The following is a 55,716-nucleotide window of genomic DNA, read 5'->3' as shown; positions in this document are numbered from 1 at the left end:
GGCGACCACGTGGTCGAAGCCGAGTGCGACGAACGCCATGATGGGGAAGAAGATCGCCAAAATCTTTCCGGCGATGTCCTCGGCGGCGTAAGCCATCCAGACGGCGAGACAGACCAGCCAGTTGCAGGCGACCGCGCGCAGGAAGATCTCCAGGCTGGTCTCGGTCACCGCCTTGCCCTTCGCGACGGCGGCGAGCTTGGCGAAGGTGAGCGCGCCAGCGGAGCCGGCGGCGGAATGCGCGGATCCGATGACGCCGGTCTGCACCGCGAGCAGGTAGGCAACCAGCAGTGAGCCGACAAGGTTGCCGATGGTCACGACCACCAGGCTCATCGCCACTCGCCCGGCCGTCGCTCGGCGCGTGGTCAGCGCCAGCGGTAGCAGCGCCATGTTGCCCGTGACCAGCTCAGAGCCGGCGACAATAACGATGATCAGGCCGGTCGCGAAGACCGCGCCAAAGAACAGGGTGGTCAGATTCCCCCAGATCGCCACCGGCATACCGGCAGTGACAACGACGGCAAGCAGCCCGGCGAAGGCGATGTAGGCACCGGCCAGGATCCCACCGGCGAACATGCGGTCGGCGGTCAGGTTCGCCTTGACGACGCCGGCGTTGACCGCCGCGGTGGCGATCTGGTCGGGTGTTTTGAAGGCCATGGTTCCCCCCATGCCTGATGGGACTATCACAGCGCCCGTCCCGGATCGCCGCCATCAAACGGCGGATGTGATGGCGCGCGCCGCCGTGGTCACACTCCCTCGGGCGGTGCCTGATTGCCTGCTGCCAAGGGTAATTCACCAGCTAGGGCCGATGTGGTTGAACGAGCAGGAACCGATCCGCCCCCGAGCCGGGCCACGGCCCCTTGCCGGGTGTGGATTCGCCAGCGTGGCGCTGCACCGATATGACAGGGTTTATCCGTGACGGAGCCGCCGCTCAGGCAGCGGCGACCGGTGGGTCGAGTCGGGGGGCGTACATGAGAGCGTTGGTCAAGGCGGCCGTCATCACGGTCGGGGGGGTCGTCCTCCGCAGGTTCCTGGTTTCCTCGGGTGGTCATCGGCCCTGGCGGCAGGCCCCGTTGATGCGGCGCGAGCCGCGGTGGCACGTGGTGACCGTGAACCCGGCCCGCGAAGAGCTGACCCCGGACTCGCCACTTCCGGAGCCCCTGGCCGGACTCGGCGACGCCGTGGAAGTACAGATCCGCCGCGCCCCGGGTGACCGCGGCATCGAGCTGGCGGTACGGATGCGCGACAGCGGCCAGTCCCCGGTGACCGAAGGGGCCAGACGACTCGCGGGTCGCGATCCCAACCAGGCGATCCGCGCCGCCCTGCGGGAGGCGAAGCAGTTGCTGGAGACCGGCGAGGTGCTGCACCCCGACTTTCCACCCACCACCCACCCGACGGTGGTCAACAAACCGCTGCAGATGGCGACGCGGCAGGGGCGCCGGGAGGGGCGATTGTGAAGGCGCTGATGTGGCAAGGCGTCAACGAACTGTCGGTGGGCGAGGTTCCGGACCCGACGATGCGCAACGAGCAGGACGCCATCATCCGGGTCCGCAAGACGGTGACGTGCGGCTCCGACCTGCACCTGCTGGGTGGGTACATCCCGTTCATGGAACGGGGTGACGTCCTCGGGCACGAGTTCCTGGGCGAGGTGGTCGAGGTCGGCCCGCAGGTGCGTAAGCACAAGGTGGGCGACCGGGTGGTGGTCTGCTCGTTCGTTTCCTGTGGCCGCTGCTGGTACTGCCAGCGGCAGCAGTACTCCCTGTGCGACAACGGCAACACCAACCCGGCGATCACCGAGAACGTCTGGGGCTTCGCACCCGGCGGCTGCTACGGCTACTCCCACGCGCTTGGCGGCTTCGCGGGCAGCCACGCCGAGTACATCCGCGTTCCGTACGCCGACCAAGGGGCTTTCACGGTCCCGGACGGGGTGAGCGACGAGCGTGCGCTCTTCGCCTCCGATGCCGCCCCAACCGGCTGGATGGGCGCGGACCTTGGTGGGGTCAAGGCCGGCGACGTGGTGGCGGTGTGGGGCGCGGGCGGGGTGGGCCAGATGGCGGCACGCGCGGCGGTCCTGCTCGGCGCGGAGCGAGTGATCATCATCGACCGTTTCGCCAACCGGCTGCAGATGGCGGAGAAGTACCTGGGCGTGGAAACACTGAACTACCAGACCCAGGACGTCGGTGGTGAGCTGCTGGAACGCAGCGGCGGGCGCGGGCCTGACGTGTGCATCGAGGCGGTGGGGATGGAGTCGCACAGCACGGGCCCGCAATACCTGTACGACCAGGTCAAGCAGCAGCTGCGCCTGGAATCGGACCGGCCGATCGCCGCCCGCCAGGCCATCTATCACTGCCGCAAGGGCGGAAGCGTGTTCCTGCTCGGCGTTTATGCCAACCTTGTCGACAAGTTCCCGCTCGGGGCGGTGATGAACAAGGGCCTCACCCTGCGCGGCGCCCAACAGCACGGACACCGCTACATTCCCATGCTGCTCGAACGGATGGCACGCGGCGAGCTGGTCACCGAACACCTCGCGACACACACCATGCCACTCGACGAGGCGCCACAGGGATACAACATGTTCAAGAACAAGCTCGACGGCTGCGTACGCGCCGTCTTCGAACCCGCCCGATGATGATCGGTGCGGGTCCTGTCACCGCGAGCCCGATCGACCACCATCTGACTGGCGAGGATCTCGCCTCTCTGTCACCGACCTAGGTGATATCGCCGCGGCGCTGCAGGGGCCGACCTGAACGCAGGTCCACCTCAAGCGAAGCCTCCGGCTGAGGCTGACCTACTCCGCAGAACGGGAGGCGCAGCCGATGGGACGGATGCGGGGGGGTCCACGAGCGACCCGCCGGTCTGACCTACCAGCCGGACGTGGTGAGCAGCGACGAGGAACGGTCGTTGCTGGCCATCGTGGCGGCGCTCGACTTCCGCGAGATCCGGATGCATGGCCGGACCGCCCGCCGCACGGTGCGGTCCTTCGGCGTCGACTATGACTTTGAATCCTTCCAGCTCACCGAGGCCGAACCGATGCCACCCGCACTGCAGCAGGCGCGGCGGCGGTGCGCCGACCTTGCCGGAGTGGCGGAGACGAGCCTGGCCGAGGCTCTGGTCACCCGGTATCCACCCGGCTCGGTCATGGGTTGGCACCGGGACGCGCCGGTTTTCGGGCCGACCGTGGTCGGGCTGTCGCTGGGCTCCGCATGCCTGATGCGCTTTCGACGTGGCACGGCCGAGAAACGCCGGGTGTACGAGGTGGAGCTGGTGCCACGGTCGGCGTATGTGCTGTCCGGGGCTGCCCGGTCCAGCTGGCAGCACAGTATCCCGCCGGTGCCGCAGCTGCGGTACTCGGTCACCTTCCGACAACTTCGCCGGGCGGCAGGGTGGCAGTGGATCACCTGGGCCAGGACTCCATACCCTGGCCGCCCCGCCGCCTGCCGGCTTACCGTGGCGGCGTCCAGCCCGAGCCGCCATCCGGGACCGGCGGTACGCCTGACGTCGGGTGTTCGCTCGACCTGTCGACGGGTATTGCCAGCTCATGGCGCGGTACACGAAGCCGGACCTACGTGAGCAGGTCAAGAAGGAAATTCAGGCCTCCGACAAAGGGGGCAGGCCGGGGCAGTGGTCGGCGCGCAAGTCGCAGCTGCTCACCAAGGAGTACCAGCGCCGCGGCGGCGGCTACGAGGGGCCCAAGGACGAGCGGCAGCAATCCCTGCAACGGTGGGGGGCCGAAAAGTGGCAGACCAGGGAGGGCTCGACCCGGGCGCGTCGGAACGGCGAGACGGGCCGATACCTGCCCAAGCAGGCCTGGGCAGAGCTTTCCGAGGAGGAAAGGCGCGCCACCGACCGCAAGAAGCGCAAGGCGTCCCGTACCGGCCGGCAGTTCGTGGCGAACACCGGGCCCGCCAAGCGGGCCCGGCGCGACGTGACGGCGGCGGAGCAAATGTCGGAGATGCCGGTCGCCCAAGCGGTTAAGCTCGCCCGCGACCTTGACACCGATCAGCTCAAGGCGGCGCTGCGCCACGAGCGCGGCGGCAAGGCCCGCAAGACGCTCGTCGGCCGGTTGGAATCGGAGCTGCGCCGGCGCTGAGCGCGAAAGCCGAGCCGCCCGTCCGCGGTCACCGCGTTGACCGAGTAGATGTCGTACGACGCGCAGCCGTGCGCGCGGGCCAGCGCCGAGCGGGTGCCGACGGCCGACACGGATGCGATCGGCCCGAGATACCAGCGCAGCAGGTCCGGTGGGTGACTCAGACCCAGGTAAACGGCGGGCTCAACGCGTACTGGGAGATGCCCTACCGCAGCGGCGCGCGGCTGACGGTGGCCAACCTCGGACCCGAGCCGGCCCTGCTGTTCTACCAGATCGACTACGAGCTGACCGACGTCCCGACCATCTGCGGCACCGGCACCGAGGACTATTTTGGCGGCGCCTGGAACTTCGACGTCCCGGGGCAGGGCTACACCGCCTACACGACGCCATATCTGGGGCTGCCGCAGATCATCCGCCCGAAACCGGCACACGGGCCGGCGCCGGATTTCGATCCGGACCGGCTGGAGGTTGTCTGACCTCGAACGCTCGACCCGGAGCCGGGGCGTCGCGTGGGTCCCGCCCACGCTCTCAGCCCAGGAGCCGCCCCGTCGGCAGGGGCAGCTTCGGCAGTTGGGTGGGCAACAGGGACGGAACCGGCCCCGGGGAGGCGGGCAGGGAGGGCAGTGGAAGAAGCGGACCGGGGCTCGGCGTACGGCCGCGACCGGACGGGGGCGCGTGCGGTGCGGCCGACGGCGGGTTCGTCGCCCGTGGTGTGCCGCCGGAGGCCGATCGGGCGGCGCTGGGCCGGGGGGCGGCGGAGGGGCCGGCCGGGGACCCCGGAACCGGCGGCTCCGCCGGCAGGCGCCGACGCAGCGCGGCCAGTCGCTCGGCCAACCGGGCGGCGGCGGCCCGGTCGCTGAGTCCCGGAAGCTGTGCGGCGGCCTTGTCGAGCAGCCCACGGGCCTCGCCGTACCGTCCGGCCGCGAGGGCCGCCTCCGCGCGGTCGAGCGTGTACTCGACGTCCCGGACCTGGGCCTCCTGCGGGTACAGCAGCCGGGTCAGCGTCCAGAGCGGGCTCGTCGGCCCGGCGCGGTGGCTGCCCACCGCCAGGCCGAGACCGGACACCGCGACGACCGCGGCGGCGACCGCCACCGCCGATCGGCGCCGCCACCGGGCGGGTCCGGCGCGGCCGGGGCCGGTACGGCGCCGTGGCGAGGGCACGGCGGCCCCGCCCCGGGTCGGCCCGGTCGAGCCGGTAGGCCCCTCCCCCGCCCGGCCCCCGGCCCCCGGTTCCGTGGCGGCGGGGGCCGACGGCGGCATGCCGTCGGTGTCGAGCGTGCCGTCGGCGTCGAGCGTGCCGTCCGTGTCGAGCGTGCCGTCGGCGTCGAGTTCCGCCCGCCACGCCGACAGCAGGGCGGCGACCGGGTCGTCGGCCGGGGGTTCGCCGCCGCTGCCCAGGGCGTCCAGCAGCAGGTCGTCCTCGGTGAGGGTCATCGGCTCCACCGGCTGCCCGTCCCCGGTCGGGATGTGCTCGTTCACGCCGCCACCTCGCCGAACGCGTCGCCGGCCAGGGTACGGAGCCGGGCCAGGGCACGCGACTGGGCCACCCGGACGGCCGCTGCCGACATGCCCACGATGGTCGCCACCTCGTCCGCGCTGAGGCCGACCGCCACCCGCAGGATGATGATCTCCCGTTGCGCGTCGGTGAGCCGGTCGAGCAAGCCGGAGAGCCGCCGGGCGAGGTCTGCGGAGAGCGCCCGCTGTTCCGGACCGGGGGTGGCGTCGGGCCGGTCGAGCGGGGCGTCCGTGGGGGTGACCGTGGCGGCCCGGACCGCGGCCCGGTGCGCGTCGGCCACCTTGTGCGCGGCGATGCGGTAGACGAAGGCCATGAAGGGCACCCCCTGCTCCCGGTAGGTGGGCAGGGCGCGCAGCACGGCCAGGCAGACCTCCTGGGCCACGTCGTCGGCCGTGGTGTACGCGCCGCCGACCCTGCCCAGCCGGCCCCGACAGTACCGGACCAGCCCGGGGCGGACGTCGGCGAGCAGGCTCGCCGTCGCCGTCGGGTCGCCCTGGACGGCCCGGTGCACGAGCGCTCGATCAATGGTGACGGTCATGACCTCGCTGGGGACCTTAGGCCGGTCAGGCAATCGCGGTCGGGGTGTGCGGGACCTTACCCGAGCACGGACGGTGAGGCCACGCGTACCGAAAGAAAGCTGTTGCGTCGGAGCCGCCCGGCCCGATGTCACAGCCGGGAGACACAAACGGGCCGGGAATCGACGGGCCGGGGCGGACGAGGAGGAGCGGGTGGGCGTCGAGGTGACCGTGCGGGGACTGACCAAGTCCTTCGGGGGTCAGCCCGTCTGGTCGGATCTCGACCTGACGCTGCCCGCCGGGGAGATCTCGGTCCTGCTTGGACCGTCCGGTACGGGCAAGTCAGTGTTCCTCAAGACGCTGGTCGGGCTGCTGCGACCCGACCGTGGCGACATCTGGATCGAGGGACAGAACCTGCCCCGGCTCTCCGAGCGCGCCCTCTACGAGGTACGCAAGCTGTTCGGCGTGCTGTTCCAGGACGGTGCGCTGTTCGGCTCGATGAACATCTACGACAACGTGGCGTTCCCGCTGCGCGAGCACACCCGCAGGACCGAGTCGCAGATCCGGGCCGTGGTCACCGAGAAGCTCGACATGGTCGGGCTGCTGGGGGCGGAGAAGAAGCTGCCCGGGGAGATCTCCGGCGGGATGCGCAAACGGGCCGGCCTGGCCCGGGCGCTGGTGCTGGAGCCGTCGATCGTGCTGTTCGACGAGCCCGACTCGGGGCTGGACCCGGTCCGCACCGCCTACCTCAACCAGCTCATCATCGACCTCAACCAGCAGACCGACGCGACGTTCCTCATCGTCACGCACGACATCAACACCGCCCGCACCGTGCCGGACAACATCGGCCTGATCTACCACGGACACCTGGCCATGTTCGGTCCTCGGGAGATGCTGCTGTCCAGCACGGAGGCCGTGGTGCGGCAGTTCCTCAACGCCCAGCGGGTCGGCCCGATCGGGATGGCCGAGGAGAAGGACGCCGAGGAGCTCCAGGCCGAGGCGGCGGCCGGGATCGAACTGCCGCCCCTGCCGCCCATCCCGCCGCAGCTCGCGCCGTCCAACGGCCAGCCCCGGCGGGCCGAGCGGCCACCCGGGCAGTGGTGCGCGCAGCACGGCGTCACCCCGCCGGCCGGCTCGTTCGATGCCGCGCCGTTCGGCCCGACCGCCGGACCGACGCCCGGGCCGGTGTCCCGGCCGTCGACCGTCGAGCCGGACCTGGAGCTGAAGCGGGCGGCCCACCACCGCCAGGGGGTGGTCGAATGACGGCGCCGGTGACCGCCGCCCTGCGCCAGTCGGGCCAGTTCTTCGGGTTCTGTCTGAGTGCCCTGCGCGCCATCGGCCGCCGGCCGTTCCAGGCCGCCGAGTTCGTGCGGCAGGCGTGGTTCATCAGCTCGGTGTCGATCCTGCCGGCCGCGCTCGTCTCGATCCCGTTCGGCGCGGTCATCTCGCTGCAACTGGGCTCCCTGGTCAGCCAGCTCGGCGCGCAGTCGTTCACCGGCGCGGCGTCGGTGCTGGCCGTGGTCCGCGAGGCCGGCCCGATCGTCACCGCGCTGATCGTCGCCGGCGCGGGCGGGTCGGCGATCTGCGCCGACCTGGGTTCCCGGAAGATCCGCGAGGAACTCGACGCCATGCAGGTGCTCGGGATCGACCCCGTCCAGCGGCTCGTCGCGCCCCGGGTGCTGGCCTCGATGCTGGTGGCCGTCCTGCTCAACGGTCTGGTCAGCGTGGTCGGCGTGACCGGCGGCTACCTGTTCACCGTGATCCTGCAGGGCGGCACACCCGGGGCGTACCTGGCCAGCTTCCAGGCCCTGGGGCAACTGCCGGACCTGGCGGTCGGGGAGATCAAGGCGCTGCTGTTCGGCGCGACCGCCGCGCTGGTGGCCGCGTACCAGGGGATGACCGCGCGGGGCGGACCCAAGGGGGTCGGCGACGCGGTCAACCGCAGCGTCGTGCTCACGTTCATGCTGCTGTTCGCCCTGAACTTCGTGGTCACCGCCGTGTACTTCCAGCTCGTACCGCAGAAGGGAACCTGACGTGCCGGTGCTGCGGATTCTCGACGACCTGGGCGGGCAGCTCGCCTTCTACCTGCGGGCGTTCGCCTGGACCCCGCGCACCCTGCGCCGCTACCGGCGCGAGGTGCTCCGGCTGCTGGCCGAGGTGAGCTTCGGCTCGGGCGCGCTCGCCGTGGCCGGCGGCACGGTCGGGGTGATCTGCTTCCTGACCTTCTTCACCGGTACGGAGGTGGGGCTGCAGGGCTACCAGGCGCTAAACCAGATCGGCAGCAGCGCGTTCACCGGCTTCATCTCGGCGTACTTCAACACCCGGGAGATCTCCCCGCTGGTGGCGGCGATCGCGCTGTCGGCCACGGTCGGCTGCGGGTTCACCGCCCAGCTCGGCGCCATGCGGATCGCCGAGGAGGTCGACGCCCTCGAGGTGATGGGTGTGCCGTCGCTGCCGTTCCTGGTCACCACGCGCATGATCGCCGGCCTCGTCGCGGTCGTCCCGCTGTACGTGGTCGGCCTGCTCGCCAGCTACCTCGCGACCCGGACCATGGCGGTCTTCTACTTCGGCCAGTCCGCCGGCACCTACGACTACTACTTCCACCTGTTCCTGCCGCCCGGCGACGTGCTGTGGTCCTTCGGCAAGGTGCTGGTCTTCAGCGTGATCGTCGTGCTGGTGCACTGCCACTACGGCTACGCCGCCAGTGGTGGACCGGCCGGCGTCGGCGTCGCGGTCGGCCGGGCCGTCCGGCTGGCCATTGTCGCGGTCAACATCGTCGACTTCTTCCTGTCCCTGGCCATCTGGGGCGCCACCACCACCGTCCGGATCGCGGGGTGACCATGCGGAACCGTCTGCTCGGCATCGCCTTCATCGTCCTGCTCACCGCCGGCCTGACCGGCTCGGTGCTGCAGTACCGCAAGGCGTTCACCCCGGTCGCGCGGGTCACCCTGCACGCCGACCGCGCCGGCCTGCAACTGCGGGCGGGCGCCGCGGTGAAGCTGGCCGGGGTGGTCGTCGGGGAGGTGCGCGCGGTCCGCACCGACGGCTCTCGCGCCACCCTGCGGCTGGCGCTCGACCCCGCGCTGACCGACCGGATCCCGGCCGACGTCAGCGCCCGGCTGCTGCCCACCACGCTGTTCGGGGAGCGGTACGTCGAACTCGTCCCGCCGGCGACCAGCGCCGCCGGGCCGATCCACGACGGCGCGGTGATCGACCAGGACCACAGCCGTACGGCGATCGAGTTGGAACGCGTGCTCGACGACGCCCTGCCGGTGCTGCGGTCTATCCAGCCGGACAAGCTCGCCGCGACGCTCGGCGCCGTCGCGACGGCGCTGGACGGGCGCGGCGACCAGCTCGGCGGGAACGTCGTGCGGCTCGACGACTACCTGCGGCAGCTCAACCGGGTGCTGCCGACGATCACCGAGGACGTGCGCCGGCTGGCCACCGTGCTGGACGGCTACCATGCCGCCCTGCCGGACCTGCTGTCGCTGCTGCGGGATGTCACCGTGACCGCCCGGACCGTCACCGACCAGCGAACCGAGCTGGCCGCGTTCCTCGCCGACGCCACCGACACCGCGGACGTGACCCGCGGCTTCCTCGACCGGCACGGCGACCAGCTGATCCGGCTCGGTTCGGTGAGCCGGCCCGTGCTGGAACTGCTGGCCGCGTACGCCCCGGAGTACCCGTGCCTGACGGCCGGTCTGGTGGCCCTGCAACCCCGGGTGGAGCAGGTCTTCGCGAACGGACGCATGCACGTCACCCTGGAGGTCACCCGGGACGGCGGCCCCTACCAACGGGGCCGCGACGAGCCGGCGTACCGGGCGCACAACGGCCCCGGGTGTCACGGGCTGCCGGCGCCCGGCCAGCCCGCGCCGGCGATCCGGACGGACAACGGGTACGACTACGGCGCCGCCCGTCCACCGGCCACGCTGCCCCTCGACCCGCCGTCGACCGACGCCGGGAGGTCGACCGGCGCCACGCCGCCGGCCGCGATGGGCCAGGCGGGAACCGCGCAGGAGAGCGACCTGGTCAAGCCCCTGGTCGGCGCCGTCACCGGCACACCGCCGGCCGAGGTGCCGGACCTCGCGGTCCTGCTCTGGGGGCCGCTGCTGCGCGGCGGGGTGGTGACCGCCCGATGACCGGCCGGACCACCACCGCCTCGCTGGTCAAACTCGCGGTCTTCGCCACGGTGACGCTGCTGCTGACCGCCATGCTCGCGCAGACCCTCGGCGCGTTCCCGGCCGGCGGCACCACGTACCGCGCCCGGTTCACCGATGTCACGGGCCTGCTGCCCGGCGACGACGTGCGGGTGGCCGGCGTCCGGGTCGGTCGGGTCAAGCGGATCCGCGTGGTCGACGACACCACCGCCGAGGTGGCCTTCACGGTGACCGCGGACGTGCCGCTGGCCACCAGCGTGCGGGCCGCGATCCGCTACCGGAACCTGGTCGGTCAGCGGTACGTGGCGCTGGCCGAGGGACCCGGTGACGGGCGACCGCTGCCGGCCGGTGGGCTCATCCCGCTCCCCCAGACCAGCCCGGCGCTGGATCTCACCGTGCTGTTCAACGGGTTCCGCCCGCTGTTCACGGCGCTCAGCCCGCAGGACGTCAACAAGCTCGCGTACGAGATCATCCAGGTGTTGCAGGGCGAGGGCGGTACGGTGGCCAGCCTGCTGTCGCGGACCGCGTCGCTGACCACCACCCTGGCCGACCGGGACGCCGTGATCGGCCGGGTCATCACCAACCTGAACGCCGTGCTGGGCACCCTCGCGGCCCGGGACCAGAACCTCGACCAGACGATCGGCGAGCTGCAACAGTTCGTTTCCGGGCTGGCCGCCGACCGGACCGCGATCGGCACCGCCGTGACCAACCTGGGCGACCTCACCGACGCCACCGCCGGGTTGCTGAGGGACGCCCGGCCGCCGCTCGCGACCGACGTACAAAATCTGGGTCAGCTCGCCGGCACCCTCGACCGCAACGCCGCGGTCCTTTCCGGCACGCTCGGCCGGCTGCCCGACCGGTACCCGGAGCTGACCCGGGTCGCCTCGTACGGTTCGTGGTTCAACTTCTACCTCTGCGACTTCGACGGGCACGTGGCGGTCGACGGCCACGCGCCGCTCGACGCCGCCACGTTCAATGCCCCCGCCGCCCGCTGCGCCGGAGGTGCGCAGTGACGCCCCGCACCGGAGGTGCGCAGTGACGCCCGCTGGGAACTCTCCACGCCTACCGCTGCGGGAGCGGCGCCCGGCGCTGGTCGGCGCGGTCGGCCTGGCCGTCGTCGCCGCCCTGCTGCTGGCCGCCTTCCAGCTCGACTGGCTCGCCGGGTTGACCGGCCGCGCCTACCAGGCCGCCTTCCGGGACGCCAGCGGCCTGGCCGCCGGCAACGAGGTCCGGGTGGCCGGGGTACGCGTCGGCACGGTGACCGCCGTGGAACTGGCCCACGCCGACCGGTCGTACGTGCGGGTCCGGTTCCGGTTGGACGACGACGGCGTACGGCTGGGCACCGAGACCGGCGCGACGATCCGGATCAAGACGGTGCTGGGGCAGAAGTACCTGGCGCTGGCCCCGGCCGGGCCGGGACGGCTGGCCGAGGGCGCGCAGATCCCGCTGGAGCGCACGGCCGCGCCGTTCGACGTGGTGCAGGCGGTCAGCGGCCTCGCCGACACCCTCGACCAGGTGGACACCCGGCAGCTCGCCGCCGCCTTCGACACCCTCAGCCAGACCTTCGCCGACACCCCGACCAGCGTGCACGCCTCGCTGACCGGGCTGTCCCGGCTGTCGCAGACCATCGCCGGCCGCGACGCCGAACTGCGGCAGCTGCTGACCCGGGCGCGCAGCGTCACCGCCGTGCTGGCCGACCGGGACGAGGAGTTCCGCAAGCTGGTCGCCGACGGCAACGCGTTGCTGGCCGAGGTGACCCGGCGGCGCGACGCGATCCACGCGCTGCTGGTCGGCACCAACGACCTGGCCACCCAGCTCTCCGGGCTGGTCGCCGACAACCGGGCCCAGCTCGACCCGGCGCTGCGCCGGCTGCGCGAGGTGGCCGCGATCCTGCAACGCAACCGGGACAACCTGGAAAAGACCATCGCGCGGATGGCCCCGTTCGTCACCGCGTTCGCCAACGTGGTCGGCAACGGCCGCTGGTTCGACTCGTACGTGGACGGGCTGGTTCAGCCGTTCCTGCCCGCGACGGGAGGTCGCTGATGGACAGCCGTCGCTGGCGGCGGATGATCGCCGCGGGCACCGTCCTGGTGCTCGCCGCGGTGGCCGGTCTGCTCGTTCTGCGGCACGGCGGACCGCAGCGGCGGCTCGTCGCCGACTTCAGCCGCGCCGTGGGCATCTTCCCCGGCTCCCAGGTGCGGGTGCTCGGCGTACCGGTCGGCACGGTCACCGCCGTCACCCCGCAGGGCCGTACCGTCCGAGTCGCCATGCGCTACGACGCCGGGGTTCGGGTACCGGCCGACGCGCAGGCGGTGATCGTCCCGCCCAGCGTCGTCAGCGACCGGTACGTCCAGCTCACGCCCGCCTGGTCCGGCGGCGAGACCCTGCCGGACCGGGCCGAGCTGCCGGTCGGCCGCACGGTCGCGCCACTGGAGATCGACGACGTCTACCGCTCGCTCGACGAGTTCAACCGGATGCTGGGGCCGCGCGGGGCCAACGCCGACGGCGCGCTGTCCCGGCTGCTCGGCACCGGCCGCGCCAATCTGGAGGGTAACGGCCAGAGCCTGCACGACACCCTCGACGGCCTGTCCACGGCCCTGACCACCCTGTCCGACGGCCGGCAGGACCTGTTCGGCACGGTGGACAACCTGCAACGGTTCACCACCGCGCTGGCCCGCAGCGACGAGCAGGTGCGCGAATTCAACCAGCGGCTCGCGGACGTGGCCGACCAACTCGCCGGCGAACGGGACGAGCTGGCCGCCGCGCTGCGCAGTCTGGCCACCGCGCTCGCCGACGTCACGACCTTCGTGCGGCAGAACCGCGACCAGCTCTCCGCCAACGTGACGGCCCTGGCCGACATCACCGGAGTCCTCGTCCGACAGCAGAAGGCGGTGATCGACATCCTGGACGTCGCCCCGCTCGCCCTGTCCAACCTCAACCTCGGATACAACCCCCGGTCGGGCACGCTGGACACCCGGGACAACGCGATGGGCCCGTACGACCCGGCCAGCTTCGTCTGTTCGCTGCTGGTCGACCAGCTTCCCAAGCGGGTGCCGGACACGTGCGTGCAGCTCGCCCGTACCCTCCAGGCGCGCAAGCTCCCACTGACCGACCAGCTGCGCACGCTGCTCAAGCTGCCGCCCAACCCCGCACCGGCGGGCCCGGCGGGGCCGGGCCCGGTGACCCCCGCACCGGCGGGCACGGGCGGACCGTCGGCCCCGGTGGACGGCGCCGGAGCACCGGCCCCACCCGGCGGATCGACCTGGGACCCCACCCTCGGCGGCATCCTGCGGGGGCGGCCATGAGGACGGGACGGATCCTGCGGGCGCTGGCCTGCGCCGTGTCGGTCGCGCTGCTGCCCGCCGGGTGCGGCCTGCCGGACCTGGCCGACCTGCCGCTGCCCGGCGGCGCGCCCGCCGGCGACGGCTACACCGTCACCGCGGAGTTCGGCGACGTGCTGGACCTGGTGCCGCACGCGGCGGTCAAGGTCGACGACGTGACGGTCGGCAGCGTCGAGAAGATCTCCCTGGCCGGGTGGACGGCCCGGGTGCGGCTGCGGGTCGACCGGACCGTGCGGCTACCCGGCAACGCCACGGCCGCGGTCCGGCAGAGCAGCCTGCTCGGAGAGAAGTTCGTGTCCCTGGCCGCGCCGGCCACCGAGAAACCCGACGGTCAGCTCGGCGACGGCGCGGTCATCCCGCTGGCCCGTACCAGCCGGGGCGCCGAGGTGGAGGAGGTGCTGGCGGCCCTGGGCCTGTTGCTCAACGGCGGCGGCCTGGCCCAGCTCAAGACGATCACGCAGGAACTCGGTACGGCCCTGGACGGGCGGGAACCGGCCGCGCGGGACGCCCTGCGGCAGCTCGACACCCTGGTCGGCGGCCTGGACCGGCAGAAGGCGGACCTGGTCCGGGCGCTGGACGCGCTGGATCGGCTGACCAGCCGGCTGGCCGCGCAGCGGCAGGTGATCGGGGACGCCACCGACGCCCTCGCCCCCGGACTGACGGTGCTGGCGCAGCAGCGCGCCCAACTCACGGCCGCGCTGACGGCGCTCGGGGAGCTGGGCCGGGTCGGCACGCGGGTGATCGATCGCAGCCGGGACGACACCCTGGCCAGCCTGCGGGCGTTGCGACCGATCCTGGACCAGTTGGTCCGGGCCGGGGACAACCTGCCCCGGTCGCTGGAGTTCATGCTGACGTACCCGTTCCCGCCGAACGTCAATGGCGCCGTCGTCGGCGACTTCGTCAACCTGTCCGCCACGGTCGACCTGGACGCCGCCTCGATCCTGGCCAACCTGGTCGCCGCCCCAGCCGCCCGGACCCCCGTGGCCGGCCGGACTCCCGCGGTCGGCCGCGGCACCGCCCCGGCCGCCCGGCCGAGCCAGGGCGGGTCCGCCGCCAGGCCCGGCGCCGGGACGCGCGGCACCCCCGGACCGGCGCTGCCCGACCTGCCCGGTCTCGCGTGCCTACCGGACCCCGCGAAAATGCCCGCCGTGTGGACCCCGCCGAAGAAGTGCGGGCTGCCCGACGGCTGCGTGCTGCTCAAACCCGGCTCCGCCGTGCCGGTCGGCGGGCTGCTGCCGCCCGGCGGGCTCGTGCCGCCCGGCACCGCCTTTCCGGCCGGTACGAAGCTGCCGCCCGGCACCATCCTGTCGCCGCAGTGCGTCCTGCCGGTGACCGGCGCCGTGACCGGTGCGGTCGGCGGGCTGCCGGACCTGCTCACCGGAGGGCAGCAACCATGATCGGACGTACGGCCCGACTCCAGCTGATCGCCTTCCTGCTGGTCAGCGCGCTCGGCATCGGCTACGTCGGGTTCCGGTACGTCGGGCTCGGCGACCGGTTCTTCGGCGACGGCTACGTCGTGCACGTCGACCTGGCCCGGGCCGGCGGGCTCTTCCCGAACGCGCCGGTGACCTACCGGGGGGTGCCGGTGGGTCGGGTCACCGGGGTCACGCTGCGCGACGGTGGGGCCCGTGCCGACCTGCGGCTGGACGGGTCGATCCGGGTGCCCGACGACCTGCGTGCCGTGGTGGCCCAACGGTCGGCCGTCGGCGAGCAGTACCTGGATCTGCGCCCCGACCGCGACGGCGGGCCGTACCTGGGCGCCGGCGCGGTGATCCCGCGCGACCGCACCGGCGTGCCACTCGCGCCGGAGGCGCTGCTGAGCAACCTCGACGCGCTGGTCCGCTCGGTGGACCCGCGGGACCTGACCGTGTTGATCGACGAACTGGGCACCGCCTTCGAGGGCAACGAGCGGGCGCTGGCCCGCATCCTCGACGCAGGCGACGCGCTGCTCACCGACGCCGACCGGAACCTGCCGCAGACCCTGGCGCTGGTAACGGACGGGCGTACCGTGCTGACCACCCAGGCCGAGTCCACCGCCGCGCTGCGCCGCTGGGCGTCCGGGCTGGCCGCGCTGGCCGCGACGCTGCGCGCGGCCGATCCCGACCTGCGCCGGCTGCTCGCCGCCGAGCCGCCGGCCGGGGCCGAACTGGTGGCCCTGCTGCGCGATCTGGAGCCGTCGATCGGCGCCCTGCTGGGCAACCTCGTCACGGTCAACGGCATCGCCGCCCGCCGCCTGCCGGGGATCGAGCAGGCCCTGGTCGAGTTCCCCATCGCGGTCGCCGGCGGGTTCACCGTCACCCCCGGCGACGGCACCGCCCACCTGGGTCTGGTGGTCAACGTCGGCAATCCGCCGAGCTGCGTGTACCACGGCGGCCGGGTCGGCTGTAGCGCCGCCGACCATGCGCGGGGTTCCGGCGTACGCGGCGCGGACAACGCGCCCCGCCGGGGCGGCGCGTCGGCCGGGGCGGCGTCGGGCCCGTCGGCCGGTGCCGGACCGGCCGACGACGGCTCGACCACGCCGACGTACGACCCGGCGACCAGCCTGGTGCTCGGCCCGGACGGGCGGCCGTTGCAGCTGGGCGGCACCGGCGGTCAGTACCGGCTGGCCGGGGACCAGTCGTGGAAACAACTGTTGCTCGCCGGGGTGACCCCGTGACGGGCGGCCCGAAGGAGGAGCGCGTGCCGGCCCCAGAGGAACACCCGTTGAAGCTGGTCAAGGGACTGACCCAGCCCGCCCGGGAGGTGCGGCTGCGCAGTCTCCCCCGGCGGCCGGCGGAGCCGGTCACCCCGCTGCGGGCCGTCCCCGTACCGGAGGACGCGACGCCGACCGACGCCGCGGTGGGGCAGGTTGCCGCGCTGCTGGCCCGGCTCGACGAGGAACCGGTGACCGACGAACCGTCGGACGGGCCCGCCGGCCCCGCTCCGGTCGCCCGCGTCCCCGCCTTGGCCCCGACCGACGACGCCACCGCGCCGACCGCCGCATCGAGGGACGACGTGGTGTCGGACGCCGCCGGGTCGGCCGGCGACACCACCGGGTCGGCAGGGGCTGCCGCCGAACCGGCCGAGCACACCGGCGCGCCCGCGGCCGACCCGACCGCGCCGGCGGCCGGCCGTGCCGTCCAGCCGCCGGCGGGACACCGCCGGGTGGTGATCGGCCTGCTCGCGCTCGTCCTCGTCGCCGTGGCCGCCGTGGCCGTCGTGCTCGGCCACCGGTGGTACGTCGCCCGCGCGGTGGACGCGGCACACCAGGCCGCGCTCGCCGCCGCGAAGCAGGAGACGGTCAACTTCGTGTCGGTCAGCGCGGCCAGTGTGGACCGGGACCTGCAACGCATCTCGGCCGGCGCGACCGGCGAGTTCAAGGACGAGTTCACCCGGGGCCAGGAGAAGGTCCGGGCGGCGGTGGTGGAGAACAAGGTCGACTCGCGCGGCACGGTGCTGCGCGCCGGCCTGGTCTCCGGGGACCGGCGGTCGGCCACCGTTCTTGTCGCTGTCGACGCGACGGTGAAGAACGCCAAGGCCCCCGACGGGCGGCTGTCGCACTACCGGATCCAGGTCGAGCTGGCCCGCGACCGTGCGTCCGGCACGTGGCTGGTGTCCCGGCTCCAGTTCGTCGGCTGACAGGGAGGAACAGATGCGCATTCTCGACAGGCTGATCCCGTGGTCGCGCCGTGCCGGCCGGCAGAGACCTGCGACGGCGCCGGCGGCTGCCCGCGCGGTCCCGCCGCTGATCGTCAGGCGGGCGGTCCCGGCGTTGATCGTCGCCGTCGTGCTGGCCGCGCTGGCCGCTGGCGTCGCCTGGTACGGCACCCACCGCGCGCAGGAACGGGACCGGGCCGTCCGCCAGTCGCTGGCCACCGCCCCGGCCGCCGCCAAGGCGATCTTCTCGTACGACTACCGCTCGTTCGACAGCAGCGTCGCCAACGGCCGGACCTTCGCCACCGGCGCCTTCGCCGACGAGTACGCCACAACCACCGCCGCACTGAAGGACACGGCCACCAAGCAGCAGGCGGTGGTGCTCGCCGAGGTCTCCTCGACCGGTGTCGTGACCGCGCGCCCGGACCGGGTGGAGCTGCTGGTGTACCTCAACCAGTATCGCCGCAACGTCAGCACGGCCGGCGAGAAGGTCGACCAGAACCGGGTGGTGCTCACCATGGTGCCCGTGAACGGCGACTGGAAGGTCGCCCAAGCCACCGCGATCTGAGCGCGGGAATTCGGTCGCGCGGTCGTGGCGGCCCAACGGTTGCGAGCCCCTGGCCACCGGCGGCCAGTTGTCGCCCGATGATCCCGGGACCTGCGTCTGGGCGGTCCGGCGGTCAGGCGCCAGCGGCGGTGACGATCGCGTCGGTGGCAAAGCCGAGCAGCAGCCCGGCGAGCAGGCCCCAGGTGAAGATGTGTTTGGGCGCCGTACGGCGGCCAACCGCGAGCAGTTCGATGACCACGTACAGGATCGACCCGGCGGCCAGCGCCAGGAAGGCGATGCTGACCAGGTCGTTGGCGAACCGCTGCCCGATCAGCGTGCCCAGGAAGGTGGGCCCTCCACCGATCAGGCCGAGCAGACCCAGGTAGCCCCAGGACGGCCGCGCGCCGGTTGCGGCCATCGGCGCCACGATGCCGAAGCCCTCGGTGGCGTTGTGCAACCCGAACCCGATGATCAGCAGGACGGCCAGGGCGATCTCGCCCTGGGCAGCCGAGCTGCCGATGGCCAGCCCTTCGGCGAAGTTGTGCAATCCGATGCCGACCGCGATCAGCATCGCGAGGTGCCCGGCCCCGCTCCGCCAGGCCGCCCGGTCAGCGTCACGGGCCGGCGTCGGCGCGCCACCGGCCGCGCTCCCGGTGGCGGGTGGGGTGGCGTCGGCCGCCCCGACGCTGACCGCCACCGGCGGGCTCAGCACCGCGGCCGTCGACTCGGCCATCCGGGTCCGGCGGGCCGCCATCCACCGGTCGAAGTACACCAGCCCGAGCAGGCCCACGGCGAGACCACCCGCCAGGACCACCCCATCGACGGCTGCGGCACCGTGGCCTCGCTTGCCGACGGCCTCGTCGAGGGGCTCCCACGCGTGGGTGAGGACGTCCCACAGCAGGAACAGCAGGATGCCGACCGCGGTGGCGTTCAGCAGCGCCCGCATCCGCGGCGCCGGGCTGGGCAGCCGCCCGATCGGGAGGCCGAGGAAGATGGTGAAGCCGGCGATGGCACCGAGCAGGGCGATCTGAGATGTGGACACGGACTCACTCCGGCGACGGGAACACAACTCGAGTTAGGTTAGCCTAACTTCTCCGGTCGAACAAATTCGCCCCCCGGGCACGTCGGCCGGCATCCGCCCTGGTCATCAGCGCGACGCGGGCCGACCGCCGGATCAAAGGCGGCCGCCCGCCGCGGTGTCGGAACCCGCTGGGCAATGATCCACGCCACGAACCGCAGATATCTGCGTCGTTCAGGACGGGTACGCATTGCCAGGGGTCGTTGCGATCAGCACATCGGCCACCGGCCGCCAGCCCAGCGTCGTGTACAGGCGTTGACCGTCCTCGCTGGCGACGAGAATGCCGTGTTCGACGCCCTCGTCGATCGCGGACCGGGTGAGTGCGCCCATGACCGCGCTGGCCAGGCCCTTGCGGCGGTGAGCCGGCACGGTTTCGATCCGGTCTGCCACCGCATCCGTCCCGGCCAGTCCCATCGTCCCGCGCGCACCGATCGCTCCGGACTCGTGCCGGACCGTGGCGGTGACCACGCTGTCGCCGCCATGCGAGTCGACCTGGGTCAGGAGCCGGTACGGCGCCACCGGCACGCTCTGCGGAAGCCCGCGAAGATCGGCCGCCATCAGCAGTTCCGAGTCCTTGAGCACGATCAGGCCGGCGGCCACCAGTGCCGAAGCGGCCCTCGCCGGGTCGGTGGTGGGCACGGTCAACCAGGTGACGGCGTCCTCGCCAGCGACCAGCTCAGCCAGCGTGGTAAGCGAGGCGAGATCCTCGTCGGCATCGAGCGCGACGTACTCGATGTCGCGGCCGGGCTGCATGCACCGGACCCGCAACGCGCCGCCCACATCCTCGGCGACGGGCAACGCGCGCGCCACGCCCCAGCCGCGCTGCCAGCGGACGATGAGATCTCGCAGGTTGCTCACCCATCGAGTAGATCACTTGTCCGTGAGCGGCCCGCCACACCCTGGCACGCGATGAGCCCGAGATCACGTCAACGGATCGGCCGGACCCCCGTTCCAGCGATCCGCGGCACTGGCCGTGCCGATACTGAGGTGTTCCTAAGGTTCGCCGACGGAAGCATGAAGGCTGCCTTGTTGAGCTTGGGATGGCGGGGACGAACCCGCCACAACCCAACACGAGGGAGTCCCATGCGTACCAGAAGGATGTTGGCGACCGCCGCGGTGGCGACCGTCGCGGTGGTCTCCGTGACCGCTGGGTCCGCGGCCTCCGCCGCCACCGGGTCCCGGCCGGCCGGGAAGGGCTCGGTGGCCGTTGCGGCGAACGCGAAGCCCGGGCCGGACAAGGGCGACCAGGAGGCGCGACTGCGCAAGATCGCGGCGAGCCTGCACGTGAGCCTGGCGAGGCTGGAGAACGCGCTGCGCGACATGAAGATGACCAGCCTTCGGCTGGGTGTCGAGCCAACCGATCCGCGGGTGGTCGCCGTGTTCGCCAAGGATCTCGGCATCAGCGACGCCAAGGCTCGGGCGGTGATCAAGGAGATCGTCGGTCAGCCCGGACCGGGCAAGTCCGGCAAGCCGGAGAAGGGCGGCGACCAGGACGCTCTCCTGCGCAAGATCGCCGCGAGCCTGCACGTGAGCCTCGCGACGCTGGACAACGCGCTGCGCGACGTGAAGATTGCCAGCGGCAGGCTCGGCGCCGACCCGACCGACCCGCGGGTGGTCGCGGTGTTCGCCAAGGACCTGCACATCGGCAACGCTCAGGCACTCAAGATCCTCACGGAGATCGTGGGTCGGCCCGGCGTGACCCCGCCTGGAAAGACCCCGCCGAGCAAGCCGTCGGCGCCCGCACCGTCGGGTAAGGCGTGACACCACAATAAGTCGTGCGCGTTCTGATAGTCGACGACGATGAAGCGGTGCGGCGCGCGCTGATGCACGCGCTGCACCGCGACGGCTACGGCGTGGCCGAGGCGGCCGACGGGGGCGCCGCGCTCGAGCATGCGGCGGGCGGGGGCATTCAAGCGATCGTGCTTGACGTCCTGATGCCCGAGCCGAACGGCTTGGAGGTCTGCCGCATCCTGCGCGAACGCGGCGACGAGACGCCGATCCTCATGCTGACGGCCCGCGACCTGGTCGCCGACCGGGTCGCCGGGCTCGACGCCGGGGCCGACGACTACCTCGTCAAGCCGTTCGCCCTGGATGAGCTGCGGGCCCGGCTGCGCGCCCTGCTCCGGCGCGGCGGTCAGGCCCGCGACACGCTCACCTTCGCCGACCTGGAACTCGACCTGGCCGCGTGCAGGGCCCGGCGCGGCGAGCGCGTGCTGTCGCTGACCCGAACCGAGTACGCGCTGCTCGAACTGTTCCTGCGCAACCCGCGCCGGGTGCTCAGCCGCAGCGCGATCTTCGAGGCGGTCTGGGGCTACGACTTCGGTCCCGGCTCCAACGCGCTGTGGGTCTACATCAGCTATCTGCGGTCCAAACTGGAGGCGGACGGCGAGGCGCGGCTCATCCAGACCGTACGCGGCCTCGGATACGTGCTGCGGGAGGAGCCGTGACCCTCCGCGCGCGGGTCTCTCTGGTCTGCGGCCTGGCCGTGTTCGTCGCTCTGTTCGCGGCGGCGCTCGTGGTCTACCTGGCCGCCGACCGTGAACTGCACAACCAACTGGACAGCTCGCTGGTGTCGGCCGCGTCCAACGCGCCGGAATTCGCCAAGAAGCTCAAGCTGCGGGCCATCGAAACGGGCATGCCCTCACCCGACGGGGTGCTGGTCGTCGGTGACACGGTGCTCCAGTTCGTCTCGTTCGACGAGGCGAAGCAGGCGGCCCCGCCGACCGGGCCCGGTCCATCGGGCGGGTTCGGCCCGCTGACGAATGACGATATGGAGCTCGCCCACGGCGGGCGGAGCCCGTACTTCTCCTCCGTGACGTACCAGGGCCGACCGTACCGGATGTACACCGCGTCCTGGCTGCAGCCCGACGGGCTGGTCCGGGTCGCCCGCCCCGAGTCGGCCGCCATCGTGCCACTCGAACGGCTGGGTCTCGTCCTGGCCGCGTTGATGCTCGGCGGCACGCTCGCCGTGGCCCTCGGCGCGCGGCTGCTGGCCGGACGGGCGCTGCGGCCGGTGCGGGCGCTGACCGAGACCGTCGAGCACGTGACCGCGACCCAGGACCTGGCGCTCGATCTGCGGGGGCGCGTGGACATGGACGGCCGGGACGAGATCGCCCGGCTAGCCCGGTCCTTCGCCGCGATGATGGCCACCCTCGACGACGCCGTGCAGACCCAACGCCGGCTGGTCGCCGACGCCTCGCACGAGCTGCGCACCCCGCTGACCAGCCTGACCACCAACCTCGAACTACTCGCCGAGGAGGGCGGCCTGGCCGACCCGCAGGCCCCGGCGCTGCTGGGCTCGGCCCGGGAGCAGAGCGGCGAACTTCGCGCCCTGATCAACGACCTGGTAGACCTGGCCCGCTACGGCCAGACCGAGACCCACCGCGAGGACGTACGCCTGGACCTGCTGGCCGACGCCGTGCTCGCTCGGGCCGCCAGGGGCGCCCCACGCGCCCGCTTCGAGACCCATCTCGACGAGTGCTTCGTACACGCCGACCCCGACGCGATCGAGCGAGCAATCGGCAACCTGGTGGACAACGCGGTGAAGTGGAGCCCACCCGACGGCGTCGTCACGGTCACCGTCACCGCCGACGACCAAGAGGCAGCAGTGAGCGTCGCCGACGAGGGCCCCGGCATTCCCCCCGACGACCTTCCACACATCTTCGACCGCTTCTATCGTTCCCCGGCCGCCCGCTCGAAACCCGGCTCCGGCCTGGGCCTGTCGATAGTGCGCCAGATAGCCGACACCCACGCCGGCCGAGTCCTGGCCTCCCCCACACCCACCGGCACCGAAATGCGCCTGGTCCTGCCATTGGGGCGGTTCGCCACCAGCGGCTCCTGACCGTGATCGGGCCGCAGCGGCTCGGAACCCGTGGTCCACACCGTCCGGCCGTCCGCCGGATTGGTGAGGGACGGGCCGATGTCCGCCATGCTGCCCTGGGTTCCTCTATGGGAAGTGACACGCGACGTCTGCGGCAGATGTGCGCATACCTGAGGCACCGCGAACCGTGGGATAGGAAGGACAGGCATGGGGACGTGCCGGGGTGAGGGGACGAGACGCCGAACGGCGGCCCGCTGAACCAGTCGGGCCGCCGTTTCGGGGAATCTGAATCAGAGCGGGCGGATGTTCTCCGCCTGCGGGCCCTTCTGGCCCTGGGTGATGTCGAACTCCACCTTCTGGTTCTCGTCGAGGCTGCGGAAGCCGCTCGTCGAGATCGCGGAGAAGTGGGCGAAGACGTCGGCGCCGCCGTCGTCCGGGGTGATGAAGCCGAAGCCCTTGTCGGCGTTGAACCACTTCACGGTGCCTGTAGTCATGTCTGCTCCTTCGCAGGCCAGTCGGAGGCCGCACTGTGCGGACCCTTACGCCGCCGCGTTGATCACCCGCGTCGAAACGACACGAAAACGAAAGGCGCCTGGATGGGTTTCAGATGCCCCATCAGGCGCCGGAAAACGTCTACGGAAATCAAAACTGCAACTCGGCCACCGTAGCACATGATCGATCCACACCGCGCCCGGCGACCCGGCGCGCCGGAAATCGTGGATGCGCTCACCCTCGGTGACGCCGCTCTCCTCGACGAGATGCGTAGCCTCTCACCATCCTCGAGGCCCTCAACACCGCAACCGGCCCCGACCGCGCCGACCTGCTCGACAGGCTTACCACGTTCCAGGACGTCCGGCCGAGGGCGGCCCGGCACCAGACACCGCCCCGCCCTCGCCCGGCGATTCAGCCGCCGGTGGCCGCGGTCCCCGACGGGGCCGGGTCCACGTCGGGTACGGCGAACCGGGGGTTGTGGCCGGCCGCGACGACCCGCATGACGAATCCGGCTGCCTCCTCTGCCTGCCCGGCGCCGGCCAGGCCGGCGATCAGCGCCGGCCGGCCGCCGAGATCCCGGATCAGCGCCGAGGCCTGCTCGACGGCGTCCGGCGCGTCGCCGCAGATCACCACCACGGGCGCCCGGTCCTGCGGCCCGGCATACGGCCACGACGTTCCCGCGAACAGGTGCAGCGCCTTGACGGCGTGGGCGCCGACCGCCGTACCGGCCACCAACTCCGCCGCCGAGGCGGACCCGGGCTTCAACTCGCCGGTCGCGTAGTCGACCGCGTTGGTGCAGTCGATGACCGTTTTTCCGGCCAGCGTCCCCTGGTCCGCGCCAACCAGGGCCAACGCCTCCCGCAGCCCGTCCCAGGCAACGGCGACCACCACCACGTCGACCTGCGATGCGAACCTCGCCGGATCGACCACGCCGGCGCCGAGACCGATCTGCTCGGCCGCCGCCGCGGCATGTTTCGGGTCACGGCCGGTTATCCGCACCGAGTGACCGGCGCCCGACCACACCCGGCCCAGACTTCGGGCCAGGGCGCCGGTGCCGAGGATTCCCACCCGCACAGCAATCTCCTTCGCGTCAAATGGGTACTGCACGCCACGCTACGAAGGACGTTCCTACCGACTGGTAGGACAACGACGGGAGTATGGATCCCATGCTCGACGGGGATTGCCAGACGTTCGTGGCCGACTGCCATGTGCGGGCGGCGGCGGAGTTGCTCAGCCACTCGTGGGATCCCGTCGTGCTGTCGGCGCTGCGCCCGGGGCCGCTGAGGCGCAAGGACCTGCTCGATCGCATCGGCGGCATCAGCGACAAGGTGCTGACCGAGTCGTTGCGGCGACTGCGGTCACGAGGACTGGTCATGAAGATCTCGGACACGGATCGGCCGCCGTGCCCGCCCCCCGGCGCCGTCTACCGGTTGTCCTCGCTGGGTGAGTCGCTGGCGACCGGTCCCCTCGCGAGCCTCGCCCAGTGGGCCGCCGCCCATCAGGCTGAACTGGCGTAGGCGATTCTGCCTCTACAGTCCCTGCCTGGAGATCGAGGCGGCCGCCCTATCGGCCGTCACCCTTCGACGGGAAGCCGGCCCCGGGCGTCGGCTCGGGTAGTGCCAGCGCGGCCGCGGCGGAGGCAGCGTTCCTGGCCAGCAGTGACCGTGCCTCGTCGGGGTTCCTTCGGGCGATCGCCATCACCTGGCGTACCCGATCCAGCCCCCGCTGGACCCACAGGCTCGGGATGGGGTGCCGCCGGTCCTCGTCGGCGGAGCGCTCCGCCTCCTGCGCCGCGTCGGCCGCCGCCGCCAGGTCGCCACGGACCAGGTGCAGGTAGGTCAGCTCCTCGGCGGTGTTCATATCCAGCCAGTCGACACCGAGCGCGGGGTCCGGCGCCGCCTGATCGCGCAGGTGGTCGAGGTAGCCGTCGAGGCTGCCGTACCGGTCGAGGAAGGGCGCGCCCTGCACCAGGATCGCCCGGGTCATCGCAGCCATCACGGGTTCGTAGTCGTCCACGGAGGCCGGCTCGTCCCACGCGCCAGTTAGCGGCACCGCGCAGGTGTAGCCGTTGACCCGCGGGGTGGCCAGGAACTGGACCACCGCGTCGAGCCGCACCGCCGGGGCGTGTCGGGACGGCCGGAGCACGATCTGCTGGACGGTCCAACCGACTTCGCCCCGGATCAACGCGCCGCCGGCGACCGCCCACTGGCCGGGCAGTGCCGGTACCAGGAACCGGCGAACAGCACCGTTCCAGCGACGGGTGTTCAGGGTCGTCCTCCTCGGTCAGCAGCGCCCGGCTAGCACGGACATTGGCTTGTAGCGCGGCGGCAACTGGGCGACGCGGGCAGCGCCTTGAGGCGGTGAACCTTCTGAAGCACGCCGGCGATGTCTTCGCGGACGGCACAGTAGGTGGCCTCCGTGACGCTCCGTGGCTGCAAGCTTCAGCAAAGCCGAGCTGTTGAGCAAACGTCCGCCCCCGTCGCTGCCTCCGGCGCACGCGAGGGTACGGCCGGCCCGGCCGATCCCGGCGAAGGGTTGCCAGCAGGCCGGGACTGAAGTTACCCCGACCGGCCGGACACCTGTACTCGTCGCGCTGCCCCGTATCGTCCAGCATGGGCACATGACCAGTCTGACCGGAGAGCAGATCGCCAGCGAGGGCCTCATCGGCTGGGCCTGCTTCTATGACAGCCTGGAGACACGGATCGCCACGCCGGACTTCGCGACCGGGCTGGCGCTCGTTGCCGCCATGGGTGCCGCCGCCGATCAGGTCGGCCACCACCCCAACGTCAACCTGCGCTACAGCCACGTGGACGTCCGGCTGAACAGCCAGGATAAGCGGGGCGTGACCGCCCGCGACGTGCAGCTGGCCCGCGCCATCAGCGCCCTGGCCGCGGACGCCGGCCTGCGCCCGTCCAGCGGCCCGGTGTCCCGACTCGACATCGCCCTGGACACGCCGGACCGCAGCCGGGTGATGCCGTTCTGGGAGGCAGTGTTCGGGCTGGTCCAGGCCGATAACTCCGACCCGGGCATCGACCTGACCGACCCGGCCGACAAGCTGCCGACCCTGTGGTTCCAGCAGTCCGGCCACGAGGAACCGCGCCAGCGCTGGCACCACGACCTGTGGATCGATCCGGCCAAGGTGCGACCCCGTATTGATGCCGCGATCGCGGCGGGTGGACGCCTGGTCAGCGACGAGCGGGCCCCGGCGTACTGGGTCCTGGCCGACCCGGACGGCAGATCTGCCTGTGCACCTGGCAGAGCCGCGACGACTACTCGACACGATCCACGGCTCGTCGATCACCAACCTCAAGAGCTACGTCCGGACCCACTTACGCAACGTCCCGGCCGTGCCGATCCCGAGCCGGGCTGGCACCGCCGTGATCACCACCCAGTCCGACTCGTAGTTCGGCCGCACCTCCGCGACCATCCGCACCGCCCGCTCCCGCAGCTCCTGCGGATACGGCTTCGTTCCTGCCATCTCTCCATCCTTCTCAAGCGGGCAAATCTCTACAAGATCCGGGGCGGTTCAAAGGTGCGCATTGCGCTTGGCTTGGGGGTGTCTGACCCGGCGCCACCGGTGCTGACCGGATCGCGACATGGAAGCATGGCACGCGGTCGCGCCAAGAATGCGCGGCACGCCGATCCGCTGATGATCTACGCTGAGTCTGTTGACTCGCTCGCGTGGGAGGGTGAATGCCTACGGCGGCGGACTATCTCGCGATCACCCCGTCGGCGGCTCGTACGCAATGGCGCTCCGTCGTCGTGCGTTCGCGGGCTGTCGAGGGCGGCCGGCAGGTCGCCTTTACCCCGGTGGAGACGCTGTTGTGCTTGGCCGCGAGCCTGCTGGTCAACCACCGCCGCTACGGCGGGTCAACGGCGCACCGTGCCGAGGAGCCGGTCCCCAGCCTGGCGCGGCTGTTCAAGCGTCCGAACAGCAGCATCCTGGCGAAGATGGCCAATCTCGACGGTAGCCGCCGCAACGGTGCCCGACACGAGGTGGAGGTCGCCGCCCGTCTGCTTGGCGGTCAGGACGAGCTGGCGAACGTGTATCGAATCATCGTGCGGGCGGCCCGTGACGTCGGTGTCACGGAGGACGACCTGCCCGACTTCCTATACCTGGAACACGACGACGCGCCGCTGATCCTCCTCGGCCAGGAGGAGCTGAGTACCACCGACATTGCCGACGCCGTCCAGACGGAGCACCCTGACATCACCGACCGGTTGACCGAGCTGCTCCTGATCGCCGCAGCGCGCGTCGGGCAGCACCGCTTCGCCCGCGACGTACTACGCAATCACGATCACCGCTGCGTGTTCTGCGGCCTTGCCGTTACCGTCGATGACCGACGGGCCCCGCGGATGCTCGTCGCATCTCACATCAAGCCGTGGCGGAAAAGCAACGCGCATGAACGCCTCGATGTCGCCAACGGCCTCACTGCCTGCCCCACGCACGACGTTGCGTTCGACACCGGTCTACTCACCGTCAACGGCGGCCTGCGCATCCACATCCACACCGACCTGCACCGTAGGGCCGACGCCGACCCAGCCCTACAGGCAGCGTTCGGCCGACCGCCCCTGGCCGAACGTCTCCTCCTGCCCGCCGACGCTCTGCCACCCCAGCGCGCCTACCTCGACTGGCACCAAACCCACGTGTACCGCGGGACGTCCGTCAGGTTCGATGGGTAACGAGGGGTACGTTCCTTACCCCTAACCCGCTGCGAGGGCGCGCCATGAGGGGCCCTAAACGGGTCATCTGCGAACCGGAGAAGGTCGCCGCCCGCAGGCCCCCGCCCAGACGCCGGCGTCACAAACGGGCAAGCTGCCGCGCTTGTATCGATCGATGACGTGGGAGTTCAAACTCGTGGTCGACGGCGTCTTTCATCCGCCGGATTACCCCGTCCCTGAGGGCCGGCGACGACCCCCCGCCGCGATAGCGGCGTCAATACGGGGTCGCACCTCGGCCGGATCGATCCACAGGTCGTGGTGCCAGCGCTGGCGTGGCTCCTCGTCGCCGGACTACTGGAACCACAGGGTCGGCAGCTTGTCGGCCGGGTCGGTCAGGTCGATGCCCGGGCGTCGACCGACGTCGTCTCGACGTTCTCGCGGCCCGGGAGCGGACCGTCGCAACCGAGATCGGCGTTGGACGGACGAACGCACAGATCGCCGCGAGGCACCATCTCAGCCTGGCGGCCGTCAAGAGCCACCTGTCGGCGATCCTCACCAAGCTGGACCTCAACAACCGCGTGCAGGTGGCACTGCTCCTGCGTGGGGCGGGGCCCGTCCCCTCGCAGTGATCGCACCACGCTGCTCCTGCCCGGTGACCCGCCGGGACTCGTCCCGCCAGGTAGACTTTCGGCCGGTCCTACCCCCGCCGACAGGCTACCGGGGACAGGGCCCGCTCCTTCTTTGGTTAGGCGATCGGATGCCTTGGCCGGATTCCGGAGCCGGTTGGCCTGCCTAGCGTCGAGGTCATGACGATTTCACTCCGACGGACTCCCGTGCCCTCGGTGCCCCTACGGGTCGCGACGGCGCTGGCCGCCACCGCGCTGGCCCTGACCGGGTGCACCGCGGGAATCGACACGGAGGTATCACCCACGCCGGACCGACCCGCGCCAACCCCGAAGCCGATGGACTGGAAGGAATGCGGGCAGGGTCTCGACTGCGCGACCATCATGGTGCCACTGGAGTACTCGAACCCCGACGGCACGCAGATCCCGCTCGCCGTGACCCGGCACCGCGCCACCGACCCGGGCAGGCGGATCGGCAGCCTGCTCATCAACCCGGGCGGCCCGGGCGTGCTGGCCACCGAGACGGTCGCGTCCATCAACGCCGCCAACCCCTACTCCCCTGCTGTCGTCGCCCGGTTCGACGTCGTCGGCATGGACCCGCGCGGGGTCGGGAAATCCGGCGCCGTACGTTGCCTCACCGACGAGCAGCGGGCCGAGCAGGCGGCCGAGAACCGGGACCCGCGCATCCCGGGTGGAAAGCCGTTCGACCAGTTGCTCGCCGACGCCCGCACCTTCACGAAGGGCTGCCTGGACCATCAGAGCCCCGAGTTCCTGGCAAGCCTGTCCACCGACAACGTGGCCCGAGACTTGGACCAGGTGCGCGCCGCGCTCGGCGAGGACAAGATCACCTTCTACGGCGCCTCCTACGGCACGGTGGTGGGTCCCATGTACGCCACGCTGTTTCCTGACCGCGTACGCCAGATGGTGATCGACGCACCGATGGACACCGACCTATGGCAGAACGACCCGCTGAGGCTCCTGGACGAGGTCTCCCGCGCCAACGAGGAGACGCTCAACGCCTGGTTCCACACCTGCCGTACCGAGAGCGTGCAGGTGTGCCCCTTCGGCAACGGTGACCCCGAGGCCGCGCTCGACGCCCTGGTCACCAAGCTAGAGGCCACACCGCTGAAGGTCCCCCCGATAAAGGACCTCTCGCCGGGCGGCACCCTCGACGGAGCGGTGGCCCTGGAGGCGGTACGGGCCGCCGCGGGCAACCGAGCACTCTGGCCCGTGCTCACCGCGGCTCTGCTCGCGGCACAACAGGGCAACGGCGCAGGTCTGTTCTTCGTCGCCTCGAAGGTCACTGTCGCGCCGTTCGGCGGCCCGTTCGCGACCCTTCAGGAGGCGCACAACGCCGTCCGGTGCGCCGACTGGCCGAAGCTGGGGGCCCTGTCCCAGCATCAGGCCGCCGCGAAGAAGATCGCCGAACGCGGCGAACGGCTCGGCAGCCGGGCCGCCTACAGCGCGCTCAACTGCGCGCTGTGGCCCGTCGAGAACAAGGACCGGTTCACGCGGGAACTCACCGGCGCCGGCGCCCCGCCGATCCTGGTGGTCGGCGGCCGGGTGGACCCCGTCACCCCGTATTACTGGGCGCAGGCCACGGCTAAGCGGCTCAAGGGTGCCGTCCTGCTCACCCGCGAGGGCGTCGGACACACGTCGTACCGCAGTAGCGGCCCGTGCGTCGACACGGCCGTGGACGCCGTGCTGATCGACGGAGCACTGCCCGCCGGCGGCACCGTGTGCAGCGCCGTACCCCCGGGCACCACCCGGCCGCCAGCGGCCGGCCCGCAGGGGCCGCGCTGACGACTCAGCGCGTCGGCCGTCGGCGCTGCCCGTGCGTGGGCCCTCGCCCGTCCTTGCCGAGCGAGGGCCCACGGTGCAGATGAAGCCGATCTGAAGGTCGAGGTGCCCCTCACCTGGCCGACGCGAGGGGAGGTGAGACGAGGCGCGCCACTCGGCTCCCTTCACGGACCGGGTCGTCCACGGACTGGCCGGTCCGCCCGCAGGGCCCCGGCAAAGTCGTCAGGTGATGCCGGGTAGGGCCAGCGGCCGGTGCTGTCGCGGGGTAGTCGCGCTGGGAAACGTGTTGCGAGCCGGCACCGCGGCTGGCACCGTCCTCCTTCTGCGCCTGGACCCACTGTTGTACGAGGCCGCGCTTGATCAGCTCGAACGCCGCTGGCCGGTCGGGACGCCCGGCGGTGCCGGGGCCGTGTATTTGGACGACGGCATGATCCTCACCAGCGTCGGTCTCGACAACGTCAACGGAGGGGTGACGCTCTGCGGCGAGACGGGAGCGATCTGCCAGGCATACACCCTCAACCGTCGGATCACCGCGTCGATCTTCTTGTACCGCGAATCCGGCGGCGAGCCGTACGTGATGGCACCCTGCGGTACATGCCAGGAACGGCTCGCGCTGTGGGGCCCAGACGTCGAGGTGGCCGTCCCCGACTCGGACAGCCCGGCCGGTTGGAGCGCGCGTACCCTCGCCGACGTGCACCCCTACTACTGGGCAAAGGTGTTCGCCGGAGGCGAGTGGCCCCCAGCCAGCCTGCACATCGAGCCCTGAACAAGTCGTCCCCGGGGCACTCCCGGGCCAGGGCCCCGGTAACGTCGTGACGCTGTCCGACTTGAGGCTTCTGGAGTAGAAGCGCCGGCGTTGGTGGCAGCAAGACGGGCATGACCGGCTCAGAAGATCATCAAGGTTCCTACGCCACGGTGATCGATCCGAAGTGAGTCATGCCCGCTCTGCCGTCATCGCTGATCTCGTCTTTATCCGTTGCACCGGCTCTGACCGTGTCCGAAACCGCTGGCGGGCTGACCACAGCACTGGCCGGGGTGGCTGATCCACGGGCTCGGCGCGGCGTGCGGCATCGGTTGTGCGTGGTGGTGACCGCGGTGGTGTGTGCCGTGGTGGCCGGCTACCGCTCGTACTCCGCGATCGCGGAGTGGGTGGCCGACGCCCCGGACGAAACGGCCGAGGCGCTGGGTATCGCCGCTGACCGGCGCCCGTCGGAGGCGATGATCCGCCGGTTGCTGCAGGCCCTGGACCCGGATGTGCTGACCACGGCGATCAGCGGCTGGCTCGTCGGCCGGGCCACGACCAGCGCCTCAGGCGTCCGGCGGGCGATCGCGGTCGACGGCAAGACGCTACGGGAATCCCGCACCGCCGTCGCCGCCGCCGATCACGTGATGGCCGCCTGTGATCAGGGCACAGGTGTGGTCCTGGCCAGCACCGACGTCGACGGCAAGACCAACGAGATCACCCCGCTTCCAGCCGTTGCTTGACCAGATCGGCGACCTGCGCGACACGGTGATCACCGCCGACGCGCTGCACTGCCAGCGCGACCACGTTGCCTACCGCGCCGAACGCGGCGCGCACTGGATCCTGACCGTCAAAGCCAACCAACCCCACCTGCACACCCAACTCGCCAGCCTGCTCTGGCGGGCCGTTCCCGACGCCACCCGCCACGACGATCGCGGGCACGGCCGCCGCGAGATTCGCACGTGCAAGATCCTGACGATCTCCACCGGCATCGACTTCCCGCACGCCGCCCAGGCCATCCAGGTCCGCCGCCGAAGACGACGCCTCGATGACCCGAAACGCTTCACCACCGAGACCGTCTATGCCATCACCGATCTGCAAGTCCACCAGGCGAAACCGGATCAACTGGCCGCGTGGATCCGCGGCCACTGGTCCATCGAGAACAAGCTCCACTGGGTCCGCGACGTCACCTACGACGAAGACCGCAGCCAGATCCGAACCGGCACCGGACCACAGGTCATGGCCGCCCTACGCAACGCCGCCATCGGCGCCCTACGCCTCGCCGGAGTCACCAACATCGCCGCCGCCAACCGGCACCACGCCCGCGACAGCAGCCGGACACTGACCCTCCTCGGCATCACCTAACGACTTTGCCGGGACCCTGGGTCGCTGCCTCGGCCGCTTCCGACGATAGGCGCCGGAACAGTTCTCGCAGCGCCACGCTGGCGGCGCGGACCGCGTCTTCAGCCAGGTCGGCACCCGCGGGGGTCAGGTGGACCCAGGCGGAACGCCCGTCCATGGTGTCCGGGCTGCGTTCCACCAGGCGACGCTTGGCAAGGTCCTTGAGCACCTTCGTGATGCCGCTCTGGTGCCATGATCTCGCTGATAGGTGTTTCTCGGGGTTGTCTGTCTCAGCGGGTCGACCGACCGAGATAGCCGTAGCCGCTGAGCGGAGTGCGGGCGCGTCGGCAGATCCGGAACGACGGTGACCTGCACCGACGTCACCTTCGGCGACGAGCGCCTCGCGGCAGAAGGATGGGTCGACGCGAGCAGCCCGCTGCCGAGCCGACCTGTGCTCGGGTGCGGGGCCATCGGGATCGGCGCTCTACCATCCGGGTGTGCCGACTTACGAGGAACTGATGGAGCTGAGTCGTCTGCCGGATCCGTCTACGCTGCTGTTCGGCGCGCGGTCGGGCGCGCCGACCGAGGGCGAGCCGGGCCGCCGCGAGGCGGTCGGGCACTGGTCCTTCCTCGCGGGCCGTGCCGGCCACACCGTCACGCCGCTGGCCACGCGTTCCGGGCACGGCAGTGCGACGTACTGCGGTGACGTGGATGTCGACGGGCTGGTCTACCAGGTGCACCGTGGACCACGCCGGCGGGTGGTGCAGGGGTGGATGGACGCTGAGGGCGCTTGGCAGGGCAGGTTCGTGCTCGACGACGCGATCTGGGCGGTACCTCTACCGCCGGAGCCGGAGCCGGTCGACTGTCCGTGGTGCGCGGGCGGCCCGCCGGACACGCTCCGGCTGGCTGGTTGCGGGCCGGTCGACGGTGTCTTCTCGGTCTGGGTGGCCGAGCACGCGGATGGCACCGGGCGCGGGATCGTCATCCAACACGACCCGGGTGAGGATGAGCCCGACACCGTGTGTTTCGAGCCCGCCCACCGGGTGGTGGAGGCTGGCCTGCGCGGGTGGGCGTTGTCGGACGACGAACTGGCCCTGCGGTTCACCGAGGATGCTGCCGGCGAGTTGGAGATCTCCGACGTTGATGGGTGGCTGCGGTTCCGGCTCGCGGTGGGGCCGGCGGCGCGGCTTGACTTGCAGGCCGGGCTGGAGAGGACACTCCGACAGTCCATCTGACGGCCCCGCACGCCTCTGGTTACGTCAGTCGCGGCCAAAGACGCTTCAGATCTGCTCGACGGGGCCATTCCCGACCGCCGTCTGCTCGATTTGCCGATCGTCGCGGCTACCGAAGGCACCCGGACCCGCGTGGAAGAGGCCGATGAGCAGGACGCCCAGCGCGCCGGCGGTGAACGCCACCCAGGGATACCGTGCGGCGTTCACCCAGTGCGTCCCGATCCCGGCGAAGACCAGTCCCGCCCAGCCGGCGATCAGGTTCGGAATCGGACCGTTGCCAAAGACGCAGGGGTAGCAGCGCCGGGTGATGCCGCGGATGAAGTGTGGCACGCCGTTGCCGCCCACAATGCCGACGAGCAGGCTAAGAGTCAGCGTCTGCCACATGCAAGGCTCCCATTCGTCGGCGGAGGCGCTGCGCTGGGATCAGTCCCATGGACGGTGGTGATGGTGACGCATCCCGAGTCGCACCGCCCGGCAGTTCCGGAGCGGCATCCGCGCATCGGTTGGTGGGGAAGCGGCGCCGCGGTACGACAGCGACACCACCGACGTGCTCTGGCAGCAGCTCGCCCACCACGCCCGGGAATGGGAGCCCGCCTGGGTTGTCGGCGCTATCGGCGTCGCGCTACCCGCCCTCACGCACCTCGCCGCGAAGATCAGCCGCGGCAACTCCCGGCACGCGGAGGATGTCGACTCCGAGGTCCTCGCCGAATTCCTTCAGGCTCTGCGTACGGCGGACCTCGCCCCACCCCGGCTCTGGCTGCGACTGTGCTGGGCCGCGTGGCGCACCGGCTCCGTCGTCGTCAACGCCCACGACGGCGAGGGACTCCCACCGCATCTGACCACCGGTTCGCGGTCGCCGAAGATGCCCTACGGGCATCCCGCCCTGCTCCTCGGCTGGGCCGCCGGTATTGGTCTGACCAGCACCGACGCCGCCGAACTGATCAGCGCTTACCCGCCTCGGCGACGTACTGATCGAACAACTGGCCGCCGAACAGGGCGTGACGTCCTCCGCGCTTCGGATGCGGCGCCGGCGCGCCGAACGTGTCGTGGCCGCCGCCGTGCAGCGCGGCGACCTTTCGAGCGTGACGCGTCCGTCCCCTGGTGGTACGGGAAGTGCTGTCCGTCCTACCTATCCGCCGCTCGTGGTGCGGACGTAGGACCGGAGATTCATGAGATCAGACTGCCTGTTCCGCAGACCTCGGCACATGGCGGTCCAGCAGCGGAAACACCTCTCGTCATCTCGCATCACTCCCGTGCTGTCGGTCGGCCCTCTTGCGGATTGAATGTGGAATGCGGGGTCGGGCGGCACGGAGCTTGACGTTGTCGCAGGGATGCCTGGTCACGACGGTGGCGCATCATGACTCACGTGCCGCAGGATCGAAGCGGGACTCAGATCACCACCGGGCGTGGATGAGGGTAGCCGTGATCGATTCCGTGAAGAGCGACGCCGTTGTGATGTACACCAGCCGAGGCCGCAGCCCGTTCCCGTGGGGTGATCCGGCCGCCGTGCGAGCGCTGGGCGCCGGGGAGGAACTGCTGCGCCACATCGAGGGGTTGGTAGAGGAGATGTACGAGGCGTTTCCCCTCGCGACCAGGGACCCGGATCTCAGCAACGCGACGGAGACGGTAGAGCGGGGGATGGCCGTACGGCATCCTGAGCTTGATTCGAGGGCCGTCGAGGCCCTGGCTTGGATGTGGAGCTACAGCGCGTGGAAGTAGACGCTCACCTCCTACCGTCGCTTCCCGAAGACATCCCGTTCGCCGTCGACCCGCACATCGTGGAGCGGGTCTGCCCCAAGGCGGCGCCAAGGTGGAGCGCCTTCCGAAGAATCACCAGCGCCGGTGCCGATTCCCCGGTTCCTCGTCGACGAGTTGGCCGCGCATGTCGCCGGGAAGCGGCGTGAGGATCTGGTGTTCACCGTGCCGAACGGCGGGCCGATGCCTAACACCAATTGCCTCGGATCTTGGCGCCGGCTGCGGCGTCGGTTGGGTTGGCGGGGCTGGCTCCGCACGACCTGCGGCGCGCTGCGGCGAGTCTGGCCGTGGCGGCGGGTGCCAATGTCAAGGCGGTGCGACGGATGCTCGGGCATGCCTCGGAGTCGATGACGCTGGACGTGTACGCCGGGTTGTTCGGTGACGACCTGGACGCGGCTGCCGGGCGATGGCCGCCTCGCCGCCGGTAACCGCCAGCCGATGCACCTCCACCGCCTGGACGATCGTAGGCCTGCGGCCAGGAGGCGACGACCCCGTCGGGCCTGCGCTGTCCATCGGTTGGAGCAACCTCCCTGCCTACAGTGCTGCGCTTCGGCGGGCCACTTGCTCCGCTGCCTTCTCCACCCGATGGCGCGACGCCCATGCCGATCCGCGGACGTGACGGCACCACATCAGTCCGTGCACGCTGCCACACCCCGTCACTAGCGAACAATCGCACATCGGACACTAGATCCAGCACCTGTGGTCTAGCGTCACGCTCCGAACGGTTTCCGGGACCCGATCAGGATCCCCCCTGTCAACACCCCCTCAATGATCCGAATGCGGGTGGGCTGCGTCCTGCGGCCCTCGGCGCTCCGGGGTGGCGCGAACCCGAAAACCTCCGTCCGGGCGGGGCTGTCTCGCTAACGGCACCTCTCCGTGTGGAGGCGTTGGCATCAGGGAGGTCTCCAAATTGACGACGGTGCGGCCCGGCTCTCCCACCACCCCTTCGTGCACTGGATCGTCCTCCCCGCCCCTCCCCTCGCCGGCTGCGCCGTGCTGATCGCCCTCACCGCCCCCGGCGGTCCCGCCGACTGGCTGGGGGCGCCGCCATGACGACCACCGCTCCTCCGAGCCGCCCCACGCACAAGTGGGAGGAATATCGATCGCCCTGTGGCGCGTTAAGGACTACCGTGATCGTCATGTTCGGCACCGTCGGCGTTGTGCGGCCCGCAGGTCTTCACCTGCCGGGCGCCTGCGGCGTGTGCGCATGGCTGGCTGATACCCGAGTCTGACCCTCCTCCTGCTGCGGCAGAACCACGGAGGAGGGTGGCCCGGTGCTCCCGGCGTCGTCTCCTTCACGGGTGTCGCCGTGACGCGCGGTTCTGGCGCGGTTTCCATGCGGGGTGGCAGCCCGCCCGCGTTCGTCTTCCGCCAGCTCATCTTCCCCACTGGGTGGAGGCTCATCATGGCCAAGAGCCAGTTCGTGCGGGCCAAGCCGCACCTCAACATCGGCACGATGGGTCACGTCGACCACGGCAAGACGACCCTCACCGCCGCCATCACGAAGGTCCTCGCCGACCGCGACCCCACCGTGAACCGGATCGTGTCCTTCGACGGCATCGACCGGGCGCCGGAGGAGGTGTCGCGGGGCATCACGATCAACATCGCGCACGTCGAGTACGAGACCGCGACCCGGCACTACGCCCACGTGGACATGCCCGGCCACGCCGACTTCGTGAAGAACATGATCACGGGGGCGGCGAAGGTCGACGGGGCGATCCTGGTCGTGTCCGCGCTCGACGGGGCGATGCCGCAGACCCGTGAGCATGTTCTGCTCGCGCGGCGGGTCGGGGTGCCCTACCTGGTGGTGGCGATGAACAAGGCCGACGCGGTCGAGGACCCGGAGCTGCTGGACCTGGTCGAGCTGGAGATCCGGGAGCTGGTGTCCGAGTACGGGTTCCCCGGACAGGAGGTGCCGGTGGTGCGGGTGTCGGCCCTGCGGGCCCTGGAGGGCGACCCGCGCTGGGTGTCGTCGGTGGTGGAACTGCTCGACGCCGTCGACCGGTACGTGCCGGTCCCGGCCCGCGAGCTGGGTGAGCCGTTCCTGATGCCGATCGAGAACGTGCTGACGATCTCCGGGCGGGGCACCGTGGTGACCGGCGCCATCGAGCGGGGCACGCTGCGGGTCGGGGACCCGGTGGAGGTGGTCGGTCTGGGCCCAACGCTGTCGACGGTGGCGACCGGGTTGGAGACCTTCGGCAAGTCGCTGGCGACCGCCGAGGCCGGGGACAACGCCGCCGTGCTGCTGCGTGGAGTCAAACGCGAGCAGGTGCAGCGCGGCCAGGTGGTGGCGCTGCCGGGCAGCGTCACCCCGCATCAGCGGATCCGGGCCAGGCTGTACGCGCTGACCTCCGCCGAAGGCGGACGCCACACGCCCTTCTTCGCCAACTACCGGCCACAGTTCTACGTCCGCACCACCGATGTGGTCGGCTCGGTGGACCTCGGTGACGTGACCATGGTCCTGCCGGGTGACACCGTCGACCTCACGGTGGAGCTCGGCAAGCCCATCGCGATGGACGTCGGCCTCGGCTTCGCCGTCCGCGAAGGCGGCCGCACGGTGGCCGCCGGCACCGTTACCGAACTGCTCGACTGAGCCGCGTGCGAGGGCTCTCGACCGAGAGGGCCCTCGCACGCCGGCGGGACCGGGTGGCCAGGGTCCCGCACGCCGGCTGCTCATCCGGTGACCCAGCCGGGGTGACCGGGTAATGGCGGACCAGCTCAGTGGAACGTGACGCCCAGTCGGTCGCACAGGGCTGCGGCTTGCTGCGGCGTGGCGAGGACCATGATGCTCTCGTAGATGCGGCGCGGCTCGCGTTCGAAGCGGACGTCGTACCAGGCGCGGGGGTCGTCCTCGTGGGCCGTTTCGGCGATCGCCTGGGAGGCGGCCGCATGGTCGTAGTAGTCCTCGGCGTAATGCTCGGCGGGGATCGACACCGGTCGGCCGTCGCGCTCGAACTCCAACCGGTCGTCGCGGCCGTCTTCCAATTCCCCGGCGCCCTCGACGATCCGGACGTTGCGGATGGCGACCCGGTCGCCGGCCACTTCGGCGGCCCGTTCCAGCAGGCCGCGGTAGTCGGTGTGGATGGAGTCGATGTCCTCGGCATGGATGGAAACCGCCACGCCGAACTCCTCGAGGGCGAGCGCCGCCTCGTACTGGCTCAACGGGACGTCGAGGTAACCGTCGGCGAGGACGCGGCGCACCGTCGCCGCCGACACCATGCCGATCTCCTGAAGGATCTCGCCCAGTCGGACATAGGTCATCGGTTCGGCGGTCGGCACGGACAGAAGTGTTCCAGACCCGATCAAGGACGCCAACTGCCGGGCAGCCACCGCCGAAAGCCACGCCCACCTCAACGCAGCCGCCGGCTTCCAGCCCAACAGAGCCGGTTCAGTGCGGCCGGCGCCGCGATGCCATGCCGTCGTGTTCTGCTGTCATTCGTCGTCCGGCGGGTCGGTCGTGGACGCCCGGACCCGCCGGACCAGCGGGACCAGGGCGCCGGCGTTGACCAGCACCAGGCCGATCAATTCGAGCACGCCCCCAAGAGCCAGCGACCGGTGCTCGTTGAGACGAGCACCGAGTTCGTTGGTGAGTAAGCGCGTCCCGAACTGGATGTCGGAGGCGATCAGCAGGAAGACGACCAGATAAGCGCCGGCGGGCAGCAGCACCCAGGCCAGCAGCATCGGCCGCCGCAGGACGAGGGCGACCACGACCAGCGCGACCACCACCGCGGCCAGCACGGCCACGTACAGGTCGTCCTCGTTGAACAACACAGGCCGGTAGCTGCGCTGCAAGCCGAACACATCGTCGACCCGTACGGTGGCGAAGGGCATCGCCACCAGCAGGACCAGCAGGCCGGCTCCGATCAGGGCGAGCGCCGACCGCACGGGCGCGAACACCGGTCCGCCGTCTCCGGAAGCCGCTGCCAGGACCGATGGCGGTGGCGGTTCCGAACCGGGTGCCGCAGCCGGTGTCGACCGTTCGGTCTGCGCCGGCTCCTCCGCCGCGTCGGTCATGATCAATCCCTCCCGAGCCGGCTGCCCGGTACCAAAGCGGATCCCAGGGCCGCCGCACAATCTCCCGTCGATGGCGGTGAGGTGCGCGCCGGGCGCGATCGAATGGACCAACGGCACGACCGCGTCGCCGCCTCCCGCGGGCAGCTTCCACCCCGAGCCGACGGCCGTCAAGGTCGTTCTCCATGAAGAGCATCAGGGTCGCGGCGGACGAGCCCCATGTGGGCCGACGGCGACGGGTATCCCTGAGCGCGCTCGGCGTTCTCCTTCGGGCTGACCTGGCGCGAACGGCAGGCGGCGGACAACCGGGACGCCCGCCACCCGTCGCAGAGGAACGTTAGGCGCCGGTCACGGACAGGAAATCGTCTATTTCGATCCGGATGGCTCGGATCTCTTGGGCCTCGGTGGTCTCCAGCGGGGTGCACGCGCTCCATGCCTGATCTAGGAATCGGTGAGCGACCTGTCGCTCGTCCCGGTGAGACAGGCCGAGCCCGGTGAGTGCGCGCACCTGCTGGGTCGAGTCTTCGGCCGAACGCGCCGCCAACAACGCGCGACGCAGGAGAACCGTCGCCTCGCCCATCCGCCCGTCGGCCAACAGGACGCGGGCCAACCCGTTCAGTGCGCCGGCTTCGCAGCGGCGGTCGTCTATGCTTCGCGCGATTTGCGTCGCCTGACGGAAGCACCAGACCGCGCGCTCGTCGCACCCCGTCAGCCGGTACAGCTCACCTAGGTTGATCAGGACGGCGCACTCCCCGTACCGGTGTCCGCTGGCGCGCGCTGCCCGCAACGCCTGGTCGAAGCAGTGCCATGCCTCGTCATACCGGCCGAGCCGCCGGTATGTGGCGCCCAGTCCGTCCTGGGCGGCGGCGGCAGCCTGCCAGTTACCGATGTGCAGCAGGCCTGCGATGGCCCGAGCGTGGTGCTCAATCGCCTCGTCGTACCGGCCGAGGCCCGCGTACAGCGCGCCGAGCGCCGTGAGGCTGGTGCCCAGCAGCAACGGCACGTCGATCTCCAGGCAGAGGGCGATGGCCTGCCGTAGATGGCTCTCCGCCGCGGCCACTCGGCTCATGTTCATGAACAGGATGCCGAGGTTGCCCAGCACGCTGGCCTCGCCGACGCGGTCGCCGACGGCTCGGAACAGCTCCAGCGACCGGGTGAAGTGCTGCAGCGCCAACTCGGTCTCGTTGACCCGTCCGTACATCACGCCGATGTTGCGAAGCGTCAGGGCCTCTGCGCGGACGTCGCCGAGCTCACGCGCCGCGTCCAACGCCAGGTGGTGCACCCGCGCCATGTCGGTGTAGGAGCCGCGGAGTTCGAGAAAGCGGCGGATGGTGCTGGCCAGCCGTACGACATGGTGCGGATGTCCGGACGCTGCCGCACGCTCGATGGCTGCGAGCAGGTTTGCCCGCTCCATGCGGAGCCACCTCATCGCTTCCTCTGCCCGGGTGAATGGAGCGGGAGCGTCGCTGGGCGGCGCCGCGAGATCATGCAGATCCATGGGACGGATCGTGCGCATCGCCGCGGAGGCGGTGATGAGGTAGTGGTCCAGCATCCGGATGATGGCGGGACGGTCCTGCGGGAACTCACGCGCGTACTGGCGCAGGAGGTCGTGCATGACGAACCGGCTCTGCCCCACTTCCATGATCAGGTTCGCCCGGAGTAGGTCACGCAGGAGCCGTCGGGTGGTGCGGATGTCCTCGCCGAGCAGCGCCATGGCCGCGGCTTCCCCGAATTGCTGTCCGGGGTGGCTGCCGAGCAGCCGGAAAGCGCGTGCCGCATCTTCGGCCAACGAGCGATACGACCAGGACAGGACCCCCCGGACGGCCGTCGAGTCGTCGTCACCGGTGTCCAGGAGGTCCAGCCAGCCGGGACCGCCGTCAGCCTCGGCCATCAGGGCAGCCAGCGGGGTACGCGGCCGGGATCGCACGGCCTCGGTGGCCACCCGCAGCGCCAGCGGCAGGAAGGAGCACCGCTGGGCCAATGCCAGCAGCGTGTGCCGGTCCACCGACGCCCGCTGGCCGAGCAGGCGTTCCAGCAGACGTACTGCGGCTTCGGCGGGCAACGGCGCGAGGTCTACCCGAGTCGCACTGTCGCGGGCCACCAGAGCGGCGAGCTTGTCCCGGCTGGTGATCAGGGTGGCGCAGCCCGGTCCGGCGGCGAGCAGCGGCCGCACCTGCTCGCTGGCGGCCGCGTTGTCCAGCAGGACGAGGACCCGCCGGTCGGCCATCGCGCTGCGGTACGCGTTGATGCGTTCCGCCAGGGTGTAGGGCGCCGATGGGACGCCGACGGCGCGCAAAAGGATCTCCAGTGCCTCCGCCGCGTCGAGCGGCCGGTCCGGTCCGAAACCCCGCAGGTCGAGGTAGAGCTGACCGTCCGGGAATTGCTGGCTCATCCGGTGCGCGCAGTGCACCGCGAGGGCGGTCTTGCCCACGCCGGCGGTTCCCGAGATGCAGCAGGCGCGACCGGCTTCCTCGGTGGACGGATCGAGGGCGGCCGACACGGCCGCCACCTCTCTTTCGCGTCCGATAAGAGCCGCGATGTCAAGAGGCAGTTGGCGAGGTGGGTCGGGTCTGGTCGTCGCCTCGGCGGTGGCCGGTGGACGCTCGCCTGGCCATTGCCGGGTCGGCACTTCGTTACGCAGGATCGCAGCGTGGATCTGGGCCAGCCGCGGCCCGGGGTCGGCGCCCAGTTCTTCGATCAACCGCTCGCGGTATCGGGCGTACCGATCCAACGCCTCCGCTGAGCGCCCCTGCATGGCCAGGGCTTGGAGAAACGCCGCGAGCAGGGGTTCGACCAGCGGGTGCCGCTCCAGGAAGATCGGCAGGCGGTTCACCACCGAGTCTGGACGCCCGCAGGCGAGTTCGGACTCCGCCCAGTCGGTCATCACCCCGACCTGCTGCTCGGTGAGCGCCGCCCTGAGGTTGGCCGCCCAGGCGCCCGCCACGTCGGCCAGGGGCTCGCCGCCCCAGACCTCGATGGCCTGGCTGAACAGTTCGGCGCGCTCTGCCGGATGGGTCGTTTGGCGCGCGCGGGCGATGGATGCGGTGTATCGGGCCAGATCCACGGCCTGCGGCGATGCCCGGAGCATATAGCCGCCGGATCCGGTGGCGATGTCCAACGGCGCTCCACGGCCCGTGATGCCCCGCAGCACCTGGCGCAGCCGGGCAACGTACGAGTAGAGGGAGGAGCGGGCGCCGGCGGGCGGATCGTCCCAGAGCCGTTCCATGACCGTCCGAACCGGCACCGGGTGGCCCACGTCGATGGCGAGGGCGGCGAGCAGTGCCTTCTGTTTGGCCGGGCCGAGCGCAACCGCGCCACCATCAGCCCGCACCTCCACGGGACCCAGCAGCCGCACAGTGACGGCCGGCCGGTCCACGTGGGCAGATGTGCTCGGCTGATCCGTGCTGGCCAGCGCCGCCTCGGTCGATGTCCATTGCGTCATGTCATCCCCCGTGCGGATCCCGCCGGTCGCCCCGTGACGGCGACGGGTCCCGCGAAGCCCTACCTGTACCAGATGGTACATCGAGCCGGAACACCGTCTCGGAAGACGCAGCAGTCCACGGCCGGCCGCGGTCAGATTGACTCCCGCAGGGTCGATCAGGGCGGTGATATTCCGTGGAATGCCCAACTGACCCCGCGGCGGCTGTGCGCTTATCCGCGATCCCGGCGCCGATCCGGACCTGCTGAGCCTCTTCCGCGCTCGCCCGTCTCGAAGTCGGCCTGCAGCCAGCGGCGGACCGAGCCGTACATCGCCATGGATCCAGCCGTAGCGATCCACGCAGCTGGCCCCCTACGCTTCGGGGGCCGCCAGCTCGAGCTCCTCACGTCAGCGCGCCCCCCACTGCCCGTTCAAGGCCCTTTGTCCGTTCGTGGTACCGGCCGGGCACTCCTTCGGGCATGATGCGATCGTGATCAGCGACGTCCATCGGCTCCAGCGCGCTTTCGACGAAGCCGAGTCCGGTGGCGACACCGACTCATTGACCAGCTTGTTGGCCGAAGACTTCCGGTCGATCGGGGAACAGGGCTATGTGCTGGACAAGGTCGCGTGGATCGGCAAGTTCGCCGAGTTCTCCTACACGAACCTGCAGAGCAGCGACGTAGAGGTTGCCTTCTATGGCCACACGGCGATCGTCCGGTGCGTGCAGCGCAGCCACTCGACCTGGCGCGGTCAGGAGATGTCGTTGGCCGTCCGGGTCAGCCAGACCTGGGTCGAGCTGCCCGAGGGCTGGCGGCTGGCTGGCATCCAGTTCAGCTCTCTGGGCGACTCATGACACCGGCGTCGGACCGGATGTCACGGGGACTGGGGGAACGCCGGCGGCACCGCTGCACGTGCAGCTGGGCCTGGTCCAGCAAGCGTCGGCATACGGCGCGGCTCCGCGCTCGAAGCGTCCGGATCTAGCCGAGAACGGTACACATCTCATTGCTCGTTCCGCGGCGTCGATCAACAGGCTCGATCTTCGGTCAGGGCGATTGATCTCATCTGCCGCGGCCGGGCGGCAGCCACATCCACCGGATGCTTGTCGCGGGCGACGGACCCGCGTCGCGCGGACGACCCGACGCGGCACCCTCCCCCGACGGCGCCCGTGCGGGCCTTTGCACATTGGCCTACCTGGCTCTGCGCCGGAGCCCGCACGCCGACAGCAAGCGCGGATCGCTGCCGAAGAGCCCTGAACCGCTGGGTTGAGTATCGGTCACCCAGCCGAGCCGTCGCGTCTCGGCGAATTCCTACATCCTGGCGTTCGCGATCCGCTCTGCCACACCGACCAGGTCAACCACACCCCGCGTGTCGACACACACCACCGGAGCGACGCCCAAGGGCTCGGCCTCCCTCTCCCACTGGGCCCAGGCGTCGGCGAGTTGCCGCCGGTCATCGTGGATCCGATGTCGCTGCCGGGCCGCGAACCGCTCCTTTGCGACGTGGGCCGGCACGTCGCACCACACCTCGACAACGGACGCCGGACCGCATCGCCGCAGTCCGGCGACGACGAACGGCAGATCTCGGGATTTGAACCACCAAGACTCCAGCATCACTCCACCAGACATGGCCGCCGCCAGGGTCCACATCATCTCGCCCGCCGCCGTTCCCAAGGCCCGGCCCGCAGCCGCGGGCACGACCTCCGCGACAACCTCCTTGATCACGTCCTTGCAGATCAGCGGCATGCCCAGCACCGGCGCCAACCGGGCCGCCAGCGTGGACTTTCCCGAGCCCGGCAGGCCATTGACAAGGATCACATTCCGCATCCCGCAATGGTCTCAGGACACCCTGCCCACCCGCCCTCGCGGATCCGCCACGTACCCGGATTCACGGGCCGGAACCTCGGGTCGGTTCCCCGGCGAAGCCGACGTCCACGCCTCGACGTCACCCAGGCCGCCTCACCGGCGAGGCGAACTTCTACCGGCTCCTGCCGCGCGGGGGTTGAGCCGCTCACCGCGATCGGACAGGCAGCGGGCGTCGACCGGTGATGGTCAGCAGGATGTCCTTGACCGGCATCTCCACCGGTTGGCCGTCCCCGATCCGTACGTCGGCGTCGGTGCCCCGTAGCTGGATGCCCGTCAGATCGACGCCGAAGTAGGACAGGCCGCGCGGGTTGGCGTTGTTCAGGACCAGGGCGACCCGCTCGACGGGCGGCGCCGGCAGACCCAACGGTTCGGTGATGTCCAGGCCGTGAATGGTGTCGTGGCTCAGCGCGCCGGCGGGGCCACCGCCCGGCGGCCGCCATGGGTGGGTGACATTGGCCCGCAGGATGGCCACGAGTTCCGGCCCGGACATCCGGGCGGCGTCCCTGCGGGCGGCTCGGTCGGCGTACCGGTTGAAGGAGAAGCCGGCCGCGACCAGCCCCAGCACCAGGCTGGGCAGGCTCGTCCGGAACGGCATGGTGATGTGCGCGACGACCTCACGTACCCGCCATCCCCGGCACAGGGAGGCCGTGTCCCACTCGTGGTCCTGAAGGCCGGCCAGGAGGCCGGCCAGTCGCTCCCGCTCGGCGCGGACGTGCGACGTGAGGTCTGGCTGGGTCGATGACATGAGCGGAAGCCTTCCGAGGTAACCGATGAGTCGCCTCTAATACGGCCGCCAGCCATAGGATTCATCGCTCCCCGGCAAACTGGGGCCTCGCGATCCCAGAAGACCGCCGCGAAACGGTCACCGAAGCCCAAAAACATCAGGATCTCGTTGATCCGCCTGAAGGTCCGACCGACTTGATCTTGTGGCAGGATCGCGGGATGCTGCGACTGACCGACTTCATCATCGACTGCCCGGACACGATGAAGCTGGCGACCTTCTACTCCGAGGTGACCGGGCTCCCGGTCAAGGAGGACAGCAACGAGAACTGGGCCGGTCTCCGGCTCGGTGAGCTCGAACTGGCCTTCATCCGGGTGACGGACTACCGCGCCCCGCAGTGGCCCGACAGCGAGCATCCCAAGCAGTTCCACCTCGACTTCGAGGTTGACGACATCGAGGCCGAACAGCGCCGCGTCGTGGGCCTCGGCGCGACCCTGCTGCGGGACTGCCTGGGCCCCGAGGGTTACGGCTTCCGCGTCTACGCCGACCCGGTTGGCCACCCCTTCTGCCTCTGCCGCAACAAGGGGGTCGTCTGGACCGCCCAGGGCCCCGTGTGGCCCGAGCACCACTAGGCAGGATCTACCCGTAGGTGTGGCAGTCGTTGGTCACGGTCAGGGCGGTGGCTCCCGCAACGGGCGCCTCCCCGTACCGGCTGCCACGCGGTCACGCCTCGCCACGATCATGGTGGGGGTGAAGGCCGTCTTTGTCCCGGTGGCGTGCCGAGTGTGACCGGCTCCGGGAACGCGAGGCATTCACCGCCGCCGGCGTCGTGGGCGCCCACCGCGCCATCCTGCCGGCTGACGCCGTCCGGGACGCCACAGCTTCCCTGTATGCCGAGGTCGCTCATCGTCTGGGCTGGCTAAGACTCGGGCGCTGTCGGCGCCGCAGTTGGCGAAGCTGGGCGACGAAGCCGGCGCGTGGGTGGCGCAGGACCGTACGCTGCCCGAGGTCATCGCCTCGTCGGGCCGCCGTCGGTCCTCGTCGTCGGCCGTGCGGGACGGCTACCTGGGGACGACCTGCCGCAGGGCCAGCGGCAGGACCCGGGATCCCGGTGTGTCGCCGTCGCTTCGCGCCGGTCAACCGGCCAGGTACCGGGCCGGCACCGCCTCGGTCAGCCAGACCCCGTTGGCGCTGCGGTAGAACAGGTGGCCGTCGCGGGCCATCGCGGCCGCGTCGACGGTGAGGACCACGACCGTACCGGCGCGGCGCGCGCCCACGCGGTGGGCGAGGTCGGGGTCGGTGGACAGGTGCACGTGGTGCCGGCGAGCACGGTGCAGGCCGGTGGCCCTGATCGCATCCAGCGCCGCCGTGGTGGTGCCGTGGAACAGGTGTGGCGGTGGGGCCTGCGGCACCAGATCCAGGTCGACCGGCACCGAGTGACCTTGGCTGGCGCGGATCCGTTCGATCCCGTCCGGTCCGCGCTCGATGGCGAAGCGCTGCTTGTCGTTGCCGGCCACGACGGCGTCAAGATCACCGCGGCTGATCCTCATCGCGGCGAGGAAGTCCTGCACTGCCACCCAGCCGGCCCGGTCCAGCACGAGGCCGAAACGAGCCGGCGCGTGCCGCAGCGCCAACGACATCCGCTTACTGAGGCTCACCAGGTCCCGCTGACGCACGCCGAACATCATTCCCGGGTGGCGGCGGCGCAGCCAACCGAATACCGACGGGTCGTCGCCCTGCGGCCGGCGGGCGCCCCGCTCGCTGTTGGCCCAGGGGTCACGCTGCCGTGCCCGGCCAGACGGTGACACGGATCCTCCACCCGTCGCCGTCAGCCTTGACGAACTCGACGTACGCTACGTGCAGGTCGCCCCGAGTGTGTACGCAGTAGCGGCTGCCCTTGGCATACCTGGAGCCGATGGTTGCGAAGCTGTTGAGCTGCGAGATGCACGCCTGCCGGCTCGGCGCCCCGGGCTTGTCCCACTTGGCCAGGCCGGACCAGATGGGAAAGCTCTCGATCGAGCCACCACCGTCATAAATGTCGATGCTTGAGTCTGGCCCGGTAGCGACTTTCGGCGGGTCCGCATCAAGGTCCACGCCGTTGTTGTTGAAGAGCAACTCGTAAGGGCCGGCCCCACGGGTCTCCCCCTGGGCGGCGGCCGACGGCTTCGTCTCCGAGGCGGCCGGCTGTGCGCCCGCGGTCAGGCTGACGGAAGGCGTGGCGGCCACCCCACCGGCCGGCGCATGCCCACCGGTCCCCGCACCGTGAACGACCTGGTACAGAAAGGCCGCGGCACCGACCAGTGCGGTGATCAGAGCGGCGACGGCGGTAAGAACCCCGGAAAGCGACTGCCAGAACGGTGTCGAAGGTGGACCGCCGCGCCGCTGATCGCCCACCGTTTGCCTTCCCCGCCTGTCGACGCACCGATTGTCACAAGGTACCCGATGCCATCGACGCCAGACGTGGTCGCAGGCCCCGGTTTCGAACCGGGCCTACCGCCGGTATGAGAGGCGGTTGAGCAGCCGATGCTCGCCTGCCAAGCTGCGCCACGACCCGTCGCGTCGGAATGGCCGGATTCGAGCCGGCGTCCCCCGGTCCCCCGGACCGGTGCGCTACCTGGCTGCGCCACATTCCGAGGTGCCCGGAGCCGACCGGTACATCGGGTGCTATCGACCCCGGCCGGCCCGCGGCCGGCACCTGCGGCCCGGCGGCGCCGGGCGCCGTCTGGCCGGTATCTCGCGTGTCGGCGGGTGGGCTCGAACCACCGGTTTCCGCCTTATCAGGGCGGCGTTCCGAACCTGCTGAGCTACGGGGCTTCCATGCGAAAGTCGTACCACCAGTCTTGTGAGACGATCCGGCCGTGGACTTTCTGACCGCGGTTGGTCTGGGGCTCGACTACAGTGATCTTCGATTCGGCAGGACAACCCAGGCATGGCTGGATGCCGGCGACAGGCTGAGGACCCAAGTGGCGGAAGCCCTCGATGGCTTTGCCCCGCAGGTGGAACTTGTCGGCTCCTCGTCGGTTCTCGGTCTCCTCGCCAAACCGGTAATTGATCTGGCCGTCGGCCTCACCAGCGGGTATCCGATGTCGTCCGTGACGGCAAAGCTGCAAGCCGCGGGGTGGATCTATCGAGGCGACGCAGGTGATCGGGGAGGCCACGTCTTCGTTCTTGAATGCCGGCCATGGCATCGAGTCGCCCATCTGCATGTTGTCGACCACAACGGTGATCAATGGCGAGCGTATCTGCGCTTCCGTGAGGTCCTTCGACGCAGTCCGACGGCCCGGGAACGCTATGAGGCGGTGAAGCTGCGGCTGGCCGAGCAGAGGCCCGTCGATCGGAGGGCATATACCGACGGCAAGACTGCGATCGTGACGTCGATCATCGATGAAGTGGACTCCTGCGCGGACGCACCGCCACGGATCCGGTCGGGTTGATCTGCGCGGTTCCCGCGCGTCCCGCTCCCGCCGCCGGCGGTCCCCATCCAGCTCCGCGAGGTCGGCGAGCCTGCGCGGATCGGCACCGAACTTGTCATTGACCCCCTGAGCGACGAGGACGCAGGCTCGCCCATCGGCGACGATGCTCGCCGGAGCACTCGTACCTCGGCGACGCCGCGAGCAAATGAAGGGTGTGGTCGGGGGAGTGAACGACGGCGACGGGATCACCGACCGCGCGGCGAGGTCCGTCGGGTGGCAGTGGCGGCGGCCGGATCGTCGGGCCACGGATGGCGGGGATAGCGGCCCCGCAGTTCGGCGCGTACCTGCGGATAGCCGCTCTTCCAGAAGGAGCCGAGATCCTGGGTCACGGCGGTCGGCCGGCCCGCCGGCGACAGCAGGCGCAGCACCACCGGCACCCGGCCGTCGGCCAGCCGGGGGACCTCGGGCCAGCCGAACACCTCCTGCACCTTGACGGCGAGTGCCGGCGCGGCGGGGTCGGTGTAGTCCACCCGGATCCGGGAACCGCTGGGCACCTCAATCCGCTCCGGCGCCACCTGGTCGAGCCGTGCAGCTTCGGGCCACGCCAGTAGCCGGCGGAGCGCGACTTCGACCGCGACGCGGCCCAGATCGGCGCGGTGGCGGGCCCGGCCCAGCTCCGGACCCAGCCACGTGCCGGCGCGGGCCAGCAGCGCCGCGTCGGACACGTCCGGCCAGGGCTCGCCGAGCGTCCATCGACAGAAGGCCAACCGGTCACGCAGCGCCACGGCCTCGCGCGACCAGGTGAGCAGGCGTAGTCCTTCGCGGCGAAGCCCGTCCAGCAGCGCGGAGCGCACCAGCTCCGGGTCCGGATCGGTCAGCGCGCGCTCGACCAGCGTGATCGCGCCGAGCCGGTCGATCCGGCGGGCCACCACATCCCCGTCGATCCACCCAACCTCGGTGGTCTGGCTGACCAACGCGGCCCCGGCGCGCCGGGCAGTCCCCTCGTCCACCGGGACGGCCAGCCGGATCCGGGCGGTCGGCGCTCCCGGCGTCCGGTCGGCGTCGGCGACGGCCAGCCACGGCGTACCGGCCAGGCCCGAACCGGGCGCCAGGTCCGCGGCGGTGCCACCGGCCATCAGGTACGCCGTACCGCCCGACCGCCGCGCCCGAGCGAGCCGTTCCGGGTACGCGAGCCCGACGACGAGCCCGACGGCCTGGTCATCGGGCAGCGAGGTGGCGGCGCGGTCCGGCACCATCCGGGACAGCCGCTGTACCTCCTGACGCCAGGCAGCCGGCGCGTCCTTCCGCCGGCCCCGCCAGGCGGCGACCAGGTCGTCGCCGCCGGTGGCGGGGGCGTCCTCGGCCAGCAGTGCCACCACCTCGGCCGCCCGGACACCGCCGACGGCGGCGGCGCCGTCCAGCAGCGCGCGGGCCAGCCGGGGATGGGTACCGGCCGCCGCGATGGCCCGCCCGCGTTCTGTCACGCGGCCCTCGGCATCGATGGCGCCGAGCGCGCGGAGGGTGTCCTGCGCGACCCGCAGGGCACCGGCCGGCGGCGGGTCGGGCAGGGCCAGGCCGGCCCCGTCCGGGTGACCCCAGAGGGCCAGTTCCAGGGCCAGCCCGGTCAGGTCGGCGGTGGCGATCTCCGGCTCGGCCCGCGCGGGCAGCCGCTCGTGCTGGGCCGGCGACCAGCACCGGTAGACCCGCCCCGGGGCCTCCCGCCCGGCCCGGCCCGCCCGTTGCGCCGCCGAGGCGCGCGACACCGCGACGGTGACCAGCGCGTCGAGGCCACGGGCATGGTCGGTGCGGGGTACGCGGCTCAGCCCCGAGTCGACCACCGCCCGTACCCCCGGCACCGTCAGGCTGCTCTCGGCGATCGAGGTGGCCAGCACGACGCGCCGGCGCGGGCCCGGCCGCAGCGCGGCGTCCTGGTTGGCGCCGGTCTGCCGGCCGTGCAGCGTGACCACGTCGACGCCCAACCCGGTCAACCGGCCGGCGACCGTGGTCAACTCGCGGGCGCCGGGCAGGAACACCAGCACGTCGCCGGGCCCGTCGGCGAGCGCCCGCCGGACGGTCGCCGCCACGTGGTCGAGCAGCCGCGGGTCGACCCGGGGGCCGTGGGTCGGCTCGACCCGCCCGGCCGGCGGGCACCAGTGCACCTCCACCGGGTACGTGGCCGCGTGCGCCTCGATGACCGCGGCGTCCAGCACCTGGGCGAGCCGTCTGGTGTCGGCGGTGGCGGACATCGCCACCAACCGCAGGTCCGGCCGCAGCGTGGCCCGGACCTCCGCGACGAAGGCGAGGGCGAGATCGGAATCCAGGTGCCGCTCGTGGCACTCGTCCAGGATCACCGCGTCGACGCCGGCCAGTTCCGGATCCCGCTGCAGCCGGCGGACCAGCACCCCGGTGGTCACCACCTCCACCCGGGTGGCCGGGCCGACGCGCCGCTCGCCCCGTACCGCGAAGCCGACTCGGTCGCCGACCCGCTCACCGAGCAGCGAGGCCATCCACCGGGCGGCCGCCCGGGCCGCCACCCGCCGCGGCTCGGCGACCACCACCCGCCCGGGCACCCTGTCGGCCAGGGCGAGCGGCACCAGCGTGGTCTTGCCGGTACCCGGCGGCGCGACCAGAACGACCACCCCGGCCCGCTCGATGCCGGCCCCCAGCGCCGGCAGCACCGTCCGGACGGGCAGACCAACGGTCGTCTCCGGCGGGGGAAGCATCCCGCCAGTGTCCAGGAGCAGCGGGATCCGGCCGCACCCGGGCCTCAACCCGGGCGACCAGCTACGTAGCACGGCCAGAGACGAGCCGGATCGTTCCTCGTTAGCTGAGGGGCCAGAGCCTTGAGGCTGCGGTCGCTACCGGTCGCGAGGATCTTGCCGTTGGGGCTGAAGGACCGGCTTCCATGAACTCACAGTCGCCGCTATGACAGTGCGTTCGGGACTGCCCGGGTCTGGAGATGTGTAGGTCGCCGATCACGCTGAGCCGGTGCCGACCAGCAATGCCATGCCGCCGAGGAGGCCGGAAGGCCGGCCTCCTCGGCGTGGCCGGTCAGGCGGCCAGCGTCGCGATCGACTGAGCCCACCGGAAGTACTTGTTGGTGCCCAGGTCCCGGACGGTCTTGATACCGAAGGCCTTGAGCAGCAGGTCCGCGTCGCCCTCAGACACGCCCTGAATCGCGGTGACCGGCGCGGCCGCGATGTCCTGGGCGCTCTTGCCCTCCCAGTCCTTCGACAGCTTCGCTTCGAGTCCCAGCATCTGTTCGCTCCTTCCGCGGCCCGTCGGGGCCATCAAGATGAGTACGACAACGTGCTCCTACCCGACGAGCACCCCTCACAATCAACGCGCAGGCGCGACTCGCGATAGAAGCGGACGCGGGTTGACCGTCGGTCCCGTGTTGATCGCCGGATGTCGGCCTTCGCGTCTGGGTCGAGACGCCCGCTTGGCGTGCCGTGGTAGCCGGTGGCTACGGTCGCACCATGGGCGAGCTCCTCACTTTGACCTTGACGCTGCAGCCGCGCGGACCGGCCGCGGCGTTCGTACTTTCAGACGAGCAGGTTTCCGCGGTGGGCGAGGGACGTAAGGCGTTCCCGGTTCGGGTCGTTGTCAACGGGGTGACCCTGCCATTGCGGCTGGCCCGCATGGGCGGGGAGAACATGATCGGGTTGGCTCGTGCGGCGCGGGAGCAGGCGGGTTTGACCATCGGATCGGCGTACCAGGTGGAAATCTCCGCCGACCTGGCAGTCCGCAGTGTGGAGGTGCCCGAGGACCTCGCCGTCGTGCTGGCCGGTGATGCCAAGGCCCGCGCAGCCTTCGACTCGCTCACATACTCGCACCGCAAGGAGTTCGTCCGCTGGATCAGTGAGACCAAACGGGACACTACCCGCGCCCAGCGGGTCGCCAAGACGGTAGAGATGCTGCGCGCCGGCCAGCACCGCTGAGACACCCCGGCCATCCGCACCCATGGCCTCCGATCACGGATCGTGACAAGCCCAGAGCGGCAAATGAGTGCGTGTCAGTCGGTGCGTACCGCTGCCGCTTGTAGGTGCTTACGGGTGTCTTCGTCGAAGGCGACAAGTCGTACCCGTTGGAGCGCCGTCGGTGTGGCCCTGATCGTTGCCAGGGCGATCTGGGCGGCCTGGTCGGCGGGGAAGCCGTAGACGCCGGTGGCGATCGCGGGGAAGGCGATGGTCCGGGCGCCGAGTGTGTCGGCGAGTTGCAGGCTGCGTCGGTAGCAGGAGGCGAGGACATCGGCCTCGCCGTGGTGACCGCCTTCCCAGATCGGCCCGACGGTGTGGATGACGTGCCGTACCGGCGGGTCGAGGTCGAACGCCGGGGTCGCCATCGCGTCGCCCGGCTCGCAGGGGCCGATCGCGCCGCCGGCCCGTGCCAGGCGAGGGCCGGCGGCGCGGTGGATGGCCCCGTCGACACCGCCACCGCCGAGCAGCGACTCGTTGGCCGCGGTGACGATGACATCCACATGCTCACGGGTGATGTCGCCCTGGACGATCTCGATCGCTGTCACAGCAGGATCCTGGCACGTCCGACGTCGCGATTACCGGCCCACGCGTTGGCCACCCCGACCGATCGGCGGAAGAAGAGTGCGCCCAAAGTCCAGTATCGAAGGGCCATACGCCGTCGGTCGGCCGTCCGGGCCGTAGCATCACGGCGTGATCCGCGCCCCGTTGCCTGCCTCGGTGGGTGGCCATTGGGCGGGCTTGGTCTATGAGGCGGATGGCCCGGCGCGTCCCGGGCTGCGCGTCGAAGTGACGGGCGGGCGTCGTCTGGTGCTCCGTCAGCGCGATCGGGTAGTGCTATTGGGCCTTCAGCGGGCCATGCATCGAGGGGTGTACTACGCCCGCACCGGCCGGTATCGCTCGCCGCTTCCACCAATCAGCACGGCGGAGGCCAGGCGGGTGCGGGAGACCAGTGCTGACGACGATACGTGGTCGGCACGCTGGACCCACCGATTCACCGACTTGCTCCAGGCAGCCGGCGATGGCCCGTTGTACGCCGGCCGCTGGACCCTGGCGTGGGGAATGCCGAGCTGGAGCGTCGCCGCCCACTGGCAGCGTCTCCCGACGGTTGACCCAGATCAAGGTCACATCACCTGGTTCGGTTACGGCGACCCAGTTGAAGACCAGCGGGACATCCTGCCGCTACGCCGGCTGGCACCACACGACGCCGCACGGGTGCGGTCCTACCGCCGCCAGGTCCGCGAGGGGGTCTTGCCCCCGGCGCTGCTGTGGTGGGTGAGCGGCCTCGACACACTGCTCGTGCTCGACGGCCATGACAGGATCGCGGCGGCGCTGGCCGAGCACACTGTGCCAGCGGTGGTTGTCCTCGCGCCAGCCCGTGGTCCTACATGGGCTGCAGGCGCCGACCGGCACATCGTTCGCCAATACGAGGGCCGCCTGCAGGCTCTGCAAACCGCCGCGAACCAGGGTGACGAACTGGCCATGGTTAACATCGCGAACATCACTCGCCGGTTCGCCAGTCAGCTCAACGACGTCGCCCGCAGCGAGGGCCGCACCCGTGCCTGGCCGCTGCCCGGCGGGAGGGCGGCCTGGCAACAGCAGGCAGCGCAGCTGGCACGCGACTGGACGATCGGACCAGCAGGGTAGGTGTAGGGGCGTCGCGACAACACGAGCACGGGTCCTGAAGCTTTCGGGCAAGCCGAAAAGGTCACCTGTCAGGAGACCCTGGACGACGCATTGGCTGTGAGATCGATGTTCCGGATCCTGAGAAAGCTGTCGTGGCCTCGACGCCACGGCGCAGAGACGTTCGCGAATTGAACGGTTCCGGCGCTGAATCGCCGCGGCCCACGACGCTGGCCGCCGGACCGGTCCAGCCCGGGACGCCGTCGGTTGACCACTTCCGAGTTCTCTGGGAGCTCACCGCCGACCAACTTGTCCGCATCACCCCAGGTCAGCGTCGCGCCCCCTCCCGCGGCGTCGGTGAACACCTCGGATGCGTTGACCACTTCGCCAGCCTGCACCCACCCTGCTCCCAGCCGAGAGGACAGGACGACTGCAAGGTCCTTACCGCCGTGACCTGCACATACTCCCCTGCCAGCGAATATAGGCTGACGTTGACTGCTGTTCAGCGCCGTTGAGTGCGTCTTGTGAAGCAGGACGAGCCGCCGACTCCCACCTGCGGAAACGCAAAGCCTCTGGTCGTGGTGGGTGCAGTTCGGTGCCGTCCAGTGCCGTTGGGTGCTGTTCGGTGCCGTTCAGCGCACCCCGTTGCTCCCATCCCGCTCCCCGTGTCAGGGGCGATTCTGACGGCTTAGATCAGTTGGAGGCACTTCAGTCGGGTCAGCGGATGGCTGCCGACTGACAGGCTGTCCGCCCTCGCCGGCGCGTCACGGACACACCCGCTCGGCGGTCCAGTCGAGCGACGTTCCGGTCGGCGAGCGCGCCGGGCGCGCCCAAGTCGATGTCACCAGGCTGGAATGTGGTCTCGTGGATGAACAGGGTTCGACGTGGCGCCGGCCTCGGCGTGCATCGCTGACTCGGGAGGGTGCCTTGTTCCTTATCGGTCAGGGTGTGGCGGACGGGTCCGAGTTGCCAGGTGCGAGTCGACCAAGGCCTTTGCGTCGGGTGGGGGTGGCGGTGAGGCCGAGCCAGAGCTGCGCGGCGATCCGCTTGACCGATTGCTCGTGCGCCGCAGCGCCGAGGTGATGGCATTCATCGACGATGACATGCCCATACCCCTGGGCCAGGGTGGCGACGTCGTCGCGCCGCGCGAGGGAAGACAACAGCGGCAGGTGGTCCCGAAAAGGCTATTGCTTCCTCGGGACCACCCGCCCGGTGTAGACCCGAACGGGTCAATAGAGGTTTACAGGGTGCCGCCGAGGTTGGCGGAGTTCCAGGTGTCGGTATACCACCAGTGCCAGAGGGTGGCGGTGGTGCCGCGTGCGTAGACGTGGTTCTGGCTGGCGGCGTAGTACGCGG

The 55,716-nt window shown here is 71.0% G+C and carries 58 protein-coding genes, 1 tRNA gene and 2 pseudogenes (1 of these 61 only partly in view); 36 read left to right on the top strand and 25 right to left on the bottom strand.

What is annotated here, in order from left to right; translation table 11 throughout:
- Positions 1-651: the 5' portion of a formate/nitrite transporter family protein gene (locus ACFFHU_RS25620; protein WP_377342805.1), read on the bottom strand. The gene continues 246 nt to the left of window position 1, outside the view; 651 of the gene's 897 nt are visible here — the first part of the coding sequence; its start codon is at positions 649-651; the stop codon falls past the left edge of the window.
- Between the two features lie 446 nt (positions 652-1,097).
- On the opposite strand from ACFFHU_RS25620, the gene ACFFHU_RS25615 reads away from it, so the two are divergent.
- The 5 genes from ACFFHU_RS25615 to ACFFHU_RS25595 all read left to right on the top strand — a co-directional run bounded on the left by ACFFHU_RS25615 (position 1,098) and on the right by ACFFHU_RS25595 (position 4,557).
- Positions 1,098-1,451, top strand: a complete 354-nt coding sequence (locus ACFFHU_RS25615) for a hypothetical protein (protein ID WP_377342804.1) — start codon at positions 1,098-1,100, stop codon at positions 1,449-1,451.
- On the top strand, positions 1,448-2,623 hold the full coding sequence (locus tag ACFFHU_RS25610) for a zinc-dependent alcohol dehydrogenase (protein ID WP_377342803.1): 1,176 nt from the start codon (positions 1,448-1,450) through the stop codon (positions 2,621-2,623). The genes ACFFHU_RS25615 and ACFFHU_RS25610 overlap by 4 nt, the downstream gene beginning before the upstream one ends.
- Positions 2,624-2,871: 248 nt before the next feature.
- Positions 2,872-3,564 (top strand): alpha-ketoglutarate-dependent dioxygenase AlkB, encoded by a 693-nt coding sequence (locus ACFFHU_RS25605; RefSeq protein ID WP_377342802.1) that lies wholly within the window; start codon positions 2,872-2,874, stop codon positions 3,562-3,564.
- On the top strand, positions 3,533-4,084 hold the full coding sequence (locus ACFFHU_RS25600) for a DUF5872 domain-containing protein (RefSeq protein WP_377342801.1): 552 nt from the start codon (positions 3,533-3,535) through the stop codon (positions 4,082-4,084). The genes ACFFHU_RS25605 and ACFFHU_RS25600 overlap by 32 nt, the downstream gene beginning before the upstream one ends.
- A gap of 152 nt (positions 4,085-4,236) precedes the next feature.
- Entirely contained in the window at positions 4,237-4,557 is a 321-nt protein-coding gene (locus ACFFHU_RS25595) for a DUF2961 domain-containing protein (RefSeq protein ID WP_377342800.1), read from the top strand.
- A 52-nt stretch (positions 4,558-4,609) separates the two neighbouring features.
- Here the strand turns inward: ACFFHU_RS25595 and ACFFHU_RS25590 are convergent, their stop codons facing one another.
- Both ACFFHU_RS25590 and shbA read right to left on the bottom strand, forming a co-directional pair.
- Positions 4,610-5,560 carry a hypothetical protein gene (locus ACFFHU_RS25590; RefSeq protein WP_377342799.1) on the bottom strand — a complete coding sequence of 317 codons (951 nt, stop codon included), beginning with the start codon at positions 5,558-5,560 and terminating at the stop codon, positions 4,610-4,612.
- Complete coding sequence (gene shbA / locus ACFFHU_RS25585) at positions 5,557-6,135, bottom strand: RNA polymerase sigma factor ShbA (protein ID WP_377342798.1); 579 nt, start codon at positions 6,133-6,135, stop codon at positions 5,557-5,559. The genes ACFFHU_RS25590 and shbA overlap by 4 nt, the downstream gene beginning before the upstream one ends.
- 190 nt (positions 6,136-6,325) lie before the next feature.
- Here shbA and ACFFHU_RS25580 point away from each other — a divergent pair, with 190 nt between their 5' ends.
- Genes ACFFHU_RS25580 through ACFFHU_RS25530 form a run of 11 tightly spaced genes read left to right on the top strand, consistent with a single transcriptional unit; the run spans position 6,326 to position 17,811 of the window.
- Positions 6,326-7,375, top strand: a complete 1,050-nt coding sequence (locus ACFFHU_RS25580) for an ABC transporter ATP-binding protein (protein ID WP_377342797.1) — start codon at positions 6,326-6,328, stop codon at positions 7,373-7,375.
- Positions 7,372-8,145: an MlaE family ABC transporter permease gene (locus ACFFHU_RS25575; protein WP_377342796.1), complete on the top strand. Its 774-nt coding sequence runs from the start codon at positions 7,372-7,374 to the stop codon at positions 8,143-8,145. The genes ACFFHU_RS25580 and ACFFHU_RS25575 overlap by 4 nt, the downstream gene beginning before the upstream one ends.
- Position 8,146: 1 nt before the next feature.
- Positions 8,147-8,950: an MlaE family ABC transporter permease gene (locus tag ACFFHU_RS25570; protein WP_377342795.1), complete on the top strand. Its 804-nt coding sequence runs from the start codon at positions 8,147-8,149 to the stop codon at positions 8,948-8,950.
- Between the two features lie 2 nt (positions 8,951-8,952).
- The gene (locus ACFFHU_RS25565) at positions 8,953-10,251 is read left to right on the top strand and encodes an MCE family protein (RefSeq protein ID WP_377343484.1); all 1,299 of its coding nucleotides are present in this window, start codon (positions 8,953-8,955) and stop codon (positions 10,249-10,251) included.
- Positions 10,248-11,282 (top strand): MCE family protein, encoded by a 1,035-nt coding sequence (locus ACFFHU_RS25560; RefSeq protein WP_377342794.1) that lies wholly within the window; start codon positions 10,248-10,250, stop codon positions 11,280-11,282. The genes ACFFHU_RS25565 and ACFFHU_RS25560 overlap by 4 nt, the downstream gene beginning before the upstream one ends.
- 22 nt (positions 11,283-11,304) lie before the next feature.
- The gene (locus ACFFHU_RS25555) at positions 11,305-12,312 is read left to right on the top strand and encodes an MCE family protein (protein WP_377342793.1); all 1,008 of its coding nucleotides are present in this window, start codon (positions 11,305-11,307) and stop codon (positions 12,310-12,312) included.
- Complete coding sequence (locus ACFFHU_RS25550) at positions 12,312-13,574, top strand: MCE family protein (RefSeq protein WP_377342792.1); 1,263 nt, start codon at positions 12,312-12,314, stop codon at positions 13,572-13,574. The genes ACFFHU_RS25555 and ACFFHU_RS25550 overlap by 1 nt, the downstream gene beginning before the upstream one ends.
- On the top strand, positions 13,571-15,007 hold the full coding sequence (locus ACFFHU_RS25545) for an MCE family protein (RefSeq protein ID WP_377342791.1): 1,437 nt from the start codon (positions 13,571-13,573) through the stop codon (positions 15,005-15,007). Before ACFFHU_RS25550 ends, ACFFHU_RS25545 begins: the two co-directional genes overlap by 4 nt.
- Positions 15,004-16,266, top strand: coding sequence for an MCE family protein (locus ACFFHU_RS25540; RefSeq protein ID WP_377342790.1), 1,263 nt, complete (start codon positions 15,004-15,006; stop codon positions 16,264-16,266). The genes ACFFHU_RS25545 and ACFFHU_RS25540 overlap by 4 nt, the downstream gene beginning before the upstream one ends.
- A gap of 23 nt (positions 16,267-16,289) precedes the next feature.
- On the top strand, positions 16,290-17,228 hold the full coding sequence (locus ACFFHU_RS25535; protein WP_377342789.1) for an Rv1363c family protein: 939 nt from the start codon (positions 16,290-16,292) through the stop codon (positions 17,226-17,228).
- A gap of 13 nt (positions 17,229-17,241) precedes the next feature.
- Positions 17,242-17,811 carry a hypothetical protein gene (locus ACFFHU_RS25530; protein WP_377342788.1) on the top strand — a complete coding sequence of 190 codons (570 nt, stop codon included), beginning with the start codon at positions 17,242-17,244 and terminating at the stop codon, positions 17,809-17,811.
- 112 nt (positions 17,812-17,923) lie between these two features.
- Here ACFFHU_RS25530 and ACFFHU_RS25525 read toward each other — a convergent pair whose 3' ends face one another.
- Both ACFFHU_RS25525 and ACFFHU_RS25520 read right to left on the bottom strand, forming a co-directional pair.
- Positions 17,924-18,832 (bottom strand): ZIP family metal transporter, encoded by a 909-nt coding sequence (locus tag ACFFHU_RS25525; protein WP_377342787.1) that lies wholly within the window; start codon positions 18,830-18,832, stop codon positions 17,924-17,926.
- A 210-nt stretch (positions 18,833-19,042) separates the two neighbouring features.
- The gene (locus ACFFHU_RS25520; protein WP_377342786.1) at positions 19,043-19,678 is read right to left on the bottom strand and encodes a GNAT family N-acetyltransferase; all 636 of its coding nucleotides are present in this window, start codon (positions 19,676-19,678) and stop codon (positions 19,043-19,045) included.
- A gap of 273 nt (positions 19,679-19,951) precedes the next feature.
- On the opposite strand from ACFFHU_RS25520, the gene ACFFHU_RS25515 reads away from it, so the two are divergent.
- From ACFFHU_RS25515 to ACFFHU_RS25505, 3 genes are read left to right on the top strand one after another with little or no spacing between them, the layout of a single operon-like run.
- Positions 19,952-20,629: a hypothetical protein gene (locus tag ACFFHU_RS25515; protein WP_377342785.1), complete on the top strand. Its 678-nt coding sequence runs from the start codon at positions 19,952-19,954 to the stop codon at positions 20,627-20,629.
- A gap of 14 nt (positions 20,630-20,643) precedes the next feature.
- Positions 20,644-21,315: a response regulator transcription factor gene (locus ACFFHU_RS25510; RefSeq protein ID WP_377342784.1), complete on the top strand. Its 672-nt coding sequence runs from the start codon at positions 20,644-20,646 to the stop codon at positions 21,313-21,315.
- Positions 21,312-22,709, top strand: a complete 1,398-nt coding sequence (locus tag ACFFHU_RS25505) for a sensor histidine kinase (protein ID WP_377342783.1) — start codon at positions 21,312-21,314, stop codon at positions 22,707-22,709. Before ACFFHU_RS25510 ends, ACFFHU_RS25505 begins: the two co-directional genes overlap by 4 nt.
- A gap of 269 nt (positions 22,710-22,978) precedes the next feature.
- On the opposite strand, the gene cspE is transcribed toward ACFFHU_RS25505, so the two are convergent.
- Entirely contained in the window at positions 22,979-23,182 is a 204-nt protein-coding gene (cspE, locus tag ACFFHU_RS25500) for a transcription antiterminator/RNA stability regulator CspE (protein WP_377342782.1), read from the bottom strand.
- A gap of 409 nt (positions 23,183-23,591) precedes the next feature.
- The gene (locus ACFFHU_RS25495; protein ID WP_377342781.1) at positions 23,592-24,254 is read right to left on the bottom strand and encodes an NADPH-dependent F420 reductase; all 663 of its coding nucleotides are present in this window, start codon (positions 24,252-24,254) and stop codon (positions 23,592-23,594) included.
- Between the two features lie 83 nt (positions 24,255-24,337).
- Between ACFFHU_RS25495 and ACFFHU_RS25490 the strand changes: the two genes are divergently transcribed.
- Positions 24,338-24,697: a winged helix-turn-helix transcriptional regulator gene (locus ACFFHU_RS25490; RefSeq protein WP_377342780.1), complete on the top strand. Its 360-nt coding sequence runs from the start codon at positions 24,338-24,340 to the stop codon at positions 24,695-24,697.
- Between the two features lie 46 nt (positions 24,698-24,743).
- Here the strand turns inward: ACFFHU_RS25490 and ACFFHU_RS25485 are convergent, their stop codons facing one another.
- The gene (locus tag ACFFHU_RS25485) at positions 24,744-25,364 is read right to left on the bottom strand and encodes a hypothetical protein (RefSeq protein ID WP_377342779.1); all 621 of its coding nucleotides are present in this window, start codon (positions 25,362-25,364) and stop codon (positions 24,744-24,746) included.
- 436 nt (positions 25,365-25,800) lie between these two features.
- Between ACFFHU_RS25485 and ACFFHU_RS25480 the strand changes: the two are divergent.
- Positions 25,801-26,367 (top strand): annotated as a pseudogene (locus ACFFHU_RS25480) (4a-hydroxytetrahydrobiopterin dehydratase); the annotation flags it as partial.
- A gap of 132 nt (positions 26,368-26,499) precedes the next feature.
- On the opposite strand, the pseudogene ACFFHU_RS25475 reads toward ACFFHU_RS25480, so the two are convergent.
- A pseudogene (locus tag ACFFHU_RS25475) lies at positions 26,500-26,658 on the bottom strand (IS3-like element ISMyma3 family transposase); the annotation flags it as partial.
- Between the two features lie 215 nt (positions 26,659-26,873).
- Between ACFFHU_RS25475 and ACFFHU_RS25470 the strand changes: the two are divergent.
- From ACFFHU_RS25470 to ACFFHU_RS25445, 6 genes are all read left to right on the top strand, one after another.
- Positions 26,874-27,863 carry an HNH endonuclease gene (locus tag ACFFHU_RS25470; RefSeq protein ID WP_377342778.1) on the top strand — a complete coding sequence of 330 codons (990 nt, stop codon included), beginning with the start codon at positions 26,874-26,876 and terminating at the stop codon, positions 27,861-27,863.
- Between the two features lie 311 nt (positions 27,864-28,174).
- Positions 28,175-28,471, top strand: coding sequence for a response regulator transcription factor (locus ACFFHU_RS25465; RefSeq protein ID WP_377342777.1), 297 nt, complete (start codon positions 28,175-28,177; stop codon positions 28,469-28,471).
- Between the two features lie 177 nt (positions 28,472-28,648).
- Positions 28,649-30,268 (top strand): alpha/beta hydrolase, encoded by a 1,620-nt coding sequence (locus ACFFHU_RS25460; protein WP_377342776.1) that lies wholly within the window; start codon positions 28,649-28,651, stop codon positions 30,266-30,268.
- 226 nt (positions 30,269-30,494) lie between these two features.
- Entirely contained in the window at positions 30,495-31,031 is a 537-nt protein-coding gene (locus tag ACFFHU_RS25455; RefSeq protein ID WP_377343483.1) for a cytidine deaminase, read from the top strand.
- 170 nt (positions 31,032-31,201) lie between these two features.
- Positions 31,202-31,750 (top strand): transposase family protein, encoded by a 549-nt coding sequence (locus ACFFHU_RS25450; protein WP_377342775.1) that lies wholly within the window; start codon positions 31,202-31,204, stop codon positions 31,748-31,750.
- A complete protein-coding gene (locus ACFFHU_RS25445) occupies positions 31,743-32,372 on the top strand; it encodes an ISAs1 family transposase (RefSeq protein WP_377342774.1) in 630 nt (209 codons plus the stop codon). The genes ACFFHU_RS25450 and ACFFHU_RS25445 overlap by 8 nt, the downstream gene beginning before the upstream one ends.
- Here the strand turns inward: ACFFHU_RS25445 and ACFFHU_RS25440 are convergent.
- Entirely contained in the window at positions 32,365-32,577 is a 213-nt protein-coding gene (locus ACFFHU_RS25440) for a winged helix DNA-binding protein (protein ID WP_377342773.1), read from the bottom strand. The two genes, ACFFHU_RS25445 and ACFFHU_RS25440, sit on opposite strands and share 8 nt — an antisense overlap.
- Positions 32,578-32,845: 268 nt before the next feature.
- Between ACFFHU_RS25440 and ACFFHU_RS25435 the strand changes: the two genes are divergently transcribed.
- Positions 32,846-33,583: a hypothetical protein gene (locus ACFFHU_RS25435; protein ID WP_377342772.1), complete on the top strand. Its 738-nt coding sequence runs from the start codon at positions 32,846-32,848 to the stop codon at positions 33,581-33,583.
- Between the two features lie 45 nt (positions 33,584-33,628).
- Here ACFFHU_RS25435 and ACFFHU_RS25430 read toward each other — a convergent pair whose 3' ends face one another.
- Positions 33,629-33,964: a hypothetical protein gene (locus ACFFHU_RS25430; protein WP_377342771.1), complete on the bottom strand. Its 336-nt coding sequence runs from the start codon at positions 33,962-33,964 to the stop codon at positions 33,629-33,631.
- Positions 33,965-35,002: 1,038 nt separating this feature from the next.
- Between ACFFHU_RS25430 and ACFFHU_RS25425 the strand changes: the two genes are divergently transcribed.
- The 3 genes from ACFFHU_RS25425 to tuf all read left to right on the top strand — a co-directional run bounded on the left by ACFFHU_RS25425 (position 35,003) and on the right by tuf (position 37,928).
- Positions 35,003-35,299 (top strand): hypothetical protein, encoded by a 297-nt coding sequence (locus tag ACFFHU_RS25425; RefSeq protein ID WP_377342770.1) that lies wholly within the window; start codon positions 35,003-35,005, stop codon positions 35,297-35,299.
- A 233-nt stretch (positions 35,300-35,532) separates the two neighbouring features.
- Positions 35,533-35,763 carry a tyrosine-type recombinase/integrase gene (locus ACFFHU_RS25420; RefSeq protein WP_377342769.1) on the top strand — a complete coding sequence of 77 codons (231 nt, stop codon included), beginning with the start codon at positions 35,533-35,535 and terminating at the stop codon, positions 35,761-35,763.
- Between the two features lie 977 nt (positions 35,764-36,740).
- The gene (gene tuf / locus ACFFHU_RS25415) at positions 36,741-37,928 is read left to right on the top strand and encodes an elongation factor Tu (protein ID WP_377342768.1); all 1,188 of its coding nucleotides are present in this window, start codon (positions 36,741-36,743) and stop codon (positions 37,926-37,928) included.
- A gap of 125 nt (positions 37,929-38,053) precedes the next feature.
- Here the strand turns inward: tuf and ACFFHU_RS25410 are convergent, their stop codons facing one another.
- From ACFFHU_RS25410 to ACFFHU_RS25400, 3 genes are all read right to left on the bottom strand, one after another.
- Positions 38,054-38,614 carry a hypothetical protein gene (locus ACFFHU_RS25410; RefSeq protein ID WP_377342767.1) on the bottom strand — a complete coding sequence of 187 codons (561 nt, stop codon included), beginning with the start codon at positions 38,612-38,614 and terminating at the stop codon, positions 38,054-38,056.
- A gap of 153 nt (positions 38,615-38,767) precedes the next feature.
- On the bottom strand, positions 38,768-39,232 hold the full coding sequence (locus ACFFHU_RS25405; RefSeq protein WP_377342766.1) for a hypothetical protein: 465 nt from the start codon (positions 39,230-39,232) through the stop codon (positions 38,768-38,770).
- 451 nt (positions 39,233-39,683) lie between these two features.
- The gene (locus tag ACFFHU_RS25400) at positions 39,684-42,788 is read right to left on the bottom strand and encodes an AfsR/SARP family transcriptional regulator (RefSeq protein ID WP_377342765.1); all 3,105 of its coding nucleotides are present in this window, start codon (positions 42,786-42,788) and stop codon (positions 39,684-39,686) included.
- Between the two features lie 466 nt (positions 42,789-43,254).
- On the opposite strand from ACFFHU_RS25400, the gene ACFFHU_RS25395 reads away from it, so the two are divergent.
- Positions 43,255-43,617, top strand: coding sequence for a nuclear transport factor 2 family protein (locus ACFFHU_RS25395; protein WP_377342764.1), 363 nt, complete (start codon positions 43,255-43,257; stop codon positions 43,615-43,617).
- 454 nt (positions 43,618-44,071) lie between these two features.
- Here the strand turns inward: ACFFHU_RS25395 and ACFFHU_RS25390 are convergent, their stop codons facing one another.
- Both ACFFHU_RS25390 and ACFFHU_RS25385 read right to left on the bottom strand, forming a co-directional pair.
- Entirely contained in the window at positions 44,072-44,587 is a 516-nt protein-coding gene (locus ACFFHU_RS25390) for a P-loop nucleotide/nucleoside kinase family protein (protein ID WP_377342763.1), read from the bottom strand.
- A gap of 184 nt (positions 44,588-44,771) precedes the next feature.
- A complete protein-coding gene (locus tag ACFFHU_RS25385; protein ID WP_377342762.1) occupies positions 44,772-45,371 on the bottom strand; it encodes a maleylpyruvate isomerase family mycothiol-dependent enzyme in 600 nt (199 codons plus the stop codon).
- 197 nt (positions 45,372-45,568) lie between these two features.
- On the opposite strand from ACFFHU_RS25385, the gene ACFFHU_RS25380 reads away from it, so the two are divergent.
- Positions 45,569-45,979 (top strand): VOC family protein, encoded by a 411-nt coding sequence (locus tag ACFFHU_RS25380; protein ID WP_377342761.1) that lies wholly within the window; start codon positions 45,569-45,571, stop codon positions 45,977-45,979.
- A 504-nt stretch (positions 45,980-46,483) separates the two neighbouring features.
- Here ACFFHU_RS25380 and ACFFHU_RS25375 read toward each other — a convergent pair.
- The 3 genes from ACFFHU_RS25375 to ACFFHU_RS25365 all read right to left on the bottom strand — a co-directional run bounded on the left by ACFFHU_RS25375 (position 46,484) and on the right by ACFFHU_RS25365 (position 47,980).
- Entirely contained in the window at positions 46,484-47,023 is a 540-nt protein-coding gene (locus tag ACFFHU_RS25375; protein ID WP_377342760.1) for an RNA 2'-phosphotransferase, read from the bottom strand.
- A gap of 100 nt (positions 47,024-47,123) precedes the next feature.
- Complete coding sequence (locus ACFFHU_RS25370; protein WP_377342758.1) at positions 47,124-47,741, bottom strand: hypothetical protein; 618 nt, start codon at positions 47,739-47,741, stop codon at positions 47,124-47,126.
- 165 nt (positions 47,742-47,906) lie between these two features.
- Positions 47,907-47,980, bottom strand: a tRNA-Pro gene (locus tag ACFFHU_RS25365).
- Between the two features lie 225 nt (positions 47,981-48,205).
- On the opposite strand from ACFFHU_RS25365, the gene ACFFHU_RS25360 reads away from it, so the two are divergent.
- Positions 48,206-48,781: a GrpB family protein gene (locus tag ACFFHU_RS25360; RefSeq protein WP_377342757.1), complete on the top strand. Its 576-nt coding sequence runs from the start codon at positions 48,206-48,208 to the stop codon at positions 48,779-48,781.
- A 224-nt stretch (positions 48,782-49,005) separates the two neighbouring features.
- On the opposite strand, the gene hrpB is transcribed toward ACFFHU_RS25360, so the two are convergent.
- Both hrpB and ACFFHU_RS25350 read right to left on the bottom strand, forming a co-directional pair.
- Positions 49,006-51,483, bottom strand: coding sequence for an ATP-dependent helicase HrpB (gene hrpB / locus ACFFHU_RS25355; protein WP_377342756.1), 2,478 nt, complete (start codon positions 51,481-51,483; stop codon positions 49,006-49,008).
- Positions 51,484-51,811: 328 nt separating this feature from the next.
- The gene (locus ACFFHU_RS25350) at positions 51,812-52,018 is read right to left on the bottom strand and encodes a hypothetical protein (protein WP_377342754.1); all 207 of its coding nucleotides are present in this window, start codon (positions 52,016-52,018) and stop codon (positions 51,812-51,814) included.
- A 221-nt stretch (positions 52,019-52,239) separates the two neighbouring features.
- On the opposite strand from ACFFHU_RS25350, the gene ACFFHU_RS25345 reads away from it, so the two are divergent.
- Complete coding sequence (locus ACFFHU_RS25345; protein WP_377342753.1) at positions 52,240-52,701, top strand: YdeI/OmpD-associated family protein; 462 nt, start codon at positions 52,240-52,242, stop codon at positions 52,699-52,701.
- A 74-nt stretch (positions 52,702-52,775) separates the two neighbouring features.
- On the opposite strand, the gene ACFFHU_RS25340 is transcribed toward ACFFHU_RS25345, so the two are convergent.
- On the bottom strand, positions 52,776-53,285 hold the full coding sequence (locus tag ACFFHU_RS25340) for an O-acetyl-ADP-ribose deacetylase (RefSeq protein ID WP_377342752.1): 510 nt from the start codon (positions 53,283-53,285) through the stop codon (positions 52,776-52,778).
- A 145-nt stretch (positions 53,286-53,430) separates the two neighbouring features.
- Between ACFFHU_RS25340 and ACFFHU_RS25335 the strand changes: the two genes are divergently transcribed.
- Positions 53,431-54,384, top strand: a complete 954-nt coding sequence (locus tag ACFFHU_RS25335) for a hypothetical protein (RefSeq protein ID WP_377342751.1) — start codon at positions 53,431-53,433, stop codon at positions 54,382-54,384.
- Positions 54,385-54,452: 68 nt separating this feature from the next.
- Here ACFFHU_RS25335 and ACFFHU_RS25330 read toward each other — a convergent pair whose 3' ends face one another.
- The 3 genes from ACFFHU_RS25330 to ACFFHU_RS25320 form a co-directional block, all read right to left on the bottom strand.
- On the bottom strand, positions 54,453-54,758 hold the full coding sequence (locus tag ACFFHU_RS25330; protein ID WP_377342750.1) for a hypothetical protein: 306 nt from the start codon (positions 54,756-54,758) through the stop codon (positions 54,453-54,455).
- 543 nt (positions 54,759-55,301) lie between these two features.
- Positions 55,302-55,520, bottom strand: coding sequence for a DEAD/DEAH box helicase family protein (locus ACFFHU_RS25325; RefSeq protein ID WP_377342749.1), 219 nt, complete (start codon positions 55,518-55,520; stop codon positions 55,302-55,304).
- Between the two features lie 80 nt (positions 55,521-55,600).
- Positions 55,601-55,716: hypothetical protein (locus tag ACFFHU_RS25320; protein WP_377343482.1), on the bottom strand; the 116-nt coding region annotated here is incomplete at its 5' end.

The organism is Plantactinospora siamensis (assembly GCF_042434095.1).
Lineage (GTDB): Bacteria > Actinomycetota > Actinomycetes > Mycobacteriales > Micromonosporaceae > KBS50.
The sequence above is the reverse complement of the archived record's forward strand: the minus strand, read 5'-3'. Positions and strand labels throughout refer to the sequence as shown.

Bases quoted from the DNA above. Each gene is read 5' to 3' on its own strand.
- ACFFHU_RS25560 (WP_377342794.1), top strand. From the start codon at position 10,248: ATGACCGGCCGGACCACCACCGCCTCGCTGGTCAAACTCGCGGTCTTC.
- ACFFHU_RS25455 (WP_377343483.1), top strand. From the start codon at position 30,495: ATGCCGGGTAGGGCCAGCGGCCGGTGCTGTCGCGGGGTAGTCGCGCTG.
- ACFFHU_RS25540 (WP_377342790.1), top strand. From the start codon at position 15,004: ATGATCGGACGTACGGCCCGACTCCAGCTGATCGCCTTCCTGCTGGTC.
- ACFFHU_RS25490 (WP_377342780.1), top strand. From the start codon at position 24,338: ATGGATCCCATGCTCGACGGGGATTGCCAGACGTTCGTGGCCGACTGC.
- ACFFHU_RS25550 (WP_377342792.1), top strand. From the start codon at position 12,312: ATGGACAGCCGTCGCTGGCGGCGGATGATCGCCGCGGGCACCGTCCTG.
- shbA (WP_377342798.1), bottom strand. From the start codon at position 6,135: ATGACCGTCACCATTGATCGAGCGCTCGTGCACCGGGCCGTCCAGGGC.
- ACFFHU_RS25460 (WP_377342776.1), top strand. From the start codon at position 28,649: ATGACGATTTCACTCCGACGGACTCCCGTGCCCTCGGTGCCCCTACGG.
- ACFFHU_RS25385 (WP_377342762.1), bottom strand. From the start codon at position 45,371: ATGTCATCGACCCAGCCAGACCTCACGTCGCACGTCCGCGCCGAGCGG.
- tuf (WP_377342768.1), top strand. From the start codon at position 36,741: ATGGCCAAGAGCCAGTTCGTGCGGGCCAAGCCGCACCTCAACATCGGC.
- ACFFHU_RS25430 (WP_377342771.1), bottom strand. From the start codon at position 33,964: ATGTGGCAGACGCTGACTCTTAGCCTGCTCGTCGGCATTGTGGGCGGC.
- ACFFHU_RS25565 (WP_377343484.1), top strand. From the start codon at position 8,953: ATGCGGAACCGTCTGCTCGGCATCGCCTTCATCGTCCTGCTCACCGCC.
- ACFFHU_RS25350 (WP_377342754.1), bottom strand. From the start codon at position 52,018: ATGCTGGGACTCGAAGCGAAGCTGTCGAAGGACTGGGAGGGCAAGAGC.
- ACFFHU_RS25390 (WP_377342763.1), bottom strand. From the start codon at position 44,587: ATGCGGAATGTGATCCTTGTCAATGGCCTGCCGGGCTCGGGAAAGTCC.
- ACFFHU_RS25600 (WP_377342801.1), top strand. From the start codon at position 3,533: ATGGCGCGGTACACGAAGCCGGACCTACGTGAGCAGGTCAAGAAGGAA.
- ACFFHU_RS25345 (WP_377342753.1), top strand. From the start codon at position 52,240: ATGGGCGAGCTCCTCACTTTGACCTTGACGCTGCAGCCGCGCGGACCG.
- ACFFHU_RS25450 (WP_377342775.1), top strand. From the start codon at position 31,202: ATGCCCGCTCTGCCGTCATCGCTGATCTCGTCTTTATCCGTTGCACCG.
- cspE (WP_377342782.1), bottom strand. From the start codon at position 23,182: ATGACTACAGGCACCGTGAAGTGGTTCAACGCCGACAAGGGCTTCGGC.
- ACFFHU_RS25380 (WP_377342761.1), top strand. From the start codon at position 45,569: ATGCTGCGACTGACCGACTTCATCATCGACTGCCCGGACACGATGAAG.
- ACFFHU_RS25515 (WP_377342785.1), top strand. From the start codon at position 19,952: ATGCGTACCAGAAGGATGTTGGCGACCGCCGCGGTGGCGACCGTCGCG.
- ACFFHU_RS25400 (WP_377342765.1), bottom strand. From the start codon at position 42,788: ATGACGCAATGGACATCGACCGAGGCGGCGCTGGCCAGCACGGATCAG.
- hrpB (WP_377342756.1), bottom strand. From the start codon at position 51,483: ATGCTTCCCCCGCCGGAGACGACCGTTGGTCTGCCCGTCCGGACGGTG.
- ACFFHU_RS25530 (WP_377342788.1), top strand. From the start codon at position 17,242: ATGCGCATTCTCGACAGGCTGATCCCGTGGTCGCGCCGTGCCGGCCGG.
- ACFFHU_RS25470 (WP_377342778.1), top strand. From the start codon at position 26,874: ATGCCTACGGCGGCGGACTATCTCGCGATCACCCCGTCGGCGGCTCGT.
- ACFFHU_RS25575 (WP_377342796.1), top strand. From the start codon at position 7,372: ATGACGGCGCCGGTGACCGCCGCCCTGCGCCAGTCGGGCCAGTTCTTC.
- ACFFHU_RS25545 (WP_377342791.1), top strand. From the start codon at position 13,571: ATGAGGACGGGACGGATCCTGCGGGCGCTGGCCTGCGCCGTGTCGGTC.